Source organism: Novosphingobium rhizovicinum (assembly GCF_040813635.1).
In the GTDB taxonomy this organism is placed as follows: Bacteria; Pseudomonadota; Alphaproteobacteria; order Sphingomonadales; family Sphingomonadaceae; genus Novosphingobium; species Novosphingobium rhizovicinum.
On record NZ_JBFNXR010000021.1, the window covers coordinates 170408 to 225319 of the forward strand.

The window sequence follows — 54912 nt, forward strand, 5'->3', positions numbered from 1 at the left end:
CTTCACGATGAACCGCGCCGGCATCGTGCTGTCTTCCGCGGTCGTGCGCAGCTCGGGCGTCTCGGCGCTCGATACGGCCGCACTCGATACGCTCAAGCGCGCCCAACCGCTGCCCGCAATTCCGGCGGATCGGCCCGATACGGTCGAATTGACGATCCCGGTCGAATATTTCCTTAATTAGCACACAGAAAGCCGCTCATGACCGCTTCCATCATTCCGCACCTTGACCGCCGCGAGTTGCTCGTCGGCGGCGCTTCGCTGTTCGTTTTCTGCCCGCTTACCGCAGCGGCGGCCGCCCCAGCACGCCAACAGGATCTCTCGCGCGTGGTCTGCATCGGGGGTGCGATCACCGAGATCCTCTACGCGCTGGGCCAGCAGGCCAGAATCGTGGCGGTCGATACGACAAGCCAATATCCGCCTGTGGCACTGAGGGAAAAGCGAAGTGTGGGTTATATGCGCGCCGTCTCGGCCGAAGGCGTCCTGTCAATGCGGCCGACGCTTATCCTTGCAATGGAGGACGCAGGACCGCCGCAGGCGCTCGAACAACTGCGCGCATCGGGGATTTCCTTGGTCAGGATCGACAACACGCTGTCGCCGGCAGCCGTGACCGGCCGCGTCCGCCAGCTCGCCACGCTCTTCAAGGCCCAAGTGCAGGGCGCGCGGCTTACGGCAAGCATCGACAAGGGGTTTCAAGAACTCGCGGCCTGGCGGCGCGCTCATCCTCCGCGCAAGCGGGTGCTGTTCGTGCTGTCGCTGCAGAATGGACGACCGATGGTCGCCGGCAAGGGCACGGAAGCCGATGCCATCATCACGCTGGCCGGCGGCATCAATGCGGCGGGGGCGCTCGACGGCTATAAGCCGGTCAGCGGCGAGGCCCTGGCCGCGCTGGCGCCCGACGCGGTGCTGGCGATGGACCATGCCGGTCCCGGCATCGATACTAGCGCGCTCGACACGCCGGGCTTTCGCCTGACGCCGGCAGGCCGGCGTCGCGCACTCATCAAGATGGACGGAAGCTACCTGCTTGGCCTCGGCCCGCGCACGCCCGCCGCTGCGCTGGATCTCGCACGGCGTTTGCAATCCATCTGATGCGGGCGCGAGACAAACAGACGGGCCATCGTCGCCTCGATGCGGCCACCCTGTTCCTTCTGCTGGCGATCGGAATGCTCGTCACCAGCCTGCTCGCGCTTGACCTGGGGGCGACGGATACGGGGCTTGGGAACTTGCCAGGGCTGCTCGATCTGGCCTGGTCCAGGCGCGCACCTTCGCCGGATGAAGAAATCGGCTTGCTCGTCCTGAGCGGGATTCGCCTGCCAAGACTGGCGCTTGGCCTCGCCACCGGCGCGGCACTCGGCGCTTCGGGCGCGGTGATGCAGGGACTTTTCCGTAACCAGCTAGCCGATCCCGGCCTCGTCGGCGTTTCCGCCGGCGCTGCCTTGGCAACCGCGATCGTCATCGTCCTGGGCGGCGGCGCGCTGGCGCCGCTGCTTGAGCCGCTCGGCCGTTGGGCGCAGCCGCTCGCCGGGCTGCTGGGCGCGCTGTTGGGCACCGCCATCCTCTATGCCCTCGCCACGCGCGAGGGCGTGACGTCGATCGCCACCGTGCTGCTCGGCGGGATCGCGCTCGCCGCCTTCTGCGCGGCGTTCACGGGCCTGCTGGTCTATATGGCCGACGACAGGGCGCTGCGTGATCTGAGCTTCTGGACGCTCGGCAGCCTGTCGGGCGCATCCTGGACGGGAATCGGAGCGGCCTTGCCGTTCCTCGGTATCGGCGCCCTGTGTATCTGCTTTCTGGCTTCGAGCCTGAATGCGCTGCTGTTGGGCGAGGCGGACGCCTTTCATCTTGGCGCCGACGTGCAACGCGCCAAGCATCTGGCGCTGCTCGGTGTCGCCGCGCTGACGGGCGCGGCCGTGGCGTCCGTGGGCATCATCGGCTTTGTCGGGGTGCTCGTGCCAAATCTCGTGCGCTTGCTCGTCGGGCCGGATCATCGCCTCGTGCTGCCCGCCAGCGCCATGCTGGGCGGCATGCTGCTCGTGCTGTCCGATACACTCGCGCGAACGATCGCGGCGCCCGCGGAGGTACCGGTCGGCATCATCACCGCGCTGCTCGGCGCCCCCGTCTTCCTTTGGCTGCTGCTGCGCGACGGCGGACGGATGGCGCGGCTATGATCCGGATCGAACAGGCCCGGCTCGAGGCGAACGGCCGCACGCTCGTCTACGATATCGATCTGACCATTCGACGCGGCGAGACCACGGTGCTGATCGGCCCGAACGGCGCCGGCAAGTCCTCGCTCGTCCGCCTCGTCAGCGGGGCAACACGGCCGACGTCGGGGCGCGTCCTGATCGATAACACGCCGATCGCGAACATTGGGCCACGCCAGCTCGCGTTGCGACGCGCGGTACTGAGCCAGACACATGACGGCGGCGAGGGTTTCACGGTCGATGAACTGGTGCGGCTCGGGCTCAGACTTACCGTCGGGCGCGCATCGCCTCTGGTGCAACGTGCCTGGATCGACGACGCGCTTGGCGACGTCGCGCTACAAGGCTGGGGCAATCGCATCGTTGGCACCCTCTCGGGCGGCGAGCGCCAGCGCGCCCATTTCGCGCGTGTACTTGTTCAACTCCGCGCCGGGGCCGATGGGGACCGCCTGGCGCACTGCTTCTCGATGAGCCGATCGCCGCGCAAGATCCCGCGCAGCAGCTCCGCGTCCTCGACGTGGCGCAGGCCCATGCGGCAGCCGCCGGCACGGTGCTGCTGGTTCTGCATGATCTCAATTGGGCAGCGCGCGTTGCGACGCGGATCGTCGCGCTCAAACAGGGCCGCGTTATTGCAGATGGTACGCCGCAAGCCGTATTGACCGGGCCGCTGCTCGCCGAGCTGTTCGACGTCGATCTCAACCCCGGCCGCACGCCCCTCGACCGGCCGTTCGTGCTGCCCCAAATGGCGAGGCCGATCGCCAAATCCTGACCGAAAGGAGTTCCCATGTATATCGCGATGAACCGCTTCAAGGTGAAACCGGAGGAGCAGGAAGCCTTTACCCGGCGCTGGCTGGAGCGCGATGTGCTGCTCCAGACGGTGCCGGGGTTCGTCGCCTTTCACCTGCTGCGCGGCCCCGAGCGTGACGATTATGTCCTCTACGCCTCGCACACTGTCTGGCAGTCTCAGGAAGACTTTGAGGCATGGACGCGATCCGAGCAGTTTCGCGCGGCGCATGCTGGCGCTGGAAGCGGCAGACAGCTTACGCTGACACATCCAGAGTTCGAAGGCTTTACTGCTTTGCAGGAGGTGCTGCCGGCATAGTCAGTGAACGTAGGCGGTCCTGCTGAAGCAAGAGACGGTTATTCCGAACCGATAATAGGCAGATCTCATGCTGCGTATTTTTGCTGCCTTCGGGAAGTGAAAAGGAAAAGGCCAGCTCGGCGGGAAAGACGGATAGATATGATCCAACTTTGAGCAGTCGAACACTGCAGAGGCAAAGCCCGTGAAACACATCTATAGCATGCAGTTCCCATTTCGATCGGCCTCCCGTGAATGATTGAGCTGCGCCAGCTCCGCTATCTGATCGCCGCGGCAGACGCGGGAAGCTTCAGCCGAGCTGCGCGCAGCATGAACATCAAACAGGCCACTCTCAGCCGCCACATTATCGAAGTGGAGAAGCGGCTTGGGATGACGCTGTTCGACCGCAGGACGCGCGGGGCTAGCCTAACGCCGAACGGCAAGACCTATCTGCGCATCGCGCAGAGGATCGTGAAGGAGTTCGAGGAACTGAACGAATGGGTCCGGGCCACCCAGAGAGGCGAGGCCGGCCGGCTGGCGGTGGGCTTCTACACGTCCTTCTCGGCCGGCAACCTGCGCGCCACCTTGCGCGAGTTCAGTGAGCGCTCTCCCGGTGTGAGGGTGCGCGGCTTCGAGCGCGACCGCGACATGCTTCTGGCCGGCATCGAGAGCGGCCTGCTCGACATCGCGATCATTATCGGGGAGCGGCCCTATCCGGGCATGAAGAGCCGGCCGCTCTGGAGCGAGCGCCATTTGGTCGTAATGCCGGATACTCATCCGCTCGCCTCCCGTGAGAGCATCCATTGGCAAGACCTTGCCGGCGATCGTTTCCTTCTGACCGAACGCGACCCCGGCCCTGAGACGCGCAACCTGCTGCTGCGGAAGCTCGGAAGTCCTGGCTACACACCCGAGATCGACGTGGACGATATCGGGCGCGATACAGTCATCAGCTCAATCGCGCTCGGCGGCCACCTTGCGATCTTCGCGGAATCGTCCGCCGGCCTTCAGGTGCCGGGCGTCCTGTTCCGCGAGGTTCATGAGCCCAACGGCCACAGCCGGATCGGGTATTCCGGCTATTGGCGCGACGACAATGAGAACCCCGTGCTGCGTCGCTTCCTCGATTTCGTAGCCGTCAGATATTCGCTTCCCTCGGGCTCGGGGCCACAGGCTGCTCAACCATCAGAAAAGGAACCGTCATGATCCGAGGAAAGGCATGGATCGTCGTGCTCGTCGCGCTGGTCCTCGGTTTCGGCGCGGGCTTCACGCTCCGCCCGTCATCGCACCGAGCGCGCCAACGGCCGCCTCCGCTGCGGCGCCGGTTTCTCAAGCAATGGCCGAGCCCCGCGGCAAACCCTATTTCGCGGCGCATCTCGACGAAGCGCTGCAGGTCCTAACGCGCTGCGCAGAGGGCTCCGTCCGAGGCGACGAATGCTCCAACGCCGAACAGGCTGTTATCGAGGCGGAAGGCCGGGACCGCCTGAAGCGCTTTTTAGGAAACTGACGCTTCTCGCTCTGCCTCAGTCTGTCCGCGCGCGGTGCCGGCGAAAGCCGCGGTCAGTTTCCATGAACCGGGCGAGCATGGGCGCAACCAGCTTCTCGGGCGCGGCAGGCTGGCCGCCTGTCTCGGCTGCGAGGGCTGCGGCATAGGCGACAAGATCGCGATGGACGGCGGCCGGCAGCTCCACGGCGAGCTTCACCGGCCGATCGTCGGCAAGCGGTCCTAGCTTCAATCTGATCATCGCGTTGCTCCAAGCGGTTCGAGCACGAGATCGCGGGTGACGATCACGCGCAGAGGATGGCCCGGCCGGATGGTTAGGGTCGGTTGCACATTGAGCTGCCGCCGCACGATCTGCTGGCCGGTCTGATTAATGGTGTCCTGTGATCCCCGGCGCAGCGCGCGGGTCAGGTCGTCCTCGCTGTCCGCGCCCAGTTCGGCGCCTACGCCGAGCACGGTCGAGACGGCTGCCGCCTTGAGGAGATTGCCCCAATGCTGGTTCACCCGGTCCTGTAATCCCGCGAACCCAGCGCCATCCGCGCCGGGCTGGCGCTCGAGAACGATCGAGCGCCCATCCGGCAAGATCAGCCGATCCCATGCGAGAAGCACGCGGGTCTGCCCGGCCGCAATTTCGCTGTCATACTCGCCGATCAGCCGCGCACCCTGGGGAATGAGCAGGATGCGGCCGGTCGGGCTGTCGTATACATTGGCTGTCACCTGCGCCGTGATCTGGCCGGGAAGGTCGGAACGGATGCCGGTGATAAGGGCGGCGGGGATGATGCTGCCGGCTTGGACGATGTTCGGCGATGCCGGGGCAACAAGCCGCTCGACACTGACCGTCCGCTGGTTGGCTCCCTGCGCCATGAAGGCGCGCTTTGCGCCTTGGTCGCCCTGCACCATTTCGACTTCCTGCGGAATGGCAGGCGCGCCCGGGACGGCCGCAACCTGCGGCAAGGCCGCTCCCGCCTCTGCGCCGCCGCCTCCGAGAAACACACCGCTCATGCGGGCGGCGTCGCGCTCCTGGCTGATTGGAAAAGCCGGGGCCGTTGATGCAGCCCCGGCCCATCACCTATTCGGCTGCAATCGAATAGGCGTCCTCCATTTCCATGACTTCGGGCCGCTCCGCCTCATGATCTTCCGGCTCAGGCAAGATGGTCCGCAGCAGGGCAGGCAACCATCCAGTTCCGGCGACAAGCTGCTCCGCTGCTTCGGCCATGTCCGCCTTCTTCATTGGCGCAATGCGCTCGGCGGCTTCCGGGGTTACCGCCTCGCTCACGGCCTGTGCGATCTGTGCCTTGGTAACGCGCCCGAAATAGCTGCGGGCGGTCGGCTCCCAAGTAGCGGTCATGTCGAGGCTCACAGCCCGCCCCAACTTGTCTGCCGCCTCAATGCGTCCGGTGGAGCGCTCCCACGGCACCTTCACCGCGTTGACGGTGAGCGACGCGCAATGCGCCAGAAGCTCGGTGCGGCTGTCGGCATCCAGCCCGGCGAGGAACGGCCACAGGTCTGCCGCCTCGGTCGGAAGCTGCGCGCCCCATTGGTCGTGCCGTGCCACCAGCGCCTCGCCCGCCTTGCTGTCCGCAATGCCCTCGGCATGACTGCCGAGTTCTTCGCTCTTGGCGGTGATCTCGAGGCAGGACTTGCCGAACCCACGATAGAACAGGTCCACTACCAGCGCATGGGTCAGCGCGATCATTGCCATGCCGGGCTGCTCGCCAAGGCCCAGACGCAGGGCCATGGCCCGATGAGCGGTGAGGTCACGAATGAGCGTATCGGAAATGGGCTTGGCCGCATCGGCATCCTCCACGTCTTCTTCGTCCGCATCCTCGTTCTCAACGGCTTCGCCGGCTTCGGGCTCGATACCGTCGCTCTCGTCCTCCGCTTCCGGCTGCGGTTCATCCTCGGCCCGCACATAACCGCGCTCGATCTTCACATTGCCATCGGAACCGAGTGACACGAACACGCCGCCACGCGCGATGATCGCGGGATCATAGGCCGAACGCTTGGCGCTGATCGCGTCGATCTCGTCACTCAACGCCTGCGCCTTTGCGGCCACCTCATCGGGCATGTCGTCGTAAGAGTCATAGCCTTCGATCAGGGCGTCATGCGCTTCCGCCGCTTCCGAAAACCGCGCTTCGTCCTCATCCGACAAGGTGATGGGCTGCGGATAATGACGCCGCATTCCATGCCCGTGCGGAAAGTCGATGCTCGCCTCGGCCCATTTCCAGCCCTCGGCCAGAGTGCCGCTGGCGATCTCGCGCAGCTTCTCGATAACGAGCATGTCGAGCAAGCCCGCATCCTCGAAGAAACCGCCGTCATCCTCGGTAAACAGGTCGCGGATGATCGTGCCGCCCGCCTCAACATAGGCGTCCGCGCCGATGAACACAGCCCGCCGGTCGTCCGCCGGAACATTGCTGGCGGTGAGGTCACGCCGGATGATCCACGGTTCCTTGTTCCACGACAGATTGTCGAACACCTGCTCCTGCCGAGCATGATCGTCGGTGATCGCGAACGCCGCCAACTGGTCGAGCGTGATCCCGTCCTGCCTGTAGATGCCCATCAGCTTCCCGCTGACCGCGCCGAGCCGCATCCGCCGCTTGACGATCTCCGGGGACACACCGAAGCGCGCACCGATTTCCTCCGCGCCCCATCCCTTGTCGCGGGAAAGCTCATGGAACCGCTCGAACTGGTCGGCGGGGTGCATGTTTTCGCGCGTGACGTTCTCGTCCAGCGAGACTTCGGACGGATCGTTCTCGGTGTCGAGCCAGCAGCGGACAAGGTGGTTCTTCCTGATCTCCTTGCGCTTGGCGCGCAGCAGATAGGCCAACCTGCGGCCCTCGCCAGCAGTGACGAGATAGGCGCCGGTCGGGCGATCCCCCTTCATCTCGGGTTCCACGACAAGGTTTTGGATCAGCCCCTTGTGCGCGATGGATGCGGCCAGCGCTTCGATTGTGGCCTCGCTATGCGGCACCTTGCGGGCATTGTTGGACGACTTCTTGAGCTTGTTCAGCGGCACATGGATGACGCGGCTGTCCTGTTCGGCCTGCTCGGTCGTCACGATTTCGATGGTATCGGTCATTATCCCTACTCCTTGGGTTTCCGCGCAGCGGGAAGCGCCGCGCTGAAACCCTGCCCGTCGGCGAGACCGGGGGTGCAACCGGAGGGGCGGCTTCGCGGGGAACCGGCTGCACGGAGCAGAAGGCGAAGGAAGCTGGGCGGAAGCCGATCCGAAGGACGCCAGGGGCAGCGCCCCAAGCACCGCGCCGTTTACGGCGCCACCAAGTGGGTAATGGCTATTGCTCGGCGTGTTCACGCCGTCCGCTAGGCGATTGTCACGCGGATGCGCCGAAACCTGTCAGGGGTTCGGTCGGAGCGCAGCGGAGATAGAGCGCCGGTCCCGAAGGGAAGCACCGGATGACTCAGTCAGGGAAGGCGAAGTCCATCGCGACATTCGCCACGCGACGCCAGAACCACTCAATCTTTGCCGCTTTTCTGGAGACAATGTGGAGACAACAGCCTTCGCAGCGGGCTTTGTCTCCAGCGAAAGAGGGTGCGCCGTAGCGCCAATTCGCTAATTTCTTTGGAAAACTGGAGCGGGCGAAGGGATTCGAACCCTCGACCCCAACCTTGGCAAGGTTGTGCTCTACCCCTGAGCTACGCCCGCTCTAGACGTTTTCGACCTGCTGCCTAGTGGCTGGCAGGCCGGGGTGAGGCGCGCGGTTAGCATCGGTATTGGGGGGCTGCAAGCCTAAAAAGCAAAAAAGAGCATTCTTCATGTGCGTCCAGGTGCCGCCCCCATCATTGTCCCTTCACAAAGCCTGCCTGGATCGCGATCTAAGGCCGCAGACAGAAACCCCGCGGGAGCACTCAATTGGCGAGCATGGGCCTCAATCTCGAAGAGCAGAAAGCCGTAGACCGGTTCCGGCAGCAAGTGGCCGAACCTTCCATGACCAAGCTGGTCATCCTCGATTTCTGGGCCGAATGGTGCGGCCCCTGCAAGGCGCTGACGCCTGTGCTGGAGAAGGTTGCCGCAGAGTACGCCGAAAAGGGCGTCGTCCTTGCCAAGGTCAATGTGGACGAGGAGCAGTTCATCGCCTCTCAGTTCCAGGTGCGCTCTATCCCGACCGTCTATGCCTTGTTCCAGGGACAGCCGGTGGCGGACCTGACGAGCGCGCGAACAGAATCACAGCTTCGCACTATGTTGGACCAGCTTTTGGCCAAACTGCCGATTCAGGCGGGCGAGACACCGACGGCCGATCTGGCCCCTCTTCTCGCTATGGGTGAGGAAGTGCTGGCCAGCGGCGATGGTGAGCGAGCTGCGGACATCTTCATGCAGATCGTGAATATGGCGCCTGACAACGCCGAAGCGCATGGCGGACTCGTAAGGGGTCTTGTGATGGCAGGACGCCTCGAGGAAGCCGAAGCCGTTCTGGAACAAATAGATCCGGCATTGTCCGCCGACCCCTTCGTTGAACGGGCCCGCGCAGCTGTGACCCTTGCCAAGGACCGGCCGGACGACAACGAGCTTGCAACCTTGCGCGCGGCCGCCGCTGAACGCCCAGCCGACATGGAGGCCCAACTTGCTTTCGCCAGCGCGGCATTTGCAGCGGGTGAGCGGGACGCGGCCGCAGACACGCTACTTGCAATGATCAGTGCCGATCGCGACTGGAATGAGGGCGCGGCCAAGGCCAAGCTGCTCCAGATGTTCGAAGCGATCGGCTTGGAAGATCCGTGGGTGGCTGCAACCCGGCGCAAGCTCTCGACGATTCTCTTCGGCTGAGCAGGAGTGACACGCTTTCCGATCTTCCCCCTGGCTGGCGCGATCCTCTATCCAGGGCTGCAACTTCCCCTGCACGTCTTTGAGCCGCGTTACCGTGCCATGGTAAGCGACGCACTGGTGCGCGACCGGCTCATCGGCGTGATACAGCCGCAGCGGCCGGTAGAAGGCGCCGCGCTTTATTCGATCGGGTGTCTGGGGCGGATCGGCGAAGTCGAGACGACTGAAGATGGCCGCTTCAACATCATGCTGGATGGCGAGGCCCGGTTTCGGGTGCTGCGCGAACTGGACGTGCGCACCCCCTTCCGTCAGGTGGAAGCGGAACTGCTCGTGGAAGCGGAGAACCAGGTACTGGCTCCGGTCGAGCGCGCCAGCTTCGAACGAGAGGCGCGACGCTTCGCAGATGCGCAGGGCTATAGCGTCGACTGGGATCAGGTATCGCGGCTGGACGATTTCTCGCTAATAAATGGAGTTTCGCAGATCGCGCCGTTCGACCTCGCCGCCAAGCAAGCGCTTTTGGAAGCGAACGACATATCCGAACGGTGCGAGCTTCTTGTGCAACTCATGCATTTCTTCGGTCGCTGCGCCGAGGGCGACGACGATGGAGCCACACTCCAGTAGGCGAGAACGGGAGCCCCTAGGTGGACGCTCCCGTCCGCTCAGATCGCGGCGCGCACCCCGTCGATCACATATTGAGCAGCCAGGGCAGCCAAAAGAACGCCCAGCAAGCGCGTGATTACGGCCTCCACCTGGTCGCCCAGCAAACGCATCAGCGGGTGCGCAGCCACCAGCGCCACGAGTGACAGCAGAAGCACTGCGGATAGCGCAGCAAGGATCACGAGCGTAGCTTCCGTGCCTTGCGCGCGAGACATCAGCAGCATCGTCGTGGCAATCGACCCGGGCCCAGCCAGCATCGGCATCGCCATGGGGAACACCGAGACGTCTTCTATCTCCGGGGTTTCGTCGTGGCGAGCCATCACCTTTTCCGCGCGTTCGGTGCGGCGCTGCGTGCGCTTCTCAAATACCATTTCAAGCGCGATCAGGAAAAGCATGATGCCGCCCGCAAGGCGGAAAGAGTTGAGCTCGATATGCAGCGCAGCAAGCAGTCGCTCACCAAACAGCGCGAACACGAAGAGGATAGCGCCAGCAATCGCACAAGCACGGATCGCCATGGAACGCGCCTGAGCGTGAGTGGCCTCGCGCGTCAGGCCCGCGAAGATCGGTGCGCAGCCCGGCGGATCGATGACCACGAAAAGTGTAATGAACGCCGAGACGAAGAGGCCCAGCAGATCTGCCTGCATCATGTGTTACCGCACGATCCCGGCGCCCCGCCGTCCTTGCCGTTCGGCGGCTCAACCCGCTTCGTCAGCACGGTCGTCATCGGCTTGCCGGTGCCTTCATGCAGCTTCAACTCGACGATTCGCCCACAAGACGGATCGACACGCACGGTCCAGGCAAGCGTGCGGTCCCGGCTGGCCCCACGGCGCACATTTCCTGGGACAGGGTCGGCAGCCAAGGTTGCTGGAGGAAGCGGCTCACACGAGGCGATGGCCGTGCCAATCATCTCGGGTTCCTGGAGGGGAGTGGCAAGGTCATCCCCCTGATCCATCACCCACTCGTACTCGCCGTTTTTTTGGCGCTGCCACACAGTGGTAAAGTATCCAGTGCGGCCAGCGTCCCCGTGCCAGGCGCCATAAGTCGCGGCGAGGGAGCCATCGCAGCTCATCCAGACCCGATGCGGGGCCCAGCTCACGGCACGAGGCGGATCTTTGCGCCCCCTGAGCCAATCGCGGGCGCCGACCGCCTGTGGAACGAACATCACGGCGTCATCGGCTGCGGTTTCCCGAAAAGCCGTCCACTGGCCCTTTCGCCGCGCGAGCTGCGCGAAAGCGATTTCGGCAGCTACGATCCGGCCGGGGCTCGCGTAGCGAACAGGCTCTTCACCACGCGCCCGTCGACCCGCATCTCCTGACGCGTAACCGAGGCCCGCCGGAGCGGTGCTGCAGGCCCCAGCAAGAAAAGCCAGTGCCGCAGCGGCACGCCTCACAAAGCGTCCTCATCGAACGCAACGCCAGCGTTGGTACATGCGGCGACGAGCGTGTTGCGCAGCAGGACCGCGATTGTCATTGGCCCCACTCCGCCCGGCACAGGTGTGATCGCGCCTGCAACCGGAAGGGCGCTCGCGAAGTCCACATCGCCGACGAGGCGCGTTTTACCCTCCTCTGCCGCAGGGACGCGGTTGATGCCCACGTCGATGACTGTGGCTCCTGGCTTTAGCCAATCACCCTTCACCATCTCGGGCCTGCCCACCGCCGCGACCACGATATCTGCGCGGCGTACGACGTCCGGCAGATCACGCGTCCGGCTGTGCGCAACCGTCACCGTGCAGCTTTCAGCCAGCAAGAGTTGCGCCATCGGCTTGCCGACGATGTTCGAGCGGCCGATCACAACAGCGTTCAAGCCTGCAAGAGAACCCAGGCGGTCCTTCAGCATCATCAGACAGCCGAGTGGGGTGCATGGAACGAAGCCGGGCTGGCCGACAGCAAGCCGCCCGGCGTTGATGACATGAAAGCCATCGACGTCCTTGTCAGGGCTGATCGCGGCGATCACCTTCTGCTCGTCGACGTGCTTGGGCAGCGGCAACTGCACGAGAATCCCGTCAACCGACTGATCCGCATTGAGTTGCGCCACCAGAGCGAGCAACTCAGCCTCGGAGGTTTCTACCGGCAGCTTGTGTTCGAAGCTCGCCATCCCGCAAGCGACGGTCTGTTTGCCCTTCGACCGGACGTAGACTTGGCTCGCAGGGTCCTCGCCCACAAGCACTACCGCCAGACCCGCCTTGCGCCCCGCAGCCTCCTCGAACGTGCCCGCCGCAGCAGCGACGCGCGCGCGTAAGCCGTCTGCAAAAGCCTTGCCGTCGATGCGCTTGCTTGCGTTCACGTCCGCTTCGGTCACTTCAAGTTTGCTCACAGATTGCCGGCGACGGATGCCATCGCCAGATTCTTGAGGATGATGCGAATGATCTCCAGCCCGACGATCAGCACCAAGGGGGAGAAATCAATCGCGCCGGTATTCGGCAGGATGCGACGGATCGGACGGAGCAACGGCTCAAGCAGCGCGTTGACCGCCTTGTAAATCGCGGCGACGAAATCGTTGTGCGCGTTGACCACGTTGAACGAGATCAGGAGACTGAGGACAAACTGGACGATCACCAGGATCACGATGACCGAGATGATGTAGCCGACGATCTCGAACAGAGTGAGGAAGAGCAAGGACCGACCTTTCGCTGGAACAGGAAGGCCGCTGATAGCCGAGCGCAATGCCCCCGGGCAAGCGCGGCGGTGTTACAGCCCTACTGCTCGACTACGGAACTGCGCTCGATACGCCAGACCAGCTGTTCCGCGCTGGCCCCCGGCACATCGTTGGCCCGACGCAAGATGATCGTCCCTCTGCGGGATGGGCGGCCATCAGGAAAGTCGATGACGACCGGAGCCTGGAAAAAGAGCGTACCGGCGGCGCTGGAGGAATCGCCCTTCCCGACGGCCACTTTGGGCCCGGCAACGCCACCGAACTGCGCCTTCAGCTTCTCGGGCGTCATCATCGCATCGAGTGTCCAGGCTTTTGCCGCCGCTTCCCAATCGCCCAAGCGGATCGCATCGGTATAGAAGCGAAGTAGCCGCTTTGGCTCAGCCCGCTCCTGCAACGCATCCATATCGAGATCGGCGGCAATGCCGCTTGCCTCTCCCGTTGATTCTCCGGTGGGTATAACCTCCGGTTCGGGAGCCGTTTCGGTCACCATGGGCTCAACGGGAGGTGCGACAGCGCTCTCCTCTTCCTGCTTGCAGCCGGAAAGGACCAGGATCCCTCCTGCAGCAAGAACGGTCAGCAGTTTCGCAGCTCGGCTTCGCATCACTTCCAGTGCGCCCTTCAGTTCGGATTCTCCCCCAGAAGATGCTCAGGCGGCACGGATCAACGTGCCTGCACCTTCCTGTGTGAATATCTCAAGCAACATGGCGTGCGAGACTCGCCCGTCAAGCACAACTGCAGCCTCGCATCCTGCTGCGACGGCGTGAAGACATGTTTCCAGCTTGGGAATCATTCCGCCAGAGATGGTTCCGTCACCCTGAAGCCGGGCGACATCCGCAGGCCTGAGGTCGGTCAGCAGTTCGCCCTGCTTGTCCAGCACACCGGCTACATCAGTCAGAAGAAATAGCCGTGCGGCGCCCAGAGCGGCGGCAATGGATCCCGCCATCGTATCCGCATTGATGTTGTACGTTTCGCCGTCGGCGCCCGGCGCGATCGGCGCGATCACCGGAATCATCCCGGCGGAAGAGACTGTCTCGATCACGCTGATGTCGATCGTATCGGGCTCACCGACGAAGCCGAGATCGACCGCCTTCTCGATGTTGCTGTCCGGGTCCTTCATCGTGCGCGACACCTTGCGAGCACGAACCATCCCGCCGTCCTTGCCGGAAAGGCCCATGGCACGCCCGCCGGCCTGCGCGATCCACCCCACGATTTCCTTGTTGATCGCGCCGGACAGGACCATTTCGGCCACCTGCGCCGTCTGCGTGTCCGTAACGCGAAGACCGTCGATAAAGCGCGATTCGACGCCCATCGTCTTGAGCATGGCACCGATCTGCGGGCCGCCGCCGTGGACGACCACCGGGTTGATGCCGACTGCCTTGAGCAGGACCACGTCCTCGGCGAAGTCACGGGCCAGCTTGGGATCGCCCATCGCGTGACCGCCGTATTTCACCACGAAAGTGCGGCCAGCGTAGCGCTGCATGTACGGCAGCGCATCGACGAGAGTGGCGGCCTTGGCGAGCAATGCGGGATCGTGTGGGGTTGGCATACCTGCGCTTTAGCCTGCCTCGTCGTGAATTGAAGGGCTTTTCACCGCAAAACGGGAGATCAGCTGTCGAGGCGGCGCCCCATTCGCACGAAGAGCCAGATAAACGGCGGCACCATGATCGTCGAAAGCACCAGCTTCGAAATGATCTGTCCCTGCATGATCGCGCCGATCGGCATCGGCTCTCCGCTAAGCTGGTCAATCACGCCGTAGAAGGAGATCGTGATGAAGAGAATCGTATCAACGATTTGCGAGAGCAGACTGGCGATCCAGGCGCGGACCATCAGCAGCTTGCCGCTTCCTCCCGCCAGATGCGAGAAGAGATAGACGTTCAGCGTCTGCGACACACCATACGATATGAGCCCGGCGAACTGCATGCGGGCGCCCTGGCCCAACAGGCGTGCAAAGGCGTCCTGGTCGCTCCAGAACGGTGCGGGGGGGACAACGCGGATCACGAGCGTCAGCAGCACCATCGATACGATCAATGGTATGAAGCCGAAGCGAACCAGCCGGTTTGCCGTGGCCTGACCATACAGCTCGGCCACCGCACTCGACATCACGACGAGAAGCAGGAAGGCGAAGATCCCGGACTCCACCGCGAGATCACCCAACAGCGGCCATGTGCCGAGGGAGGCGAGCTTGGTGCCCAGCACCCCGGCAAGTACCGCCAGCCCGCCATAGAGCAACGCGTAGATGAACAATGCGCGAGGGACCGCAGCGGATCGCACGTGACCGGGAGCTTGCATCACCGCGCTCTAACGGGCGTTGCACAAATGCACTAGCCGTGCCGCGCGGCTGCATCTAGTTTCTGCCCCACTTTTCAGCACCATCCCCCCCACAAGGAAATCGCGGCCGATGCACGTCGCCTACAGCCTTCTTGGCATCGTACTCATTCTGCTTGCCGCCCTGCTTCTTTCTACCGACAGGCGCTCGATCCGACTGCGCGTCGTGGGAGCTGCATTCGCGCTGCAGGCGGGGTTTGCGGCGCTGGTGCTGTACGTGCCGGTGGGCCGCACAATCCTGGGCGGGGCGGCTTCTGCCGTCGAAAGCCTGCTCGGGTATGCCCATGCTGGCGTGGATTTCCTGTTCGGTCCTCTGGCGTCTCCTGAAATCGGCGGCACCAGCTTCGCCATCGCGGCGCTGCCGGTCATCATCTTCTTCGCGTCGCTGATTTCGATCCTCTACTATCTGCGAATCATGCCTCTCGTGATTCGCTGGATCGGCGGCGCGCTGGAGAAGATTACCGGCATCACCAAAGTGGAAAGCCTTTCGGCCGCCTCCAACATCTTCGTGGGGCAAAGCGAATCGCCCTTGGTGGTGCGCCCCTACCTTGCGGCACTGACGCCCTCTCAGCTCTTCTGCCTCATGACCGTGGGCTTGGCGGGCGTGGCCGGCACCATCCTTGCGGCGTACGCAAGCATGGGTATCCGCATCGATTATCTCGTGGCGGCGGCTTTCATGTCCGCGCCGGGCGGCATCTTCATGGCCAAGATGATCATGCCCGATCCGCGCTCGCTCACCCCTGAGGAAGCAGATGCGCAGCTCGAGCATGCAGCGCCCCCGAGCGCCCTTGCCGCCGCAGCGCTGAATCGGGAAGAGATGACGGACCAGCCGGGCGTCAGCCGCCAGGATACGCCTGCGGACGTGTCACACGATGAAGAGCCCCCCGCCAACATCATCATGGCCGCTGCACAAGGCGCGCAGACGGGCGTCAAGCTGGCGGTTGCGGTCGGCGCGATGGTACTCGCGTTCGTGGCGCTGATTGCGCTGGCCAACGGTCTGGTCGGCTGGGCTGCGGGCCTGCTGGGGTTCGCCGGAGTGACCTTCCAGCTCCTGCTCGGCTACGTCTTCGCGCCGGTGTTCTACCTGCTCGCGACACCCGACTGGAACGAGGCGCTTCAGGCAGGTGGACTTTTCGGCACAAAGATCGTGCTCAACGAGTTCGTCGCGTTCATCGCTCTGGGACAGAATGCAGGACTCTCGCCGCGCACCGTCGCAGTGGTGACCTTTGCGCTCTGCGGATTCGCCAACTTCTCCTCCATCGCGATCCAGATGGCCGTGACGGGCGGCCTCGCCCCCAATCAGCGGCCGGTCATTGCCAGGCTGGGCATGCGCGCGCTTGCGGCCGGAAGCCTCTCCAACCTGATGAGCGCGGCACTGGCGGGACTGTTTCTAGGGTTTGGCTGATCCGGCGTGACAGCTCGTCCGGTTCGACCTAGCATCCCCGACGACCACACAAGGAAACCGCCATGGAACAGCATCGCGAAGACAGTGCGGACGGAGCGCCGCAAGGCAGTCGGGCCCAGAGCTTCGAACTGAACCGGCCCACGATCATCAGTCTGCTCTATCTTGCTTCATGCGTGGTCGGTATCACCGCGATCATTGGCGTGATCCTCGCTTACATCTGGCGCAACGAGCCGCAGGATGCGTGGGAAGGGAGCCACTTCGAATATCTCATCAACACGTTCTGGATCGGCTTCGTGGGTGCCATCATCAGCACCATCCTGATCCTTGTATTGATCGGGCTTCCCCTGCTGCTTGCAGTGCTGGTGCTGGTGCTTGTCCGCAGCGTCATGAGCCTGCTCAACGCGCAGAAGCATGCGGCCATGCCCAACCCTTCGACCCTGCTGGTCTGAGGGCAGGTATCGCTTAGCCGCCCTGGTGGCGCTGGATGAATGTGAAGAAGGCGCTCATCCAGTTTGCAAGGAAATCGCGCGAACTCTCGGCGATCGTATGATCCTGAGCGACGAGCCCTTCCTTCCACTGGATGTAGGCTTCAGGCTGATCCATCAGCGGAACGTCCAGATAGGCAAGCACCATCCGCAGGTGTGATTGTGCCAAAGCCGTGCCGATCTGGCCAATCGAAGTCCCGATGACCGCTGAAGGCTTTCCAGCCCAGACGCTCTGCCCATAGGGGCGCGAGCCATGGTCGATCGCGTTCTTCAAAACCCCGGGAATAGATCGGTTGTACTCGGGCGTGACGAACAGGATGGCGTCTGAATCTCTTACCAGCTCGCGCAGCCGTTTAACCGCTTCGGGCGGATCGTTGTCCTGCTCTTCGCTGTAAAGCGGCAGAGCGCCGATGTCGGCGAACGCGAAAGTGTGCTCGCGCGCCTCGGGCAGGTGGATCAGCCCTTCGGCAAGCTGGCGGTTATAGGACTCTTCTCTGAGGGAGCCCACGAGGACGCAAATCTTGATCGGCATGGTTTCTCCGGAGGCAGGCGTGTCTTTGAGCCAACCCCTGCGGGACGATGCCGTTCCCGGCGATCAGTGAATAGAAATCACGCCGTCCACGGCGCGCCACTCACTAGGACCAATCAGGTGCTGATGCGCCACCCGGGCTGAGTGAAGCGGCCCTTCGATCTCACGGCTCCAGTAATCAAGGAAGCTCTTCAACGCCGGAAAACGCGGCGCCAGATCATATTGCTGAAAGGCGAAGAGCTGAAGGAGCCGGGGATGGTCCGACATGAAATAGTGGATCTCAATCGTCGAGAGGCCGTAACCCTCAAGCTGCATCAGGAAGTCGCTATGCGCCATATCCCTCCTTCGCACTGCCCTATGTTGCAGTGCAGCAAGGAAATCATGACACAACTGTCATGCTCGTCAAGACAGCTGTGATGTCCCCGTCTTACCGGGGTTAGCGTCAGTCCTGGTTGGGAGAGCGAGGTCGGGGAGGCCGGTGGTAGCTGACGTCCGTCCGGTCCCGCGCAGCCTGACAGGGAGCGTCGGGTGTGTAAGCAGTCGAAGGCGATGGTGCGAGGCCAGCGCGCGGCACGTCGTATGTACCCTCCACCAGTGTCACACGATTGGCGATCCGCCATTCGCCGTCCCGCTTCTGGAAGTGATCGACGTAGCGGCCCGTAGACATGAAATGCGGACCTTCGACGGTGGTGCCGGAGAAGTGATAGTACGTCTCACAATAGGCGTCTTGGTCCTGCAGTTCGCAGACATGGTTGAGGATGGCATGTTGTGTCGCCTCGAACATCAGCGTGGTGCCGTCCGCCCAGCTGATGAAATCATCCGGCGTTCCCACGAAGTGGCCGTGATCCTCAATCGCATCGTCCCAATAGCAGGAGCGTACCAGTTCATTGTCCAGCCGGTCCAAACCGCGTGCATATCGCAACAGGACCTGATGAATCTCATGCCGATCCATCAGCTCAGCCAGTTGAGCCTCGCTCATGATTCCATCTCCTTGCTCTTTCGACGGGGATAACCTCGGCGATCGAAACCGCCAAGGAGAGCGGCGCATTTCGGCGCATCTAATCCCGGAAGAAATCCAGCAGCATCGTGGACAGCAACGGCCACCGTTCGAACCTGCCGCGGCGATTGGCTAGGTCCATGGGGAACGTCGAGACGTAGTTCCACTCGTCCTCGCGCCAGGGCGGCTCGACAAGGCGTGAGTGCGGCAGCATCTCGTGCGTCCATTCGGATGTGCGGCGGGTGTGGGCCATGTCGCTCTTGCCGGAGCGGAATGTCAGCACCGGCATCGTCAGCCGCGCGAAGTCGGACGCCGTCATGCCGGGCACAGGGGTGTCGTCGCGGTAGGCGAAGGCTTTGCCCCACTGCTGCATGGTCTCAATGAACTCGTCCGGATCCTGCGCCAGAAGGATGTCGCGGATCTTCGGGTTGCGGGCGATCTGGTCTGCCCAGCTCGGCAGTTCTACGACGGCTTCCATACCGCCCTTCGAGGCCGCGGCGATCTGGTCTCCGCAGTAGAACCAGGCCAGGCCCGCAAGCCCGACCGGACCGCCGCTGATCCACCAGATCGCGACCTTTCTCACGCTCTCCGGCATCCGTGCCGCAGCCATCAGTGTCACGCGCGAACCCGCTGAACCGCCAGCCAGCCGAACGTCCTTCAGGTCCAGTGCCTTGATCAGACCGACGAGTGCCTCACAGTTCATCACTGATTCCGAGGCTGCAGTGAAGGCGATGTCCGACGCGCCACAACCGGGCCTGTCCCAGAGTAGAACCCGAAAGCCGCCCTTCGCCAGTTCGGCGCCCAACTCCGGTACACCCGCCGTGTCACGCGCGTAGCGCCCCCCCGGTGTGAGCACCAGGGGTGGCGCGCCTTCCTCACCGATCAGCTCGTAATCGAGCGTCAGGCCGTTCACCTCGATCTTTGCCAATACCCCTCTCCCCGTTCGAGCTTTGATCTAGGCCATGGCGTCGGCAGTTGCCGTGTTCGCGGGCGTGGTCTCCCAACGGCCCAGGCCATAATCTCCGGCGATCGTGGTGCGATACATCAGCCGCTCTTCGTCCGGGTTGTTGCCCGAGACGCAGTGCAGCATGCGAGTGTTGTCCCAGATCACCATGTCTCCCTCACGCCACTTGTGGTGATAGCTGCAGCTTTCGCCCAGACGGTTGATCTCCTGACATACGCGTTCGAGCAGCGCATCGCCTGCTGGAGTCTCGTCGCCGACAATCCCCTCGGCCATGTACGCGGATATGTGCAAAGCCTTGTCTCCGCATGCATGGGTCCAGACCACTGGGTGGATCGCGCGCGACATGGTGGCGACCTGCTCATGGAAAGAAGGCGGAATGGGTTTGGGTTCGATCATCTTATACTCGGCGGGCCTGCCGAACTTGAGCTGATCGTACTGCGTTGCCAGCTTGTAGAGCACCTCTGCGCTCTCGATCCGGTCGCGCAGGTCCTCCGGGAAGACCTTCCATAGCGCGACGCCGTCGAGGAAGCCGGTGATGCCGCCCTCTTCCACGCGCTCCACCGAACGCAGCACGCCAGCGCGATTGAGTTCGTCGTTGTAACAGTGATCGAAGTGCCAGGGCAGCCAGTGAGAGAGCTGCTTTCCATTCACTTCGACAATGCCTTGCCCCCGCCGGCTGCGTATCTCGATCACACCCGGCAACCGGTCGGAATCGACGCGGCTGACGGCTTTGACGGGGTGCTCCTTCAACGGGCCGAAACAGCTGCTGATCGCCAGCTGCATCTCATCGCTCTGCTCGACATCTTCGAACACGATCATGCCGTGCGTGACGAACAGATCGTCGATCTGCTGGCGCGTGGACGCGTCCTCGAGCATCGCCCGCGTCAGCCCAGCTATGCGGATACCGAAAGGAAGGCCGGCGTCGAGCGATCGAACCTGGAACTCAGGCATGGAACTCTCCTTTTATTGACGTCTTGATGTATCACTATGTAATATGTTAGGTCGTATAGTAACACGATAAAGGGTAGGCACGGTGGCCGTCAAGCGAAGTCAGAGTGCCGGGCGCATGCTGCAGGTCTTCGAAGCTGTCGCTGCACAGCAGCCGGTCGGCGTCAGCGCGCTCGCTCGCAAGCTGGATGCCGACAAAAGCGCGGTACAGCGGGACCTGATGACTTTGGCAGATGCCGGCTGGATCCGGACCGCTCCGGGTCAATTGGGGCAGTGGGAGCTGACCCCGAGAATCCTGACTCTGGCGCACACACCTCACTCGCAGAACGAACTGCGTCTGAGAGTGCGTCCTGCGCTGGAGGCGCTCAGGGCAGAAACTGGCGAGACGGCCTACCTCACCGTGCCCGACGGAGACCAATTCGTGGTCATCGATGCGCTGGAAAGCCCACAGGCGCTCAGGTTGGTGACGCCGGTCGGCCTTGTCATACCTGCGCGGGGGAGCGCCACAGTCCGCGCATTGTTGCCGTACCTTTGTCCCGAGGAGCAGCAGGTATTGCTGGGCGGCCCGCCCGACGCGGCGGCGTTGGAACAGTTCGCCGCAGTCCGCAAGCGCGGCTATGCGCTGAACGACGGCGCCATCGTACCCGAGGCGATCGCTCTTGCATCTGCCGTGCTGGGCGCGGACGAGCGGCCGATCGGCGCCATTGTCCTGACCGGGCCTGCCGAGAGGATCGCGCCCGAGCGCATTCCTGTTCTGGGGTCCCGCCTGGCTGCAGCCACTCGCGCGTTAGCCCCCGCTGTCGCGGCCTAGGCGCGAACCTCCTGCGGTGCCGTTTCGCAAGCCTCGTTGGTCTGCTCACCGCTGTTCCCAAGGAGCGCAATGGCGAGGAATCCCGCGACGACGAGCACCACGAAACCGACCGTGACCAGCGCCAGGTACTTGTCGATGAACGACTTGATCGGTGCACCGAAGAGCCGGAACAGGATGCCAACCACCATGAAACTGATCGAGCGTGAGATGAGGCTGGCGCCGATGAATACGGCCAGGCTCATCCCCACAAAGCCGGCGGTGATGGTCAGCAGCTTGAAGGGGATCGGCGTCGCGCCCTTCATGATGATGATTTCGGCTCCGTACTCGCGCAAGTAGCACGCCGCCTTGGGGAAGCTCTCCGCCAGGCCCAGCGCTCGCAGGAGCGCCTCTCCGAACGCTTCATAAGCCAGCGCGCCGATAGCATAGCCCAGAAGACCGCCCAGCACTGAAGCGATCGTCGCCACGGCCGCAAAGCGAATCGCCTTCTTCGGCTCGGCGAGGCACATCAAGCCAAGGAGCGGGTGCGGAGGGACGGGGAAGAAGCTGGCTTCCAGAAAAGCGAACAGCGCGAGCCAGCCGGTGGCATGCGGATGCGCAGCTTTTGCCATGGTCCATTCGTAAAGGCGGCGCAGCATTAGGTTTCCCCGCTAGATCCCTTGGATGGTGCGTAGCAGCATTGGTGCGGCGGGCAAGTCGATAACCATTTTGGCACATTTCTCTTGACATCGGCATGGTGTTTCGGTACATAACGTGAACATCGAGGCGCCAATTCAGCCCAGCGCTTCTCACCACTCAGGATCATCTTCATGCAGGACACGAAAGTGCCGGCCCAGCGCCGTGCCCGCCGCACCCGTGTGGCCGAAGAAACCTGTTGGCGTCAGCCGTTGCTGGCTCATCTCGCAGCGACGTCGAACGTCACCGCTTCCGCCAAAGCGGCAGAGGTGACCACAGCGCGGGCCTACGAGGCGCGCCGCCGAGATCCAGAGTTCTACCGCGAGTGGCAGGAAGCGCTCTGCGAGGGGTACGAACACTTGGAGATGGCGCTGCTTCATCGGCTGCGCGAAGGAGAGATCAAGCCGGCCAGCGGTGCGAAACGAGGCACCCGCATTTTCGACAACGCGACGGCGCTGCGCCTGCTGACCGTTCACAGGGAATCAGTCGCACGCCAGCAGGCGGTCCGCGACAGCCGCGATTCGGGCGTGATCCTGGAGCGGATCAATGCGCGGATTGACCGCCTGCGCCTCCCTGCAGTGCCGGAGCAGACCTGCGAAGCTCCGGCTGCGGAACAGGATGCAGCGCATGGCTGACCCGCGCCGCCTGTCCCGTCTTGCGCGAGCCGACCTGGCCGAGCGGCATAGGATGCTCGCGCGCATGCCGCAGGCCGAACGCGAGGAGTTCCTCACTCACTGGAACTTGTGGGCACGCGAAGAGCAATCTGCCCCGCCGGGCGACTGGCACACCTGGCTGATCATGGCTGGACGCGGCTTCGGCAAGACACGCGCTGGTGCTGAATGGGTGCGCGCAGCCGCAGAAGCGGAGTCGAACGCCCGAATTGCGCTGGTCGCCGCTTCGCTTGGCGAGGCACGCGCCGTCATGGTGGAGGGCGAAAGCGGTCTGCTTTCGGTGTGCCCTCCACGCAGGCGCCCCCAATTTGAACCCTCGCTGCGCCGTCTGACGTGGCCCAATGGAGCAATCGCGACACTCTATTCCGCAGGAGAGCCGGAATCGCTGCGCGGACCGCAGCACAGTCACGCCTGCTGCCCAGGCACACAAGGAAATCTTCCACAACGAGGCACTCGCGCGGATCGATGGGCTCCTTCATGGCGCCATTCAAGGTCAGTCGAATGTGCCTCCGCAGAACGGCTCAGATGGAGAATGCTGGCTTGTCGGCCCGGAGCCAACGGGCGCATGGGACGGTGCCGCTGACGCTCTTGCCATGTTCCAGAGCGGGCAGTGGCTGTTCATGAATCCTGTTCCGGGCATGCAAATCTTCGACGTTTCGGCACAACAATTCCGTGTATTCTCCGAGGGATGGCAAAAACCTGCAGCAGTGCAGGAACCAAGTGGAGGCCAGGTTGTTGATAGCGAGGCTCGGGCCGCAATCGGAGCGCTGATCTCGGCTCTTCGGGCTTCAGGTATCACTCCCTCTGCCTGACGGCAGTGACGACAACAGGGGTCCAAACGTGTTCGCAAAGCAGGATCGCTCTAGCGGGCATTGGGACGTTTGCGCGACTGATGCATATCTGCAACAACCGGCGTTACTGTGCGCTTGCGTAGAGTCTACGCAGGGGGTAGACACCCGATCACTCGGTGGCTCCAAATCTCTGAATAGGGGAAACATATGAGGAAACTCGTTATTGGCTTGGCACTGGCTTCTACAGCCATTGCCACGCCTTCGTTTGCGCGTGATGACGCGTGGTATATCGAAGGTGGCTTCGGCGCGATGATCGCTGAAGACAGCAGCTTCGATATTGCTGGAATCAACAACGCTGCTTCTGTTGACTCGAAGATCGGATACGATGGCGGTGTTGCCATCGGTTATGACTTCGGTCCTTTCCGTCTCGAAACCGAGGGCAGCTACCGTCGCGCAGAAAACGACGAGTTCACCAACTCTGCGGGTACTGTTGACGCATGGGGTCATGGCGACGTTCTGTCGTTCATGCTGAACGGCTTGCTCGATTTCGGCGCTGATGATGGCCTTCAGGGCTTCGTTGGCGGTGGTGTTGGCGTCGGTCGCGTTCATTACCGCGTGAACGTCCCGGGTGCGGTCATCGTCAATGACAAGGACACGCGCTTCGCTTGGCAGGCTCTGGCTGGCGTTCGGGCACCCGTCACGGATAACGTGGACATCGGTCTTAAGTACCGCTTCCACAACGTCGACAACCTGAACATGGTGAGCACTGCAGGTGACTCCATTGAAGGTCGCTGGCGTTCGCACAGCCTTCTCGGCACCGTCGCCTACAACTTCGGTGGCACAGAAGCGGCTCCTCCGCCGCCTCCTCCGCCTCCGCCGCCGCCGCCTCCTCCGCCTCCGCCGCCGCCGGCTCCGGTGTGCAACAAGGGGCCGTACATCGTGTTCTTCGACTGGGATAAGTCGGACATCACGCCTGAGGCCGCGACGATCCTCGACAGCGCCGTCAGTGCTTACGGCAACTGTGACAGCGTTCCGATCATGCTGGCCGGTTACACCGACCGTTCGGGTTCGGCGCAGTACAACCTTGGTCTGTCGGCTCGCCGCAACGACTCGGTTCGCGCTTACCTCACGAGCCGCGGCATCCCCGATGGCTCGATCTCGAGCGAAGCGTTCGGCGAAGCCAATCCGCGCGTTCCGACCGCAGATGGCGTCCGCGAGCTGCAGAACCGCCGCGTCGAGATCACTTACGGTCCGGGCTCGGGCATGTAAGCGAACCGGCAACGGTGAATGGATTTGGGGCCGGAGCAATCCGGCCCCTTTCTTTTGGAAAGTTGTCGCGCGAAATTCCCGCCAACGTGGCGGCGTTTCCGACCGTTTTATGCCGGCGTTCGCGTTTCTAAGCAGCGTAAGGAGTGCGGTCGATTACACCTGCTTCGCTGAAGCCGGCTTTACGCAGCCGACAGCTATCGCAAAGACCACAAGCTAAGCCATCGGCAGTGGGATCGTAGCACGACCAGCTCATGGCGGGATCCAGTCCCAACCTGTCTGCTTCTGCCGCGATCTGCGCCTTTGTCATCATCTGCAGCGGTGCTTGGATGGTAAAGGGCTCTCCCCCATCCCCCGCTTTCGTGGCAAGCTCTGCCAGATCCTGAAAACCCTGGATGAATTCGGGTCGGCAATCGGGATAACCGGAATAGTCCAGTGCGTTTACCCCAATAAAGATATCCCGCGCGCCGATAGCCTCCGCCCATGCAAGCGTGAGCGAGAGGAAGACAAGGTTGCGTGCCGGCACGTAGGTTACCGGAATGTCGGCCCCCAGCCCATCCTTCGGCACATCGATATCGTCGGTAAGAGCCGAGCCGCCGAACTGGCGCAGATCCAAGGGCAACACGATGTGCTTTACAGCGCCGAGCCGCGTTGCGATCGCACGCGCGGCCTCGATCTCGCGCCGATGTCGCTGATTATAGTCTATCGTAAGCGCATGAAGCGCATAGCCTTGCTCGCGCGCGAGTGCGGCGGCCACCATCGAGTCCAGCCCTCCGGAGAGCAGCACGACGGCCTTGGGTGTGAAAGTGTCTTCTGATGTGGTCATGATGCTGCTTTAAAGCGAGCGCCCATCGGGGGAAAGTAGAGCCTGCAAAGTCCCCTGTCAGGCTTTGCACCGCCCCACGCGCCTCACCTCAGCATCAAACGTGAAGGGACGCCCTTGCGCGATGCCCTGGCTTTCGATCTGCCATAGATCATCAGTTTCACGGCGTATGTGGGTCCGGCCATACCCATTGCCCGGACAGGTATACTGCACGGTTATCTCGTCAGGCCCGTCTTCGATCACAGTCTGCCCACACTTCTGCCCTGCGTGACGCATCTGGATGAAGCGGCGAGCATCGCGGACGCAAAGGCGCTGGGGTTCACCACGCCCTTCGCGACTGCGAAGTTCCCATTCTCCCGGTGTGAAGCGATCCAGCAGAACCGACGATCGGCCCTGCGCAAGAACTGCAGTAGATCCGACAAGGAGAACGCCCACAGCGAGGACGAGAGAGGGCATAAAGCGGCGGTATGTCATTTGAGGGGGTACCTAGGGAGCCGACTACGGCAACGCATGAACCCATGCGGTCCGCCCTATACCACAAGAGACTAAGCCGTCAAAGCGTGCAATTTGAGCGTCAAGCCGGTTCTCCGAATACGGCGACCCTCAGACGGGAACACGGATGATCTTGGAGCAGAAGGCACAATCGACGGGAATCGTGCCATCGACGTCCCGCATCTCTGCTCTTTGCTCCTCGGGAAACCGCGAGAGGACGGATTGATAGTGTTGCACGCTGCAGCGACAGCCGCGCGATAGCATGGCCAATGGCTCCACGCGCACCTCACGCTCTTCATGGAACAGCCGGATCAGCAGATCCTCGAGCGGCAGAGCGGTATCAATGAGCTCGTCATGGCGTGTACTGCCCGCCATGATCGCGACGTGCTCCCACTCGGGATGCTGTTCCTTCGCATGAAGCCGTTCACGTCCTTCCTCTCCTTCGGGAAAGTGCTGGACGAGCATCCCGCCTGCGACGCAGTGCGATCCCTCTGATCGTATGGCGACACGTAGCAGCGTCGGCACCTGCTCCGATTGCGAGAAGTAAGTTTCGCATGCCTCGGTCAAGGAAGCACCTTCAAGCGCAACGATGCCCTGATAGCGCTCTCCAGTCGTCCCAAGGTCGAAGGTAATTGCGAGATATCCTTCGCCGAAGAGACTCTCCAGGCGAGAGTTGGTGGAAACAGACTTGGCCGCCTCCTGATCATGGCTGACGTAACCGCGTAACTCACCGCGCTTGTAGTCGCACACCAAGAGATCAACAGGACCACCCTGTGCCTGCGCCTGCAAGGTAAGCTGGCTTTCCTCCTCCTTCAGCAGCGAGCCCATGAGCGCCGTCAGCATCAATGCCTCGGCAAGGAGGTGCTTGATGGCGGGCGGATAGTCGTGAGCGGAAAGAACGGTCTCCAGCGCAGGGCCGAGGCGAACGACACGCCCTCGGGCATGGCGGTCGGGGATCGTGAACCCGAGCACCCGATCGAAGCCAGTCTTCTCCAGGCGAGGCGATTCGTCCATATCGCTCACAGCTGACCCATGGCCCACCTCAGAACCGACTTCTGCGCGTGGATGCGGTTTTCGGCCTCATCCCAAATGGCGGACTGCGGGCCGTCGATCACGTCCTCAGTGACCTCCTCACCCCGGTGGGCCGGGAGGCAGTGGAGGAAGACCGCATCGGGCGCAGCAAGCTTCATCAGTTCCGCGTCCACCTGATAGGGCTGCATCGCCTGCAGATGTGCCTCACCTCCGGCTTGCCCCATGGACACCCAGGTATCGGTCACGACCACCTGTGCGCCACGGACTGCCTCCCGAGCGTCAGGCGTGAGGATGACAGTGCCCCCCGCCTCACGGGCGGCAGCGATGAAGCCGGCGCTTGGCTCATGTCCCGCAGGTCCGCCGATGCGTACCGTGAACTTCATCAGGCCGGCCGCTTCGATCAACGAATTGGCGACATTGTTGCCGTCGCCGAGCCAGGCCACCTGAAGACCGGGCAAGGCAAAGCCGCGCTCGATGACGGTCAGTAGATCCGCCAAGATCTGGCATGGATGCGACAGATCCGTAAGGCCATTGATGACCGGGACCTCGGCGTAGTGTGCCAGCTCCTCTATCTTCGCATGATCGTCGGTCCGGATCATGATCGCATCGACCATGCGGCTTAGCACCCGCGCGGTATCCGCGACTGTTTCGCCGCGGCCCAGTTGCGTACTGCCGGACTCCATGATGAGCGCGCTGCCGCCGAGTTGGCGCATAGCCATATCGAACGACACGCGCGTGCGCGTAGAGTTCTTCTCGAAGATCATCGCGAGAACGTGACCGGCCAGTGGCGCGTCCGCATCGGGCCTTCCCTTCGGCCAGCTGCGGCGCGCTGCCTTCCGGTCGAGCGCATCAGCGATCATCGCCGCAATGACATCACCGCCCGCGTCCGCGAGCCCTATGAGATGCCGCACGCTCATGCCGCTTCTGCCGGCTGATAGCTTGCGGCAGCTGCGGACAGTTTTTCCATGAACTCGTCGATATGGCTATCGTCGATGACCAGAGGCGGCAGAATGCGCACCACGTTGTCGCCCGCGGAGACAGTGAGCAGGCCATGGTTGTTCCGCATGTGGGCGACAAAGTCGCGCGGCTCCACTTTCATCTTGATGCCGACAAAGAGCCCACGCCCGCGAACAAGTTCGAAAAGCTCGGGGTAGTTGCCGATGAACTGTTCAATGCGGCCACGCAGCCGCTCACCCTTCGCCTGCACTTCGGCAAGAAAACCGTCGTCAGCGATCACATCAAGAACCGCACCAGCCGCTGCCATCGCCAAGGGATTGCCGCCGTAGGTCGACCCATGAGCGCCGAAGACCATTCCGCGAGCAGCCTTTTCTGTCGCCAGGCATGCGCCCAGCGGGAAGCCGCCGCCGATGCCCTTCGCGGTCGCAAGGATATCGGGCGCGATTCCATACTGCTCGTACGCGTAGAACGTGCCGGACCGGCCAACGCCGCTCTGCACTTCGTCCAGAACAAGCATGAGATCGTGCTCATCGCAGAGCGCGCGCAGGCCCTTTAGGAACGATTCGTCGGCAATCCGTATGCCGCCCTCACCCTGAATCGGCTCGACCAGGAACCCAGCGGTATGCGGCCCGATCGCCTGCTTTGCTGCTTCCAAATCGTTGAATTCGACATAGCGGAAACCCGGCAACAACGGCATGAAGCCCTTGTGCATCTTGTCCTGACTGGAGGCGCTGATCGTCGCCAGAGTCCGCCCGTGAAAGGCGTTATTGAAGGTGATCAGCTCGAACCGCTCGGTGTTGCCGGCATGCTGATGATAGGCCCGTGCAGTCTTGATGGCGCACTCCACCGCCTCGGCGCCTGAGTTGGTGAAGAAGACCGTATCGGCGAAAGTCCGGTCGACCAGTCGCATTGCGATCGTCTCGCCTTGCGGGCTCCCATACAGATTGGAGACGTGCATCAGCGTTGCCGCCTGCTGCTGAATAGCGCCGATCAGGCCTGCGTGCGAGTGCCCCAGAGCGTTAACCGCGATACCGCTCGCAAAGTCGAGAAAACGGCGACCATCTTCACTGATTAGGTGGCAGTGATCACCGCGCACTGGGCGAACGTCGCACCGGGGGTAAACTGGCATCAGCGGCGTAATGGACATGGTCGTTATTCCTGGAAAATCGAGGTCATCGGGAATCGCAAACGACAAATGGCGGCCCTACCGGACCGCCATTTGCGCGCATTTAGACTTTTGCAGTCCCCCGGTCAAATAACCGGAGCAATGCCGACGGGATCAACCCTGGCGCGGAACGAGGTTGACCGCCGAGTACTTCCCTCGTCGGTCGACTTCGATGTCGAACTCAACCTGATCGCCTTCGTTCAAGCCAGACATGCCCGAACGCTCAACCGCGCTGATGTGAACAAACGCGTCCGGCTGACCATCATCACGCGTGATGAAGCCGAAACCCTTCATGGAGTTGAAGAATTTCACCGTTCCGGTTGCACGATCACCCGTCAACTGACGCTGCGGGGCAGGCTCACGCTTCTCAACGGGAATAACATCGCCCACGACCTGCAGGTCGGTAGCCGAGACTTTGCCGCCGCGATCCACCAGCTGAAATTCAAGCTGCTGACCCTCGGCCAGGCCTTCAAGGCCGGCACGCTCCACTGAGCTGATGTGCACAAAAACGTCATCGCCGCCTTCGTCACGCTGGATAAAGCCGAAGCCTTTCGCCGCGTTGAAGAACTTGACGACACCTTTGCCCTGGCCAACTACCTGAGCAGGCATGCCGCGGCCACCACCGCCACCGCCAGCGCCGCCACCGAAGCCGCCGCGAGGACCGCCGCCGCCGCCGCCGAAGCCGCCACCGCGGGGGGCGCCGCCACCGAAGCCGCCGCCAGCGCCGCCGCCGAAGCCGCCGCGATCACCGCCGCCAAATCTGTCGCCACCGCCGCCGAACCGATCCTGACCCGCAAAAAAGGGGTCGAATTCCTCTTCGCCGAACCGATCGCGCTTGTCGCGTCCCCTACCGCGACGTCCTCTGTCAAAACCCATCTCTACGAACGTACCTTCGCTCCGCCCCTTAGCACTTGCCCGGCCGCTTGGACGAATCGCGCCGGGCGTCAGGGCAAGTGACCGGCATTGCACACGGCCCTTTCCTGCAATTCCGAGTCTTATACCAGTTCGAGGGAATTGGCGAATACAATTACGCGCATCATCGTCCAGACGTGTCGGATTTCGGAACGTCTGTGTTAGGGCATGCGATGTTGTGGCCCTTTCGGGCCGGTCGCAGGAGCGGTTACAGTCATGTTTCGTCAAATAACCGATAGCATCTATGCCAGTCCTCAGATCGACATCGCCGATGTCGAAAAAGCGCGTGAACTTGGCATCACGATGATCATCAACAACCGGCCCGAGGGCGAAAGTGATGATCAGACCCCTGGCTCTCAGATCGCCGCGGCGGCCGAAAAGGCCGGTATGGACTATGTAGAGATCCCCGTCAGTCATGCGGGATTTGCTCAGAACCAGGTCGTATCCATGGCTGAAGCGCTCGACCGAGCATCGGGTCCCGTGCTCGCGTACTGCCGTTCGGGAACGCGTTCTACTCTGCTGTGGGCACTGGCTCGCGCAAAGGCCGGCGAGGATCCGGCGCGCCTTGCCGAACAGGCCGCCGCCGCTGGCTACGACGTTTCGCCGGTTCGGCAAATCATGGACATGCTGGCGACCGGCAGCCGTTAAGGCGCAACCAGACACGCGCAAAGAAAAGAGGGCCGGAGCAGCTGCTCCGGCCCTTTCAAGGTTATGTTCGCAGGAGGAACATCGGATGGCGGGGCGAACAAGAGGAGAGGAGGAGATGCCCACCGCCGCCAAACTCAGGATCAATTGTAAGCGCGCTCTCCGTGCTCGCCGATGTCGAGGCCGTCGTGCTCGATCTCCGGAGCGACCCGCAGTCCGGTAAGCGCCTTGGCAACGAACATCGCGATGGCCGTGCCGATCACCGAAAGGGCAATGGTGGCGAGGACTGCGAAGATCTGCGTCACGAGCTGTGCGCCAATCACGAAGTCATCTCCACCCGGTCCGCCCAGCGACGGAGCGTAGACGATGGCCGTGCCGATCGCGCCGACGATGCCGCCAACCCCATGGATGCCGAAAGCGTCCAGCGAGTCGTCGTAGCCGAGAGCAGGCTTCAGCTTGGATACGCAGAAGAAGCAGATCACCGAGGCAACCGCGCCCAGGATGATGGCGCCGAAGGGACCGGAGTTGCCTGCAGCCGGAGTGACGGCAACCAGGCCGGCGATAACACCCGAACACCAGCCGAGAGCGGAACCCTTGTGGCCAGCCAGACGCTCGGCGAGCATCCAGAACAGCGCACCGGCAGCGGTGGCGACGAAAGTGTTGATCATGGCAAGGGCAGCGGAGCCGTTGGCTTCCAGTGCGGAGCCAGCGTTGAAACCGAACCAGCCCACCCACAGCAAGCCGGTGCCGACCATGGTCAGCGTCAGCGAGTGCGGCGGCATCGGCTCAAGCGGATACCCGCGCCGCTTGCCGAGGATCATCGCAGCAACCAGAGCGGAAACACCGGCGTTGATATGGACCACCGTACCGCCTGCGAAGTCGAGAGCGCCCATCGCGAAGAAAACGCCGCGCGCTTCCCAAACCATGTGCGCGATCGGATAGTAGACGATTACCAGCCAAATGACAGTAAATGCCATTACGGCGGAAAACTTCATTCGCTCCACGACGGAGCCAAGAACAAGAGCCACGGTAATGGCCGAGAACGTCATCTGGAACGCGATGAAAATATACTCGGAAATCACTTCATCGGTGAAGGTCGCTGCAGTTGAATCGGGCGTCACACCTGCAAGGAAGAACTTGCCCCAGCTGATGAACTGGTTGCCTTCGGGACCAAAGGCAAGGCCATAACCGAACATCACCCACATAAGCATGGCGAGCGCAGTGACGCCGCCGATCTGAGTCATCGTGGACAGCATGTTCTTCGATCGGGTGAGACCGCCGTAGAACAAGGCCAGGCCCGGCAGGATCATCAACAGGACCAGCAGGGTGGAGGTCATCATCCAGGCGTTGTTGCCGGGATTTGGCACGGCAGCGGCAGCTTCCGTGGTCGCAGCCGCGATCGGCGTGCCCGCTTCCACAGCCTCCTGGGCCCACGCCGGCAGAGCGGCGAACAGCGACGCGGCGATCGTGCCGCCGCCGCACATAAGCTTGCGGTTCATCATGTTTAGCCCCCTCAAAGCGCGGTATCGCCGGACTCGCCGGTGCGGATGCGCACGGCGGATGCGAGGTCGAGAACGAAGATCTTGCCGTCACCAATGGCTTCGGTGCTGGCGACCTGCTGGATTGTTTCGACGATCTTACCGGCCAGATCATCCGGCGCCGCCACCTCGATCTTCACTTTCGGAAGCATGTTGGTGGAGTATTCGGCACCCCGATAGATCTCGGTCTGCCCCTTCTGCCTTCCGAAACCCTTCACCTCAGACACCGTCATCCCGGCGACGCCGATGGCGCCGAGGGCTTCGCGGACCTCGTCGAGCTTGAACGGCTTGATGATGGCGATGATGAACTTCATGCCTATCCCCTGTTAGCCCCCGGCCAGATGCCGGTAGCCTCACAGGAGCAAGAGGCGTGCCAATTCCGCTTTTCTAAAGAAAACAACTGCTCCTGCTGCAGTGCAGCAAGCGCTCTTTCGCGGACGCGCTCAGATACTAAGCATGTTGCCTAAATTTTGTGCACAGAAATGGTCGCGAACACGGGAAGGTGGTCCGACCCTATCGCGGACAACGCGCTGCGATGGACTCCGGTTCCCTGCACTTCGCAGCCGCGGGATACGATGATCCGGTCCAGCGCGGCCACGGGTCGGCGCGAAGGAAAGCTGCGCCCGGGAGCGAGCACTTGCCACCCGCTGTCGAACTCGCGGAAGCAGCCGCCATGAAGAGCCCACTCATTCATGTCGCCCATCAGCACGGTAGGCATCGAGTCGGCACAACCGGAGACATGCGAAAGTACCGATCGCACCTGGTGACGACGCTTCAGCCCGGACAGGTCCAGATGCATCCCGATGACCCGTAGCAGCTGGCCACCTATGCGAAGATCCGCCCGGATCGCACCGCGCGGTTCCAACACGGGCAGCGGGACAGGAGCCGCCGCAACCAGTTCATAATCTCGGCGTACCAGCAAGGCATTGCCATGCCAGCCCAGACTGTCGGGCTTCATGGACAGGGGAACCGGCCGATAGCCCGTGTGCTCATGGATGGCATCCAGCGGCAGCACGCTCATCCTGCGGCCGTAGCGCCGGTCCACCTCCTGCAGCGCCACCACGTCGGCGTCCATTTCCCGCAGGATCGACAGAATACGATCAGGATCGCGGCGACGATCCAGCCCCACGGCCTTGCGGATGTTGTAGCTGGCGAAGGTGATCTGCACTGTCTGTCGCGGAATGCTCTACGTGGAGAAGGCTGTTTAGCGCCAAGGTAGGGCGAAAGAGAGGATCGCGAAACCGGCGCTTTCCTAATTCCCGGAGCCTGGTGCGGTTCCCTTACCGCTCCTTCGTGGCGCTGAAGGTCAGATCCGGGTTGCGTTCCTGCTGATAATTGACGTCCCAGACGGAGCGAGCCATGAACACAGGGTCGCCGTCGCAGTCGTGCGCCAGGTTCATCTTGTTGAAGTCAGCGAACGTACGCAGCGCGGCATCAGAACCCTTCAGCCAGCGGGCGGTATCGAACGGCGCGGGCTCCAGCATCGCCTCCACCTTGTACTCGGCTTCGAGGCGAGAGATCAGCACCTCCAGCTGTAGCTGGCCCACGACGCCGACGATCCATTGAGAGCCGATCTCGGGATAGAACACCTGAATCACGCCTTCTTCCGACAGATCGTCCAGCGCCTTCCTCAGTTGCTTGGTCTTGGTCGGGTCCTTCAACTGCACACGACGCAGGATCTCCGGCGCGAAGTTCGGAAGGCCGGTAAAGCGCACGTCGTTCTTTTCGGACAGCGTGTCACCCACACGCAAAGTGCCATGATTGGGAATGCCGATGATGTCGCCGGGTTCGGCGCTGTCGGCGATCTCCCGGTCCTGCGCGAAGAACAGGATGGGCGAGTGGACAGCGATGGGCTTGCCGAGGCCGGAGGGCGTCAGCTTCATGCCACGCTTGAAGGTGCCCGAGACCAGCCGCATGAAGGCGATGCGGTCCCGATGCATCGGGTCCATGTTGGCCTGGACCTTGAAGATGAAGCCAGTCACCTCGTCTTTCGTAGGTTCGATCGTGCCCTGTTCGCTGGGCTGCGGGCGTGGCGGTGGCGCATAGCGGGCGATGGCGTCGATCAATTCCGCGACGCCGAAGTTCTTGAGCGCGGAGCCGAAATAGACAGGTGTCAGGTCGCCCGCGCGATAGGCCTCGACGTCGAACTCGGGGTAACCGCCGCGCGCAAGCTCCATCTCCTCGGCGACATCCTCGGGCAAGGTGACGTCGGTATCCACCTTGCCAAGGAACTCGCGACTCGGGCCCTCGGGCCGGCTGACCTTTCCGGTCTCGATGTCGTAGATACCCTCGAACACACCGCCCATGCCGACCGGCCACGACATGGGGCACACGTCGAGCGCGAGCATGTCGGCCACTTCGTCCATCAGATCGAAGCAGGCGCGGCCCTCGCGGTCGACCTTGTTGATGAAGGTGATGATCGGCACCGAACGCAGACGGCAGACCTCGAACAGCTTGCGCGTCTGCGGCTCGATACCTTTCGCGGCGTCGATCACCATGATGGCCGAATCGACCGCAGTCAGCGTGCGATAGGTGTCCTCCGAGAAGTCCTCGTGCCCCGGCGTGTCGAGCAGGTTGAAGGTGATGACGCTTCCGTCGGGACCGGTCCGCTCGAAAGTCATGACGGAACTGGTGACCGAAATACCGCGCTGCTGCTCGATCTTCATCCAGTCCGACCGGGCACGCCGTGCAGCGCCTCGCGCCTTCACCTGACCTGCGAGGTGGATCGCGCCGCCTTGCAGCAGCAGCTTCTCCGTCAGCGTGGTCTTGCCCGCGTCCGGATGGGAGATGATGGCGAATGTGCGACGGGTATCGTGGGAACTCATGCCCGCGCCATACGAGCGCGGCGCCTCTCTCGCAACGTCAGCCTTCCCGCGCCACCTGGAAGCCGGCGAACGACTGGTTCACCGGCATGATCTCCAGCGCGTTGATATTGACGTGTGGTGGCTGGTTCGCGACCCAGAGCACAGTTTCGGCGATATCTCGCGCCGTTAGCGGATTCACGCCGGAGTAGAGCTTCTCGGAAGCTTCATGGTCGCCGCTGGTGCGCACCAGTGTGAACTCGGTCTCGACCATGCCGGGTTCGATCGAGGTGACGCGCACACCCGTGCCAGACAGGTCTGAGCGCAGGCCAAGAGCAAACTGGCGTACAAAGGCCTTGGTGCCGCCATAGATGTTGCCGCCGGTGTAAGGATACGTCGCCGCGACCGAGGACAGCATGATGATCGCACCTTTGCGCTCGATGAGGCCCGGCAGCAGCTTGTGCGTCAGCGTGGCAAGCGCAGTGACGTTGGTGTCGATCATCGTCCGCCATGCTTCGAGCTCGGCTTCCTGCGCCTTCGCCGTACCAAGCGCGAGGCCGGCGTTGTTGACGAGGCAATCGATGGCGTGAAAGTCCTCCGGCAACGCCGCAAGAGCGGCATCGCGCGCGACGTCATCGCGCACATCGTAGACGCATGGATGGAAGCTCGAGCCCAGGTCAGCAGCGAGGGCGTGGAGACGCTCGGCGCGACGGCCTGTTCCGATCACCCGCCAACCGGCTTGCGCGAAGGCCCTCGCGCAGGCCTCACCGATGCCCGAGGTTGCGCCGGTGACAAGGGCGGTCTTCATGGACAGTTCCTTCGAATCGCTACACGCCGGACGGGGGATCTATGGTCACTTCCACGCGGAACCGGCGCACCTCCCCTGGCGGCAGGATGACAATGCCCGGCTTTTCGCGCAACTCCCCGTCGAAACCAGCGGGATCGGCATGGCCTTGCCAGGGTTCGATGCAGACATAGTTGGCGCCGGGTTTCTGCCAGATGCCCAGGTGCGGCGTGTCTGGAAAGGCAACGCGCAAGATCGGACTCCCCTGTTCGCCGCGGTATTCGACGCCACGGCTCTGCAGCCGATCCCAAACCAAGGCGTCCCGGCGGAACAGGTCCGGACTGAGTTTCAGCGTCCGCCCCTGCACCGGACTCGGCGCCCGATCGGCAACCAAGCCGTCGCCGTCGAGCAACCGGATATCGTTCGGCTCCTCCTCGGCAAAGACGATGGTGTGCTTCAGCTTGTCACCGCCGCCGGGCAAGGGCCAGGCAAAGCCGGGATGAAAGCCAAGGCTGAACGGCAGCGGCTCCGGGCCGAGATTGGTCACTTCCGCCACAATCTCTAGCCGCGTATCGTGCAGGCGAAAGCACAGCTCCAATGCAAACGCAAAAGGATAGGCCGCGCGCGTATCCGCACTGTCGGTCAGCCGGAAGCGCGCCGTACCGTCAGCGTGCTCAACAAGCAGGAACCGGCTGCGGCGCGCAAAGCCATGGCGAGGCAGCGCGTAGTTCTTGCCCTCGTATCGATAGGTGCCGCCTGCGAGCTCACCCACGATCGGGAACAGGATCGGCGCATGCCCCGTCCAGAACGCCGGATCGGCATCTGTCATGTACTCTCGTCCGTCGGCGTCCGTCACCGACCACAGCTCGGCGCCCAGCAGGTTGATGCGAGCGGTGAGCTTGCCCGAGGTGATCGAGACGAGCTCCGCCATGCTACCCTCGCAATGTGGCGCCAAGCTTGGCGGCAGCGGCCGTGACTTTGTCTGCGATCGCCTTCAAGTCCGCTTCGCCATAGCTCTTCTCGCCGGGCTGCAAGGTGACCTCGATCGCCAGCGACTTCTGCCCTTCCGGCACTCCTGCACCGCGGAAGTCATCGAACAAGCGGGCTGCGACGATATTGGCCTTGTCCGCGCCTTGCACCGCGCGCACGAGATCTCCCGCCGGAAGCGAGGCAGGCACCAGAAAGGCAAAGTCGCGTGTGACCGCCTGCAGCGCGGGCGGCGCGTAGCCGGTCCGGGCAAAACTGGCCGCGCCCTTGCGCGCGGGGATAGCATCGAGGAACAGTTCGGCCACAGCAACGGCGCCGTCGACATCGAACGACTTCGCAGTTGCCGGATGCAGCATGCCGAAGCGCGCCAGCACCGTTTTCGGACCGAGCCGCAGGGTGCCCGACTGGCCCGGATGGAACTGCGGCCCTGCTTCGCCCATCACCTGCAACTTGTCGACCGGCGCCCCTGCTTCGGCCAGCAGCGCCAGGGCCTCAGCTTTGGCATCGTAAGCATTGAAGCTGGTCGCCTTTCCAGTCGCCCAGCCGCGCGCGGTCTTGTCGCCGGCGAGAACCACACCCAGCGTCAGCCGCTCGTCGCTCGCTCCGTTCTGGCCGCGTAAGTAGCGGCGGCCCAGTTCAAATAGACGCAGGCTCTTGGCGCCGCGGTCTAGATTGCGCTTCGCAGCGGAGAGCAAGCCCGGCAACAACGAGGGCCGCATCGCCTTCATGTCCTCGCTGATGGGATTGGCCAGCGTCCAGAGCGGCCCGTCGGCAAAGGCTTCCGCCTCGGCAACCGGCAGGAACGACCAGGTCACCGCCTCGTTCAACCCGCGCGCAGCGGCTGCGCGTCGCACGCGGCGCTCCAGCTTCTGCGCGGGTGTGGCGGTCGGCTGTGCGACTCCCTCTGCACGCGGCAGCGGCACGCTCTTCACCGCGTCCAGTCCGTGAATGCGCACCACTTCTTCAACGATGTCGGGTGCGCCATCGATGTCGGGGCGCCAGCCCGGCACAGTTACCGCCCAGGCACTATCGAAGTGCGCCTGTTCTGCCACGATAGAGAAGCCCAGGCTCTCCAGGATGCGCTGCTGCTCGGCCGGGGGAACGGCAACCCCGCCCAGCCGCTCTGTCAACGTCGGGTCAAAGTGGACGGTTCTCGGCGTGTTCGGCGCCGCACCGGCTCTCACTGCCGTCGATGCCTCACCGCCGCACAAGTGCTGGATCAACGCGGTGAGGTGCGCCAGTCCCATGTCGAGGAACTCGGGGTCGATGCCCCGCTCGAACCGGCTGCGTGCATCTGACGTGAGGTTCAGTTTGCGACCGGTGCGGGCGATCCGCTCCGGATCGAAATAGGCGATTTCGAGCAGGACGTCAGTGGTCCCCTCCTCGCAGCCGGAATGCTCACCGCCCATGATACCGGCGATGTCATGCACACCGGCAGCGTCGGCGATCACGGTCATTTCCGCGTCCAACGTGTAGGTCTTGCCGTTGAGCGCCGCCACCTGCTCGCCATCGCGGGCACGACGAGCGACCACGGGCCCGGTCAGCTTGGCCAGATCATAGGCATGCGCCGGACGCCCATACGAGAGCATGACGTAATTGGTCGCGTCGACCAGTGCGGAGATCGGACGCTGGCCGGCGGCAATGAGTGCATCCTGCAGCCACTGTGGCGAGGGACCGTTCTTCACGCCCCGAACCACACGGCCATAGAACGCCGGGCATCCTTCAGCATCATCAGTGCGGATCTCGACCGGACAGTCGAAGCGCTCGGCAATCGCCACGTCCGAAATCGGAATCAACGCGCCCACACCTTTGGCAGCAAGATCGCGCGCGATGCCGTAGAGGCCCATGCAGTCGGGCCGGTTGGGTGTGATCGAGACGTCGATGACGGGGTCAGAGCCGCGATAGTCGGCAAAGGGGATACCGACCGGCGCATCCTCGGGCAGTTCGATGATGCCGTCGTGATCCTCTCCCAACTCCAGTTCACGCGTCGAGCACATCATGCCGTTCGATTCGACGCCGCGGATGGCCGACTTCTTCAGGACCATGCCGTTCGCAGGCACGGTCGCCCCCGGCAATCCGAGCACGCCCACAAGGCCTGCGCGCGCATTGGGTGCACCGCAGACCACCTGCAGCGGCTGGCCATCACCTGTGTCGACCGCAAGCACCTGCAACTTGTCAGCGTCTGGGTGGCGAGTTGCGGTCAGCACCTTGGCAATCCGGAAACCGGCGAGCTTGGCGGACGGGTCCTCCACGCTTTCTACTTCGATGCCGATGGCGTTCAGGGCATCGCAGATTTCGTCGGCCGAAGCCCGGGTGTCGAGGTACTTGCGCAACCAAGAGAGCGGGAATTTCATGTCTTAGATACTCCTGCTCAAGCCGGGGTGCCGACGCCGCCAGACAGGGTGGGCACGTCAAGCGCGGAGAAGCCGTAATGAGAGAGCCACCGCACGTCGCCATCGAAGAAGGCGCGCAGGTCGTCCATGCCGTACTTGAGCATGGCCAAGCGATCGACGCCGGTGCCGAAGGCAAAACCCTGCCATTCATCGGGGTCAAGGCCGGCTGCGGCGATCACCTTGCGATTGACCATGCCGCTGCCCAGCACTTCCATCCAGCCTTCCGAGCCGCCGACAACCCGCCGCCTGGAACCATCTGGGCCGCTGACGATGGTGTAGCCGACGTCGACTTCGACCGAAGGCTCGGTGAACGGGAAATAGCTGGGGCGCAGACGCAGGACGATGTCATCGCGCTCGAAGTAGGCCTTCAGAAAGGTCTCCAGCGTCCACTTGAGGTGCCCCAGGTGAATACCCTTGTCGATCACCAGACCCTCGATCTGGTGAAACATCGGAGTGTGCGTGGCGTCGCTGTCCGAACGATAGACGCGGCCCGGCGCGATCACCCGTAGCGGCGCGCCACGCTCCAGCATCGCGCGAATCTGCACCGGCGACGTGTGCGTGCGCAGCAGCATCTCGCGGCCTTGTGCATCACGGTCGGCGAAGTAGAAGGTATCGTGCATCGCCCGCGCGGGGTGACTCTCGGGCATGTTGAGCGCGGTGAAGTTGTGCCAATCGTCCTCGATCTCCGGCCCGGTCGCAACCGCAAACCCGAGGTCGGCGAAGATCTCCGCGAGCTCGTCCATGACTTGCGAAATCGGGTGGACGGTGCCCCGCGGCGCTTCCGGTGCTGGAAGCGTGAGGTCGATCGTCTCGGACGCGAGTTGTGTCTCCAGTGCGTCATTCTCAAGGGCGGCCTTGCGCGCGGCGAGTGCCTCAGTGACGCTCTCTCGCAAAGCGTGGATCTTCGGACCTTCGACCTTGCGTTCATCCGGGCTCATAGCACCCAGCGTCTTGAGCAGGCCAGAGATGCTGCCCTGCTTGCCGAGGAGGGCCACGCGCAAAGTTTCAAGCGCATCGAGATCGTCCGCTGCGGCGATCTGGATGAGCGCGTTCTGCCCGATTGCTGCGTGGTCCACTGTCATCCACCTTGGTTCTGTCGCGAGCCGCAGCCCTTAAACGGAAGCAGGCGAATCGCAAACGGTCTGGGATAAAAGAGAAGGGCGCGGGAAGCTTTCGCCGCCCGCGCCCTTCGCTGATGTGGCTAAAGCGCGCGCTTACGCGGGAAGCGCAGCCTTGGCCTGTGCGATCACCGCGCTGAACACGCCGCCCTCGTTCATGGCGAGGTCCGCCATGGTCTTGCGGTCGAGTTCGATGCCGGCGAGTTTCACGCCGTGGATGAACTGCGAGTAGGTCAGGCCTTCGTTGCGAACGGCAGCGTTGATACGCTGGATCCACAGGGCACGGAAGGTCCGCTTCTTAACCTTGCGGTCGCGGTACGCGTACTGGCCGGCCTTCTCGACGGCTTGGCGCGCAACGCGGATGGTGTTCTTGCGGCGGCCCCGATAGCCCTTGGCCTGATCCAGGATCCGCTTGTGCTTGGCGCGGGTGGTTACACCCCTCTTGATACGGCTCATGTTCTAAACGCTCCTGTCAGCCCAGCCCGTAGGGCGCCCACTTCTTGATCGTCTTCGCATCGGCGTCGGAAATAACGTCGGTGCCGCGATTCTGGCGGATGTACTTGGCATTGTGGCTGATCAGGCGGTGGCGCTTGCCGACGACACCGTGCTTTACCTTGCCGGTGGCGGTGAGCTTGAAGCGCTTCTTCACGCCGCTCTTGGTCTTGAGCTTGGGCATTTTCGTCTCCTTGGTCGGGGACACGTTCGGCCGGCCCTGGCAGCCCTAGTTAGCCAGGCCGGCGCGCGAATCTCTTTGGTGAAGAAGTTCGACCGTGCCGATTGAAGGTCGCGCGCTTAGCGCCTGTGGTCCATGAAGGCAAGAAGCGTGTTTCGTGCGAGGCGCGAGACGCAACGCAGCGATCCACCGACTGGATGCTCGCTAAGCCCTAGGCACTTGCCAGTTCCTGATATGTTCTTATGCTCGACTCATGCGCCTAACCGATTCATCCGCTGGAGTGCTTGCCGGCACATCCCCATCCGTCGTCGCGTCGGATGTTGTCCGTGGCATCGGGCGCCTGTTTGCGCGGAATAACGTGTGGTGCCTGCCCGAGATGCCACTGCGCAGCGGACGACGGGCCGACCTGATGGGAATAGATGCCAAGGGGCACGTGGTCATCGTTGAAGTCAAGGTGAGCCGGGCAGACCTGCTCGGCGATGGCAAATGGACCGATTACCTTGAGTACTGCGACCGGTTCTATTGGGGCCTGGCGCCGGGGCTCGACCGCGCCTGTCTGGAGACAGAGCCGTTTCTGCCCGACTCCTGCGGCGTCATCATCGCCGATGGCTACGACGCCGAGATCTTGCGACCCGCGCCAACGCGCAAGCTTGCTCCTGCGCGGCGCAAAGTTGAGGTCGAGCGACTCGCGCGTGCCGCGATGCGGCGGCTGGTTTCCGGCTCAGATCCGCACACGTTGCGCTGGGCAGATGAGGACAGCACAGTCTAGCAGACCGGCGAGGCGGCGCTGCGCTCAAGCCTGGCAGGGGCCAGGCGGCAAGCGACACGCGGTGCTTATCCTCGTCGAAAAAGGTCCAGACTCTGTTGTAGCGTTGCGGGAGCTGGCGGCCGAGAGAGGATGAGGCAAGCCGTCGCAACGGCCCCTCACGTAGCACCGCTCCGGAGCGTGCACATCTTACAATGTCTTTTTTGCCCGACGGCGCGACATTGTGCCGACACCGGCTCGCCGAACGCGGCGGAAGACCGCTACCTAACGAGAAGCGCCCCTACCGTCATTGACGGAGGGGCGCTCGGTAACTCAGGGGCAGAGTGGCTTAGGCCTTTTTCTTCTTTTCCGCCCAGATGTTCTTGTAGGACATATAGCCCAGAACGGTGGCAAAGAGGAGGAAGCCAAGTACCGGCCAGCCGGTCTGCTTACGCTTCTCAAGCTTGGGCTCAGCCGTCCAGATGAGGAACGCGCTTACATCCTTCGACATCTGGTCAACGGTCGCTTTCGTACCGTCGCTGTAGGACACCTGTCCTTCACCCGTGAGCGGCGGCGCCATCGCGAGATTCAGGTTCGGGAAGTACGGGTTATAGTACAGGCCCGGAGGCGTCTTCGCGTCAGGAAACTCCTTCAACAACTCGGCCGGCTGATTCTGATAACCGGTCAGCAATGAGTAGACGTAAGGACCGCCGTCGTGGCGCGCCTTGGTCATCAGTGAAAGGTCCGGTGGAACCGCGTTGTTGTTGGCGGCGCGAGCAGCGATGTCGTTCGCGAAAGGCTTGGGGAAGTAGTCCGTCGGCATGCCAGGACGCAGCGCTGCCTCGCCCGTGACGGGGTCGTTGCCCGGAACCTGGAAGCCCTTCGCGATAGCCTTCACCTCGGCCTCCGAATAGCCCAGAGCGGCGAGGTCGCGGAATGCCACATGGTTGAGCGAGTGGCATGCCGAGCACACTTCCTTGTAGACCTGGAAGCCGCGCTGCAGCTGCTGGCGGTCGAACTTACCGAAAGCGCCGTCACTCGCGAAGTGGACCTCCTTCGGGTGCTTGTGGAACACGTGCTCGGCCGTCTCCGGTGCGGGCTCGCTGATGGCTATCAGCGCGCCGTTACCGAAAGACCAAACCAGCGCGACTGTAAAAAACAGCCCGACGAGAATGGAGATGATGCGGATCATGGCTTTACGTCTTTCCGTCTCGCTCGGGTTCAATCGTGGGTCGGGATGGGCGCGGTCGAGTTCGCCATCGGCGGCACATGCTCTCCGCCGAGAACAGCCTCGGTGATCGAGTAGGGCAGCGGATCAGGACGCTCGATTGCGGATACGATCGGCAGGATGATGAGCCAGTGTGCGAAGTAGTAGATCGAGGCGATCTGGCTGATCATCACGAATGGCTCCGCAGCCGGTGCACCGCCGCAGTACCCGAGAATGAGTACGCACGGGAGGAGTCCGAACCAGAAGAACTTCCGATAAAGCGGGCGGTATGCGCTCGAGCGGACCGGCGAACGGTCAAGCCAGGGCAGGAAGAACCACACCAGGATCGCCGCAAACATCGCCAGCACGCCCATGAGCTTTGCGGGGATGAAGAGGAAGTCTGCGGTGAACGCACGCAGGATCGCATAGAACGGCCAGAAGTACCATTCAGGAACGATGTGTGCCGGCGTGCTCATCGGGTTGGCCGGGATGTAGTTATCCGGGTGACCCAGGGTGTTCGGGAAGAAGAACAGGGCAACGCAGTACAGGAATGCGAAGGCACCTACCGCCCACCCGTCCTTGGCGATGTAATAGGGATAGAAGGGAACGGTGTCGCTCTCGCTCTTCACCTCTACGCCGGTCGGGTTCGAGGAACCCGGGATGTGGAGCGCCCAGATGTGCAGCACCACGACACCGACGATCACGAAGGGAAGCAGGTAGTGCAGCGAGAAGAAACGGTTCAGCGCAGCGTTATCCGGGGCAAAGCCACCGAGCAGCCACTGCTGAAGCGGCTCACCGACCAGCGGAATTGCGGAGAACAGGCCGGTAATAACCTTCGCACCCCAGAAGCTCATCTGGCCCCAAGGCAGAACGTAGCCCATGAAAGCCGTGGCCATCATGAGAAGGAAGATCACGACGCCAAGCAGCCACACCATCTCACGCGGGGCCTTGTAGGAACCGTAGTAGAAGCCGCGGAAAATGTGGATGTAAATGACGACGAAGAACGCCGAGGCGCCGTTGGCATGCGCATAGCGCAGCATCCAGCCCCAGTTCACGTCGCGCATGATGTGCTCGACGCTGTCGAACGCGACAGTCGCATTGGCGGCATAGTGCATCGCCAAAATGATGCCGGTGACGATCTGGAGGCCCAGGCAGCACAGCGCCAGGATACCGAAGTTCCAGAAGTAGTTGAGGTTGCGCGGAACCGGATAGCCCGCACCGACCGAGTTATAGACGAAGCGCGGCAGAGGCAGCTTTTCGTCCATCCACTTCATGAAGGGATTGGTCGGCTTGTACTCGTTGGCCCAGGGAAAGCTCATTTTCTGTGATCCAGTCTCTTGGCTCAGCCGATCTTGACGACGGTATCGGACATGAATTCGTACTCCGGAACCTCCAGGTTCGACGGAGCAGGACCCTTACGGATGCGGGCGGCGGTATCGTAATGCGAGCCATGGCACGGGCAGAAGTAGCCGCCGAACTCGCCCTTGGTCTCACCTTCACCGGCGCCGAGCGGCACGCACCCAAGGTGCGTGCAGACGCCCATGGTGATGAGCCAGTTCTCCTTGCCTTCCTTCGTACGCTCCGCAAGCGTTTGCGGATCGCGAAGAGAGGTAACAGGAACCTTGTTGGCCTGAGCGATCTCTGCAGGTGTCAGATTACGAATGAATACCGGCTGCTTGCGGAACACCGCCTTGATCGCCTGGCCGGGCTGAACCGCCGAGATGTCGACCTCGGTCGAAGACGCCGCCAGAACGTCGGCGGAAGGCGCCATCTGACTGATCAGCGGAACGAGAATGGACACGCCGGCAACACCCGCAGCGCTGACCGCAGCGATGTTGATGAAGTCGCGCCGCCGCACTCCGTCTCCGGCACCCAGATCCGGAGAGTCCGTGACCGTTTCTTCTGCCATGTTAGCCCTTGCCTTGCTCTCAACACCCGCCACCACTCCTGGTGACGAGCAGGATTCCTAGTCAATGATGCCTGGAATCCCCCCGATTGCCGGCAGCAATCCGGGCGCGCAACCGCGGGCCGATGCCGACTTGGCGCGCTGATAGACGCGAAATTCGCACCTGCCAACAGCCTTTTTGGTGCAGCCGAAGTGGCTTCAATCCAACGCGATCAAGGATATCTGACGGCCATAAGACGCCTCGCTCCTGTGACAGGAGCGCCGGAACGAGAAGAAGCGGTCAGGTGCCGCGTAGGTATCGAGTGGCAGAGCTTCGAATCGAGAGAGCCCAGCGTTTGCCAGCTGTCCCGCGACAAACCCCTGCAGATTGAACTGCCAATGGCGCGGCTTTCCGGGGTTGAAACAGGCGGTATTCGCCGGGTCGTGAGTGCAAAACCGCTCACGAAACGCATCGTCAACTTCATAGCTCGCCTGCGCGATGCAGGGCCCGACTGCGGCGCGGATCTGGGTGCGCCGGGCTCCCAGACGCTCCATCGCCGCTACAGTCGACTCGATCACGCCGCCGATCGCGCCTTTCCAGCCTGCATGCGCAGCGCCAATCACGCGCTGTTCGGTGTCGGCGAAGAGTACAGGCGCACAGTCTGCCGTCAGGATGCCAAGAAGCAGTCCAGGCCTGTCCGTGACAAGGGCGTCCGCCTGGGGCCGTTCACCCTCGTCCCAAGGCTCGCTCACCACGACGCAGTCGGCGGAGTGGACCTGGTACAGGGTGACAAGTTGCGCATCGGGAGCCACGGCATCCCGCGCCCGACGGCGATTCTCGGCGACCGCGGCAGGCTCATCACCTGCGCCAAGCCCTACGTTAAGGCCCGCAACCTCTCCCTGGGAGACGCCTCCGGCGCGCCCGAGGAAGCCGTGCCTGACTCCATCAAGCGTCTGAGCCCGTATGACTTCCACTTCGGTGTGCACAGTGTCAGCCAAGGCTCTTGGTCACCTGCTCCAACACGTCGCGCGACAGGGATGGCTCGGCGGCTATACGCTCGAGCTCGCCTCGCATCATGGCCGCACGCCGTGGCTCGATGCGACGCCAGCGCCCCAAGGACGGGACAAAACGCGCCGCGGTCTGCGGGTTGATCGGATCGAGTTGACGGATCAGTTCACCGATCATGCGGTAGCCCTCCCCACTCGGCGCGTGGAAGGCTTTCGCATTCATTGCCAAGGCCATGTAGAGCGCACGCACGCGGTTCGGATTGGCCATCGTAAAGTCTGGATGCTCCGCGAGAGCCTGAACGTGCGTCAGTACGTCTGGATGGAGAGATCCTGCCTGGAGCGAGAACCACTTGTCGATCACCAGCGCGTTTCCGCTGTACCGTCCGTGATAATCGGCCAGCGCCTCTCGGCGCTCAGGTCCTTCGAGACCCGCCAGGACCATGAGCGCGCCCTGCCGGTCGGTCATGTTGTCAGCTTGCCTGTACTGCTCAATCGCGCGCCTCTTTGCGTCCGCAGGAGCTCCGGCGGCCAAGTAGACAAGCGCCTGCGTCTTGAGCTTGCGCGCACCGCGCGCCGCGGCATCGCGTGAGTAAGACACTGCGCTGACGCGGTCATGGAGTTCGGCGAAGCTGTCCTTCAGCTTCGATCCAAGCCATGCCTTCAGCGCCTCGCGCTCGGCGTGAATGGCGGTGGGATCCGCAACGAGGAATTGCTCGGCAAGGTAGCCCTCGGCCGGCAGAATCAGCAACTCTCCACGCATCAGGTCGTCGAGGGAATCGTCCGCGAGGATAGCCTTGAACGCTTGGCCAATCGCATCGCGCTCCACTGCGCGCGCGCCCTCGCCAAGACTGCCACCCACGGCCGCGATCAGGTGCTGCACCACGAGGCTCTGCATCGCCTCGTAACGAGCGAACGGATCGTCATCGTGCGCGGCAAGAAAGACGAGATCCTGCGCCGGTCGTTCGAACGCAATGGCGACCGGTGCGGAAAAGCCGCGGTTGATGGAAAGCACTGGCGCGCGCGGATAACCTTCGAACGTGAAGGTCTGCTCCGGCTTGTCGAGGATAACCAATTCTTCGCCTCGGTGCTGCCCCGTTTCGCGATCGAACAACGCCAGCTTCAGCGGGACCGGCACAGGCTGCTTCTCGGGCTGACCGGGAGTTGGCGGCACGACTTGGGCGAGCTTGAGAACCACCCGGTCGCCGGAATGCTCCAGGTCTACGGCGACTTGTGGCGTTCCTGCCTGCGAATACCACAGGCGGAACTGCCCCAGGTCCAGTTCCGCGCCGTCTTCGATGGCCTTGACGAAGTCCTCGCAAGTCGCAGCCTCGCCATCGTGCCGCTCGAAGTAGAGGTCGGTGCCCGCGCGAAAACGCTCCGGGCCCGCCATGGTCCGCATCATGCGGATCACCTCGGCCCCCTTGTTGTAGATCGTCGCGGTATAGAAGTTGCTGATCTCCTGATACGAATCGGGCCGGATGGAGTGGGCCAGCGGCCCTGAGTCCTCCGGATACTGCGCCGAACGCAAGATGCGCACATCTTCAATGCGCTTGACCGCAGAGCTACCCATGTCCGCGCTGAACATCTGATCGCGAAGGACAGTGAAGCCCTCCTTGAGGCTGAGCTGGAACCAGTCCCTGCAGGTTACGCGATTGCCCGACCAGTTGTGGAAGTACTCATGGCCGATCACGCCCTCGATCGCGTCGTAATCCGCGTCGGTGGCAGTCTCCGGGTCTGCGAGGACGTAGCGGGTGTTGAACACGTTGAGGCCCTTGTTCTCCATGGCCCCCATGTTGAAGTCGGACACGGCAACGATGTTGAACAGATCGAGGTCGTACTCGCGCCCGAACGCTTCCTCGTCCCACTTCATCGAAGCCTTCAGCGACTCCATGGCGTGTTGCGTCCGCTCCTCGTCACCCTTGCGAACCCAGATGTTGAGATCGACTGTACGGCCGGATCGGGTTGTGAAGGTGTCGTGGTTGGCGATGAGGTCGCCCGCGACGAGAGCAAAGAGGTAGCTCGGTTTAGGCCAGGGATCGTGCCATTCTGCCCAGTGCGTGCCGCCCTCTCCCTCGCCTTGCGATTCGCAATTCCCGTTCGATAGCAGCACCGGAAAGGCGGTCTTGTCGCCGCTCATCCGCACGCGATAGGTCGAAAGCACATCGGGGCGATCGGGAAAGAAAGTGATGCGCCGAAAACCTTCCGCCTCACACTGCGTGCACAGCATTCCGTGCGAAGCGTAGAGCCCCATCAGCTGGCTGTTGGAGGCGGGATTCACGTGTGTCTCGATTTCGACCTGATGGCTCTCGCCGGAAAGCGGCAACAAAAGGTCCGGCCCGTCGAGCCGCCAGTCGTTCACCGCAGCGCCATCCACCCGGACGGCGAGCGGGGAGATCTGATCACCGTTCAGGCGCAGTGTCGCGCTTCCGTTCCCGTCGGGATTGCGCCGGACAGACAGCCGGGCGGTGACGTTAGTCGACTCAAGGCCCAGTCTGAAGTCGAGCAAGATCTCGGGAACAAGCCACGCAGGGGGCTGGTAGTCCTCCCGGCGAATCACCTGCGGCGCATGCGGCGGCGGCGCGGCATCGGCCGTCTTGGGGTTCTCGGCGGGTTCGGAAGGTCTGCTGGCTATGTCCATGGGACAATAGTTAGGCTTTCACTCGGTGAATGCCAGCCGTGAACGCTGGCCGCACTCCGGGGCTTCACCCGCGCCCTGTCGGCGGATACCAAGAGCCATGCCCCGCATGTTTATCTTCGGCCTTGGCTATACTGCCGGGCACCTCGCCTCCAGACTGGAACGTGAAGGCTGGGAAGTGGTCTCGACCGGCAGCGCAGGCACCCTCTCCTTCGGGGACGAAGGGAACGTCCGCCTGGCTCTCAGCGATGCGGACCATGTGCTCTCCTCGGTCCCGCCCGGTTCCGAAGGGCTGGACCCCGTTCTCGATCGCTACGGCGATACACTTGAAGGCAAGGCGCTGTCCTATCTCTCTTCGACCGGCGTCTACGGCGACACCGGGGGTGCCTGGGTGGACGAGAGTGCTGCCACCGGGACGGGCCGCCGCACAGCGCGTGCCCAAGCGGATGCAGCATGGCTGGCGCGCGGCGCGCGCGTTTACCGTCTGCCCGGGATCTACGGTCCCGACCGAAGCGTGTTCGAGCGCATCGCCGAGGGGCGGGCCCATCGCATTGCCCTGCCAGCACAGGTGTTCAGCCGTGTGCACGTTGCTGACATCGTCAGCGGGGTGATCGCCGGGATGAAGGCGCCTGCCGGTGCGTACAACCTGGCTGACGACCGGCCTTGCAGCCAGAACGCGCTCGTGGAGGAGGCATGCCGGCTCCTCGGCGTGGAGCCACCTCCGTTGCAGAGCCTCGAGGAGGCGAACCTCTCGCCCAGGGCGCGCGCCTTCTATGCGGAGAACCGCCGCGTCGCCAACGGCAAGGCGAAGCGCGTTCTTGGCTGGAAGCCTGCTTACCCCGACTACGTGACGGGCTTGCGCGCCCTGAGGGCGATCACCAGCCCTGCAGTCGCCAGCAAGGCGCCGGCAATCGCAAGAGGAGACCAGCGGTAGCCTTCCAAAACGGTCGAGATCAGCATCGCGATCACGATCACCGCAACTCCGTTGTACGCTGCCCGACCTGCACCGAGTTGGCGAATCAGGTTGTAGTAGAGGGGGAATGTGACGACCGAACCCATGATTGCCAGATAGGCGGTCCCAGCCCAGTAAGCGCCGCTGCTGGGGATGACCGGCGGCCCGGCCGTGATCCAGCCGAGAACGGCATTGCAGATCATCCCGTAGAGCATGGCCCACGACAGAAGACTCACCATTGGGAGCGCCCGCCCCGTCTCGTTGGCCTGCATCACGTTCGAAACCGATGCGCAAAGCATGGCTGCGAGCGCCAGCACGACACCCAGCACAACATGTCCGCTGAGCGGAGCCTCGCGCGCCTCGTGGACGAGCAGCAGGCCGATGCCGGCAATTGCGATGGTGCTACCGACGGCGAACCGGCGTGTGATCGGCTGCTTCAGCAGCACGCGTGCGAGGATCGCGTTCGGCACAAGCAGGAGGCCGATCATGACCGCGACAATGCCCGAGGTCAGATGCTCCTCTGCCCTGTAGACGAAGTTGTAGTTGCCGCAGAACTGGGTCAGACCCACAAAGAAGGCCAGACGCTGGCCGGCAGGGCCGATCCGCAGGGGACGGCGCATCACCAGTGCGACTGCAAACATGGCCGGCGTCGCAAGCACGAAGCGCCATGTCACCGACCAGCTTGCAGGTGCGCCCTGGTTCTGGCCAAGGATAACAAACCAGGTGGACCCCCAGATCAGCGCGACGATCAGGAACGGAAGGGCGATCTGCGGCCGCAAGAGCGCATGAGGCGCCGGCTGGTCCGGACTGTCAGCGGTCACAGCGCGCGAATCGCATTCACGAGGCGCGCGACATGGTCTGCTTCGGTGTTCCAGGCGGTAACCAGGCGCGCCGCATTGTCGCCCCAGTCGTAGAATGAGAAGCCCTGCTCACGCAGCGCGGCGCGCTCCTGTGGGGACGTGGTCAGAAAAACTTCGTTCGCTTCCACGGGGTGGAGCAAACGATCGCCGGCAGCGCGGGCAATCTCGCTGGCAGCCGCATTGGCGGCACGCCCGTTCTCCAGCCACAAATCAGCCTCCAGCATGGCCAGGATCTGCGCTGCAAGGAATCGTCCCTTGGATTGCAAGTGCCCGGCTCGCTTGCGGCGGTAACGCACAACATCGACAAGGCCAGGCTCGAAGAACACAACGGCTTCGGCACCAAGACCGCCGTTCTTCACAAAGCCGAAGGTAAGCGCGTCGACGCCTCGGCACGCTTCCGCAGGGGGACATCCGAGATGAGCGACCGCATTGGCAAATCGCGCTCCGTCCATGTGCAAGCGCAGCCCCTTTTCTCGCGCCAGAGTCGAAATCGTCGCAAGCTCACCCGGCTTGTAGACACAGCCGTATTCGCTCGCCTGCGTGATCGAGACGGCGTGAGGCTGAACCTGGTGAACGTCGTCACGGATCGGATCGATCACTGCCGAAATAGAGTCCGGTGTAAGCTTCGCGCTCGGCCCATCTGCCAGCATCAGCTTGGCGCCGTGCATGTAAAAGCCCGGTGCGCCGCCCTCGTCCGCCTCGATATGTGCCTCTCGGTGGCAAACCACGCCGCCGTGCGGAGGAACCATCGCAGCAAGGGCCAGACAGTTTGCGGCAGTTCCCGTCGCCACCCAAAGCGCCGAACACTCCTGCCCGAACAGCGAAGTGAAAGCGCCATCAAGTTCGCGGCTGAGCGCGTCACGATCGTACGGCGAGTCGGACGCATCGGCGGCGAGCATGGCGCTCCAGACGGCGGGATGAACGGGCGCGGCGTTGTCGGAAAGGAACTGCATCGCCATATCGCCTGTTACCGGAATGCCGCCTCGTCAAGCACCGCAAGAGCGCGACGGGAAGCGGCGACAGGCGGACACAAGGAAAAGCAGGCATGGTCGGACTCACCATCACCAAGCACGATCGCGGCGGCGCCGGAGAGTATCAGGCGCATCTGGCCGATAGTGATGAAGTCGGGCGGCTGACCTGGGTTGAACGCGGCGACGTGCACATCGTCGATCACACGCTCGTACCGCCGGAGATTGGCGGTCGCGGAGTCGCCGCACGACTGGTGGAAGCGCTGGTGGCCGACGCCCGCGAGAACGGGTTCAAGGTCAAGCCGTTGTGCAGCTACGTGGTCGCTGCGTTCAAGCGCCACCCGGAGTGGGAAGACGTAGCGGCCTGACCTGCATCAAGCGGCGGCGAAGGCCAGCTCGGGCGCTCCGTACGGGTCAGGCAAAACCGTCCGCCAGGAAACGCTCCGCCGCGCCGGCAAGAAAAGCAGAACCAAGCGGCATCGCGCTCTCATCCACGTGCATGCGCGTGGAGTGTATGCCGCAGCACTGCTGCCAGTCGTCGCCTTGGCGGCTCACGCCGAGGAAGAACATGGCGCCCGGTACTTTCTCGAGCACATAGGAGAAGTCCTCCGCGCCCATGATCGGGTCGCGAAGGCGCCGGAATCCTTCCTCTCCAAGCAGCTCACGCGCGACCGTCTCACCCAGATCGACCGCGCGCGGGTCGCAAATGGTGACCGGGAACCCCTCGGTAATCCGTGTCTCGGCGGTAAGGCCATGCGCACCGGCGATTCCGGCTGCGAGAAGCTGCACCTCCTCGCGTAGCCGTGCACGATTGGCAGGAGAAAGGGAGCGCATCGTGCCCGTCAGGTGGGCACTGTCCGGGATGACGTTGTGCGCGGTACCGCAGGCGATTCGGGCAATGGTGACCACCACCGGATCGAAGACGTTGAACTTTCGGGTGACCATGGCTTGCAGCGCCGTCACGATCTCGCAAGCCACCGGCATCGGGTCGAGCGTGTCATGAGGCATCGAGGCATGCCCGCCCCGCCCCGTCACCACGATGTCGACCTGATCCGCCGAAGCGAGGAGCGGCCCCTCACGTCCGCCGACCAGTCCATGCGGGGCATTGGGCATCACGTGAAGCGCGAACGCCGCATCCGGCAGCGGGAGGCCCGTGCCGGCGCCACCCAGCAGGCCGTCCTCCAGCATGTAACGGGCGCCGTGGTACCCCTCCTCGCCCGGCTGGAACATGAACCGCACTTCACCCGGCAGCGACGCGGCGCGTGCGCACAGCAGTTCCGCCGCCCCGGCCAGCATCGCAACGTGCGCGTCGTGTCCGCAGGCATGCATCACGCCAGGAACCTTCGAGGCGAAGTCGAGCCCCGTCTCCTCCGGCATCGGCAATGCATCCATATCGCCGCGAAGAAGAACGCAGCGCCCCTCTCCGCCAGTACCTTTCAAGCTGGCGACAAGGCCTGTCGTGGACGGCCCCTCACGCCACTCGAGAGGCAGATGCGCCAGTGCTGCGCGGATCTTGTCGCGGGTTCGGGGCGTGTGAAGCCCCAGTTCGGGATCCGCATGGATCGCGCGACGCAGACTGGTGATGCGGTCGGCAAGGCCGGTCGCTTCGGCAATGAGAGCTGAAGTCATCGCGCCATGATACGCAAGCTCAGGAGGGTGTCGAGGCCGGTCGCAAGGGCTCATCGCCCTTGATGCGGCGCAAGGTGACGAATGCCATCAGCCCCATCGCCACATAAAGCGCTGCCGCTTCCAGCGCGACCGCCCAGGCGGCCCCACTGGGTCCGGTCCATATAAGAAACCACAAGCCCACACCCAGCGCCACGATCGCGATCAGACGGGCCATGAGAGAGAGCTGGGCTCGGCCCGTCGAATGAAGCACCGGCTCGAACGCCACACTCGCCAGATCGAAGCTCGCCGCGATAGCAAGCGGAACCAGGATGGCAGCACCGCCTTCAAAGGCCTCACCGCCGATCAGCCCCAGAAGCGACCGCCCGGCTGTCAACGCGATGACAACAACGACAACGCCACCGGCTCCCGCGATCAAGCTCGTCTGCAAGGCCAGTCGGCGGAACTCTTGCAGTGTTGAGGCGACGCGCATGCGGGAAATCTCGGCGTAGACGGCGCGGGTCAGGAGCGTCGAGAACTTGCTGAGCGCCTGCGAAAGCTGGTTGGCCAACCGGTAAAGGCCAGCGGCCCGCGTGCCCAGGATGGCGCCCACGATCAACAGCGGCCCGTTTTTGGTCACCGCATCCAGCGTGGAGCCTGCGTAAGTGACAAAGAAGAACCGCCACAGCCCGGCGTTTTCTCGCAAGGTCTGTCGATAGTCCCTGAGATATGAGAGGCGCACCGCCTCCGGACAAAGACGCCTGGCCATGGCCCAGTAGCAAACCGCCTCGAGCAGATCGACCACCGCCCAGACAATCAGGAACCGCTCCACGCTCGGCCCGGTGAGCCAGACGGTCACCGCGCCGATGAGTCTGCCCAGAGGAACCACTGCCTCCACATAGACCGCCATCTGGAACTGGTTGAGCGTCCGGACAATTCCAGTCGGAGCGGAGACCAGCGCCCACAGCGATGCACAACAGAAGAGGAAGCCGGGCAGGATGTAATCTGTATTCAGCTCGAGCAGGTGAGCGAATCCGAAGAAGACGACGGCAGCAAGGATGCAGCCACAGACGGCACCGACTGCATCCAGCATGCCGGCAAGCATACCGAGGCGCCCGAACGCAGCCCAGTTCTTGTCATGAACGTGAGATGCGCCGTACCGCACCACTACCCGCCAGGTCTGAAATCCGGCGACAGCGATCAACGCTTCCGCCGTGCTGAAGATCAAGGCGAAGTGGCCAAATCCCTTCAGGCCCAGCGTTCGGGTGAGAATGGCCAGGTACACGATGCTGCACACCGCGCCGAAGCCCTTGCCGCCAATGAGCCAAGCCGTGTTGGCCATGATCCGCGCGAGGGGCGAACTGGACTTGGCGCGATCAGCGGGCATAGCGGCGGCCTTTGCTACGTTCCCCCTCTTATGGCAAGGCAAGCCAGCAACAGAGTACCGGCGCGCACGGTCGTTCGCGGAGTCGTTATCGTCCGCAGCACACTCTTCCAACATGCGCCGCCAACGGCTAGGGCATGGCGATGATCGAACACGCGATCCTCCTGAGCGCCGGCCAAGGCTCCCGCATGCTGCCGCTCACAGCCGAGCGGCCCAAGTGCCTCATAGACTTTTCCGGACGCACCCTGATCGAATGGCAGATCGAGATGCTCGCCCGTGGGGGCGTGAAGCGGATCGATGTGGTTACAGGCTTCATGACCGACATGGTGGACGAGGTCGTGGCTGGCATCCGCGATCCGCGGGTGAGCGTCACCACGCGCTTTAATCCGTTCTACAAGGTCGCCGACAATCTCGGCTCCTGCTGGATCGCGAGGGACGCGATGGAGGGAGACTTCTTGATCCTCAACGGCGACACCCTTGTGTCTGAGGACATCGTGCGAACCGTCCAGCAGGACAGCGGCTGGCCGATTGCGGTCACCGTGGATGTAAAAAGCGAATACGACAGCGACGACATGAAAGTGGAGCGCGGTGCCGACGGCCGCCTCCTTCATATCGGCAAGACCCT

Annotated in this window: 59 protein-coding genes, 1 tRNA gene and 2 pseudogenes (2 of these 62 only partly in view); 20 read left to right on the forward strand and 42 right to left on the reverse strand. The window is 63.1% G+C overall.

The genetic code is table 11. The features are described 5' to 3' along the window. The 6 genes from ABUH87_RS05490 to ABUH87_RS05515 all read left to right on the forward strand — a co-directional run. On the forward strand, positions 1-181 hold the 3' portion of the coding sequence (locus tag ABUH87_RS05490; protein WP_367770844.1) for a TonB family protein. Its footprint begins 689 nt before the window's first position; only the last 181 of its 870 coding nucleotides appear in the window; the start codon falls outside the window, past its left edge; its stop codon occupies positions 179-181. Positions 182-237: 56 nt separating this feature from the next. Then, complete coding sequence (locus tag ABUH87_RS05495) at positions 238-1086, forward strand: heme/hemin ABC transporter substrate-binding protein (RefSeq protein WP_367770847.1); 849 nt, start codon at positions 238-240, stop codon at positions 1084-1086. Beyond that, positions 1086-2165, forward strand: coding sequence for a FecCD family ABC transporter permease (locus tag ABUH87_RS05500; protein ID WP_367770850.1), 1080 nt, complete (start codon positions 1086-1088; stop codon positions 2163-2165). Before ABUH87_RS05495 ends, ABUH87_RS05500 begins: the two co-directional genes overlap by 1 nt. Continuing rightward, the gene (locus ABUH87_RS05505) at positions 2162-2854 is read left to right on the forward strand and encodes an ATP-binding cassette domain-containing protein (RefSeq protein WP_367770852.1); all 693 of its coding nucleotides are present in this window, start codon (positions 2162-2164) and stop codon (positions 2852-2854) included. Before ABUH87_RS05500 ends, ABUH87_RS05505 begins: the two co-directional genes overlap by 4 nt. 125 nt (positions 2855-2979) lie before the next feature. Then, on the forward strand, positions 2980-3297 hold the full coding sequence (gene hmuQ, locus ABUH87_RS05510) for a heme-degrading protein HmuQ (protein ID WP_367770855.1): 318 nt from the start codon (positions 2980-2982) through the stop codon (positions 3295-3297). Between the two features lie 231 nt (positions 3298-3528). Continuing rightward, the gene (locus ABUH87_RS05515; protein ID WP_367770858.1) at positions 3529-4473 is read left to right on the forward strand and encodes a LysR family transcriptional regulator; all 945 of its coding nucleotides are present in this window, start codon (positions 3529-3531) and stop codon (positions 4471-4473) included. Between the two features lie 317 nt (positions 4474-4790). Here the strand turns inward: ABUH87_RS05515 and ABUH87_RS05520 are convergent, their stop codons facing one another. The 4 genes and pseudogenes from ABUH87_RS05520 to ABUH87_RS05535 all read right to left on the reverse strand — a co-directional run bounded on the left by ABUH87_RS05520 (position 4791) and on the right by ABUH87_RS05535 (position 8432). Beyond that, positions 4791-5012, reverse strand: coding sequence for a DUF2274 domain-containing protein (locus tag ABUH87_RS05520; RefSeq protein WP_367770861.1), 222 nt, complete (start codon positions 5010-5012; stop codon positions 4791-4793). Then, positions 5009-5791, reverse strand: a pseudogene (locus ABUH87_RS05525) (TraB/TrbI/VirB10 family type IV secretion system protein); the annotation flags it as partial. The gene ABUH87_RS05520 and the pseudogene ABUH87_RS05525, both read right to left, overlap by 4 nt. 46 nt (positions 5792-5837) lie before the next feature. Then, positions 5838-7847 carry a ParB/RepB/Spo0J family partition protein gene (locus ABUH87_RS05530; RefSeq protein ID WP_367770864.1) on the reverse strand — a complete coding sequence of 670 codons (2010 nt, stop codon included), beginning with the start codon at positions 7845-7847 and terminating at the stop codon, positions 5838-5840. A 510-nt stretch (positions 7848-8357) separates the two neighbouring features. Beyond that, a tRNA-Gly gene (locus ABUH87_RS05535) sits at positions 8358-8432 on the reverse strand. A gap of 216 nt (positions 8433-8648) precedes the next feature. Here ABUH87_RS05535 and ABUH87_RS05540 point away from each other — a divergent pair. After that, complete coding sequence (locus ABUH87_RS05540) at positions 8649-9548, forward strand: tetratricopeptide repeat protein (protein ID WP_367772124.1); 900 nt, start codon at positions 8649-8651, stop codon at positions 9546-9548. 6 nt (positions 9549-9554) lie between these two features. Then, on the forward strand, positions 9555-10166 hold the full coding sequence (locus ABUH87_RS05545; protein ID WP_367770867.1) for an LON peptidase substrate-binding domain-containing protein: 612 nt from the start codon (positions 9555-9557) through the stop codon (positions 10164-10166). Positions 10167-10204: 38 nt separating this feature from the next. On the opposite strand, the gene ABUH87_RS05550 is transcribed toward ABUH87_RS05545, so the two are convergent. The 7 genes from ABUH87_RS05550 to ABUH87_RS05580 all read right to left on the reverse strand — a co-directional run bounded on the left by ABUH87_RS05550 (position 10205) and on the right by ABUH87_RS05580 (position 15143). Next, positions 10205-10834: a MarC family protein gene (locus ABUH87_RS05550; RefSeq protein WP_367772126.1), complete on the reverse strand. Its 630-nt coding sequence runs from the start codon at positions 10832-10834 to the stop codon at positions 10205-10207. An 11-nt stretch (positions 10835-10845) separates the two neighbouring features. Then, positions 10846-11592 (reverse strand): Cif family virulence factor, encoded by a 747-nt coding sequence (locus ABUH87_RS05555; protein WP_367770870.1) that lies wholly within the window; start codon positions 11590-11592, stop codon positions 10846-10848. Continuing rightward, positions 11589-12500, reverse strand: coding sequence for a bifunctional methylenetetrahydrofolate dehydrogenase/methenyltetrahydrofolate cyclohydrolase FolD (gene folD, locus ABUH87_RS05560; protein ID WP_419956669.1), 912 nt, complete (start codon positions 12498-12500; stop codon positions 11589-11591). Before folD ends, ABUH87_RS05555 begins: the two co-directional genes overlap by 4 nt. A gap of 11 nt (positions 12501-12511) precedes the next feature. Continuing rightward, positions 12512-12817, reverse strand: a complete 306-nt coding sequence (locus ABUH87_RS05565) for a YggT family protein (RefSeq protein WP_367770873.1) — start codon at positions 12815-12817, stop codon at positions 12512-12514. 80 nt (positions 12818-12897) lie between these two features. Next, positions 12898-13455 (reverse strand): hypothetical protein, encoded by a 558-nt coding sequence (locus ABUH87_RS05570; RefSeq protein WP_367772130.1) that lies wholly within the window; start codon positions 13453-13455, stop codon positions 12898-12900. Positions 13456-13500: 45 nt separating this feature from the next. Further along, the gene (argB, locus tag ABUH87_RS05575) at positions 13501-14400 is read right to left on the reverse strand and encodes an acetylglutamate kinase (RefSeq protein ID WP_367770877.1); all 900 of its coding nucleotides are present in this window, start codon (positions 14398-14400) and stop codon (positions 13501-13503) included. A 59-nt stretch (positions 14401-14459) separates the two neighbouring features. Continuing rightward, a complete protein-coding gene (locus tag ABUH87_RS05580; RefSeq protein ID WP_367770880.1) occupies positions 14460-15143 on the reverse strand; it encodes a queuosine precursor transporter in 684 nt (227 codons plus the stop codon). 109 nt (positions 15144-15252) lie between these two features. Here ABUH87_RS05580 and ABUH87_RS05585 point away from each other — a divergent pair, with 109 nt between their 5' ends. Next, entirely contained in the window at positions 15253-16584 is a 1332-nt protein-coding gene (locus tag ABUH87_RS05585; protein WP_367770883.1) for a NupC/NupG family nucleoside CNT transporter, read from the forward strand. Positions 16585-16646: 62 nt separating this feature from the next. Further along, positions 16647-17033, forward strand: coding sequence for a DUF4870 family protein (locus tag ABUH87_RS05590; protein WP_367770891.1), 387 nt, complete (start codon positions 16647-16649; stop codon positions 17031-17033). Positions 17034-17046: 13 nt separating this feature from the next. Here ABUH87_RS05590 and ABUH87_RS05595 read toward each other — a convergent pair whose 3' ends face one another. From ABUH87_RS05595 to ABUH87_RS05615, 5 genes are all read right to left on the reverse strand, one after another. Continuing rightward, entirely contained in the window at positions 17047-17601 is a 555-nt protein-coding gene (locus ABUH87_RS05595; protein WP_367770894.1) for an NADPH-dependent FMN reductase, read from the reverse strand. A gap of 63 nt (positions 17602-17664) precedes the next feature. After that, positions 17665-17934 carry an usg protein gene (locus tag ABUH87_RS05600; protein ID WP_367770896.1) on the reverse strand — a complete coding sequence of 90 codons (270 nt, stop codon included), beginning with the start codon at positions 17932-17934 and terminating at the stop codon, positions 17665-17667. A gap of 106 nt (positions 17935-18040) precedes the next feature. Next, entirely contained in the window at positions 18041-18577 is a 537-nt protein-coding gene (locus ABUH87_RS05605) for a nuclear transport factor 2 family protein (protein ID WP_367770899.1), read from the reverse strand. A gap of 79 nt (positions 18578-18656) precedes the next feature. Next, positions 18657-19523: an alpha/beta fold hydrolase gene (locus ABUH87_RS05610; RefSeq protein WP_367770902.1), complete on the reverse strand. Its 867-nt coding sequence runs from the start codon at positions 19521-19523 to the stop codon at positions 18657-18659. 27 nt (positions 19524-19550) lie between these two features. Next, a complete protein-coding gene (locus ABUH87_RS05615) occupies positions 19551-20510 on the reverse strand; it encodes a TauD/TfdA dioxygenase family protein (protein WP_367770905.1) in 960 nt (319 codons plus the stop codon). Positions 20511-20592: 82 nt separating this feature from the next. Here ABUH87_RS05615 and ABUH87_RS05620 point away from each other — a divergent pair, with 82 nt between their 5' ends. Beyond that, positions 20593-21318 carry an IclR family transcriptional regulator gene (locus tag ABUH87_RS05620; protein ID WP_367770908.1) on the forward strand — a complete coding sequence of 242 codons (726 nt, stop codon included), beginning with the start codon at positions 20593-20595 and terminating at the stop codon, positions 21316-21318. Here the strand turns inward: ABUH87_RS05620 and ABUH87_RS05625 are convergent. Continuing rightward, positions 21315-21953, reverse strand: coding sequence for a YqaA family protein (locus ABUH87_RS05625; protein ID WP_367770912.1), 639 nt, complete (start codon positions 21951-21953; stop codon positions 21315-21317). The genes ABUH87_RS05620 and ABUH87_RS05625 overlap by 4 nt on opposite strands. A gap of 171 nt (positions 21954-22124) precedes the next feature. On the opposite strand from ABUH87_RS05625, the gene ABUH87_RS05630 reads away from it, so the two are divergent. The 4 genes and pseudogenes from ABUH87_RS05630 to ABUH87_RS05645 all read left to right on the forward strand — a co-directional run bounded on the left by ABUH87_RS05630 (position 22125) and on the right by ABUH87_RS05645 (position 24721). After that, entirely contained in the window at positions 22125-22625 is a 501-nt protein-coding gene (locus ABUH87_RS05630; protein ID WP_367770915.1) for a hypothetical protein, read from the forward strand. Beyond that, positions 22618-23079: pseudogene (locus ABUH87_RS05635) on the forward strand (terminase large subunit domain-containing protein); the annotation flags it as partial. The gene ABUH87_RS05630 and the pseudogene ABUH87_RS05635, both read left to right, overlap by 8 nt. Further along, positions 23003-23473: a DUF2793 domain-containing protein gene (locus ABUH87_RS05640; RefSeq protein ID WP_367770922.1), complete on the forward strand. Its 471-nt coding sequence runs from the start codon at positions 23003-23005 to the stop codon at positions 23471-23473. The pseudogene ABUH87_RS05635 and the gene ABUH87_RS05640, both read left to right, overlap by 77 nt. 186 nt (positions 23474-23659) lie before the next feature. Continuing rightward, on the forward strand, positions 23660-24721 hold the full coding sequence (locus tag ABUH87_RS05645) for an OmpA family protein (RefSeq protein ID WP_367770927.1): 1062 nt from the start codon (positions 23660-23662) through the stop codon (positions 24719-24721). A gap of 127 nt (positions 24722-24848) precedes the next feature. On the opposite strand, the gene queC is transcribed toward ABUH87_RS05645, so the two are convergent. From queC to ABUH87_RS05675, 6 genes are all read right to left on the reverse strand, one after another. Beyond that, positions 24849-25544, reverse strand: a complete 696-nt coding sequence (queC, locus tag ABUH87_RS05650; RefSeq protein WP_367770932.1) for a 7-cyano-7-deazaguanine synthase QueC — start codon at positions 25542-25544, stop codon at positions 24849-24851. 57 nt (positions 25545-25601) lie between these two features. Then, positions 25602-26015 (reverse strand): DUF3617 domain-containing protein, encoded by a 414-nt coding sequence (locus tag ABUH87_RS05655; RefSeq protein WP_367770935.1) that lies wholly within the window; start codon positions 26013-26015, stop codon positions 25602-25604. 129 nt (positions 26016-26144) lie between these two features. Further along, a complete protein-coding gene (gene hslO, locus ABUH87_RS05660; protein WP_367770938.1) occupies positions 26145-27047 on the reverse strand; it encodes an Hsp33 family molecular chaperone HslO in 903 nt (300 codons plus the stop codon). Between the two features lie 5 nt (positions 27048-27052). Further along, the gene (argF, locus tag ABUH87_RS05665; RefSeq protein WP_367770942.1) at positions 27053-27982 is read right to left on the reverse strand and encodes an ornithine carbamoyltransferase; all 930 of its coding nucleotides are present in this window, start codon (positions 27980-27982) and stop codon (positions 27053-27055) included. Beyond that, positions 27979-29169 (reverse strand): aspartate aminotransferase family protein, encoded by a 1191-nt coding sequence (locus ABUH87_RS05670; RefSeq protein ID WP_367770945.1) that lies wholly within the window; start codon positions 29167-29169, stop codon positions 27979-27981. The genes argF and ABUH87_RS05670 overlap by 4 nt, the downstream gene beginning before the upstream one ends. 132 nt (positions 29170-29301) lie before the next feature. Then, positions 29302-30063: a cold-shock protein gene (locus tag ABUH87_RS05675; RefSeq protein ID WP_367770948.1), complete on the reverse strand. Its 762-nt coding sequence runs from the start codon at positions 30061-30063 to the stop codon at positions 29302-29304. Between the two features lie 252 nt (positions 30064-30315). Here ABUH87_RS05675 and ABUH87_RS05680 point away from each other — a divergent pair, with 252 nt between their 5' ends. Next, positions 30316-30747, forward strand: a complete 432-nt coding sequence (locus tag ABUH87_RS05680; RefSeq protein ID WP_367770952.1) for a protein tyrosine phosphatase family protein — start codon at positions 30316-30318, stop codon at positions 30745-30747. A gap of 140 nt (positions 30748-30887) precedes the next feature. Here ABUH87_RS05680 and ABUH87_RS05685 read toward each other — a convergent pair whose 3' ends face one another. The 10 genes from ABUH87_RS05685 to rpmI form a co-directional block, all read right to left on the reverse strand. Continuing rightward, positions 30888-32243, reverse strand: a complete 1356-nt coding sequence (locus ABUH87_RS05685) for an ammonium transporter (RefSeq protein ID WP_419956675.1) — start codon at positions 32241-32243, stop codon at positions 30888-30890. 14 nt (positions 32244-32257) lie between these two features. Beyond that, a complete protein-coding gene (locus tag ABUH87_RS05690) occupies positions 32258-32596 on the reverse strand; it encodes a P-II family nitrogen regulator (RefSeq protein ID WP_159873644.1) in 339 nt (112 codons plus the stop codon). Between the two features lie 149 nt (positions 32597-32745). Next, on the reverse strand, positions 32746-33450 hold the full coding sequence (locus tag ABUH87_RS05695) for an endonuclease/exonuclease/phosphatase family protein (protein ID WP_367770959.1): 705 nt from the start codon (positions 33448-33450) through the stop codon (positions 32746-32748). 112 nt (positions 33451-33562) lie between these two features. After that, positions 33563-35107, reverse strand: coding sequence for a peptide chain release factor 3 (locus ABUH87_RS05700; protein ID WP_367770962.1), 1545 nt, complete (start codon positions 35105-35107; stop codon positions 33563-33565). 37 nt (positions 35108-35144) lie between these two features. Beyond that, the gene (locus ABUH87_RS05705) at positions 35145-35891 is read right to left on the reverse strand and encodes an SDR family NAD(P)-dependent oxidoreductase (RefSeq protein WP_367770965.1); all 747 of its coding nucleotides are present in this window, start codon (positions 35889-35891) and stop codon (positions 35145-35147) included. A gap of 19 nt (positions 35892-35910) precedes the next feature. After that, complete coding sequence (locus tag ABUH87_RS05710) at positions 35911-36798, reverse strand: aldose 1-epimerase family protein (protein ID WP_367770968.1); 888 nt, start codon at positions 36796-36798, stop codon at positions 35911-35913. Position 36799: 1 nt separating this feature from the next. After that, entirely contained in the window at positions 36800-39208 is a 2409-nt protein-coding gene (pheT, locus tag ABUH87_RS05715) for a phenylalanine--tRNA ligase subunit beta (protein ID WP_367770973.1), read from the reverse strand. 17 nt (positions 39209-39225) lie between these two features. Continuing rightward, complete coding sequence (gene pheS / locus ABUH87_RS05720) at positions 39226-40329, reverse strand: phenylalanine--tRNA ligase subunit alpha (protein WP_367770979.1); 1104 nt, start codon at positions 40327-40329, stop codon at positions 39226-39228. Between the two features lie 132 nt (positions 40330-40461). Beyond that, the gene (gene rplT, locus ABUH87_RS05725; protein WP_353983563.1) at positions 40462-40821 is read right to left on the reverse strand and encodes a 50S ribosomal protein L20; all 360 of its coding nucleotides are present in this window, start codon (positions 40819-40821) and stop codon (positions 40462-40464) included. A 16-nt stretch (positions 40822-40837) separates the two neighbouring features. After that, entirely contained in the window at positions 40838-41041 is a 204-nt protein-coding gene (rpmI, locus tag ABUH87_RS05730; protein ID WP_184248012.1) for a 50S ribosomal protein L35, read from the reverse strand. Between the two features lie 250 nt (positions 41042-41291). Here rpmI and ABUH87_RS05735 point away from each other — a divergent pair, with 250 nt between their 5' ends. Then, a complete protein-coding gene (locus tag ABUH87_RS05735; RefSeq protein WP_367770990.1) occupies positions 41292-41807 on the forward strand; it encodes an MmcB family DNA repair protein in 516 nt (171 codons plus the stop codon). A 325-nt stretch (positions 41808-42132) separates the two neighbouring features. Here ABUH87_RS05735 and ABUH87_RS05740 read toward each other — a convergent pair whose 3' ends face one another. From ABUH87_RS05740 to pepN, 5 genes are all read right to left on the reverse strand, one after another. Further along, positions 42133-42975 (reverse strand): cytochrome c1, encoded by an 843-nt coding sequence (locus tag ABUH87_RS05740; protein WP_367770992.1) that lies wholly within the window; start codon positions 42973-42975, stop codon positions 42133-42135. Between the two features lie 29 nt (positions 42976-43004). Further along, on the reverse strand, positions 43005-44309 hold the full coding sequence (locus ABUH87_RS05745; RefSeq protein ID WP_367770995.1) for a cytochrome b: 1305 nt from the start codon (positions 44307-44309) through the stop codon (positions 43005-43007). A gap of 23 nt (positions 44310-44332) precedes the next feature. Continuing rightward, complete coding sequence (gene petA, locus ABUH87_RS05750; RefSeq protein ID WP_367770998.1) at positions 44333-44899, reverse strand: ubiquinol-cytochrome c reductase iron-sulfur subunit; 567 nt, start codon at positions 44897-44899, stop codon at positions 44333-44335. A 195-nt stretch (positions 44900-45094) separates the two neighbouring features. Next, positions 45095-45874: a peptidoglycan editing factor PgeF gene (gene pgeF / locus ABUH87_RS05755; RefSeq protein WP_367771001.1), complete on the reverse strand. Its 780-nt coding sequence runs from the start codon at positions 45872-45874 to the stop codon at positions 45095-45097. Next, positions 45867-48521 carry an aminopeptidase N gene (gene pepN / locus ABUH87_RS05760; RefSeq protein WP_367771004.1) on the reverse strand — a complete coding sequence of 885 codons (2655 nt, stop codon included), beginning with the start codon at positions 48519-48521 and terminating at the stop codon, positions 45867-45869. The genes pgeF and pepN overlap by 8 nt, the downstream gene beginning before the upstream one ends. A gap of 97 nt (positions 48522-48618) precedes the next feature. On the opposite strand from pepN, the gene ABUH87_RS05765 reads away from it, so the two are divergent. After that, entirely contained in the window at positions 48619-49452 is an 834-nt protein-coding gene (locus ABUH87_RS05765; RefSeq protein WP_367771007.1) for a Rossmann-fold NAD(P)-binding domain-containing protein, read from the forward strand. Here the strand turns inward: ABUH87_RS05765 and ABUH87_RS05770 are convergent. Continuing rightward, positions 49362-50291: a DMT family transporter gene (locus ABUH87_RS05770; protein ID WP_367771010.1), complete on the reverse strand. Its 930-nt coding sequence runs from the start codon at positions 50289-50291 to the stop codon at positions 49362-49364. The genes ABUH87_RS05765 and ABUH87_RS05770 overlap by 91 nt on opposite strands. Next, positions 50288-51283, reverse strand: coding sequence for a threonine aldolase family protein (locus ABUH87_RS05775; RefSeq protein ID WP_367772132.1), 996 nt, complete (start codon positions 51281-51283; stop codon positions 50288-50290). Before ABUH87_RS05775 ends, ABUH87_RS05770 begins: the two co-directional genes overlap by 4 nt. 92 nt (positions 51284-51375) lie before the next feature. Between ABUH87_RS05775 and ABUH87_RS05780 the strand changes: the two genes are divergently transcribed. Next, on the forward strand, positions 51376-51666 hold the full coding sequence (locus ABUH87_RS05780; RefSeq protein WP_367771015.1) for a GNAT family N-acetyltransferase: 291 nt from the start codon (positions 51376-51378) through the stop codon (positions 51664-51666). 46 nt (positions 51667-51712) lie between these two features. Here the strand turns inward: ABUH87_RS05780 and ABUH87_RS05785 are convergent, their stop codons facing one another. Next, positions 51713-52927 carry a M20 metallopeptidase family protein gene (locus tag ABUH87_RS05785; protein WP_367771018.1) on the reverse strand — a complete coding sequence of 405 codons (1215 nt, stop codon included), beginning with the start codon at positions 52925-52927 and terminating at the stop codon, positions 51713-51715. 19 nt (positions 52928-52946) lie between these two features. Beyond that, the gene (locus tag ABUH87_RS05790) at positions 52947-54290 is read right to left on the reverse strand and encodes a lipopolysaccharide biosynthesis protein (protein WP_367771021.1); all 1344 of its coding nucleotides are present in this window, start codon (positions 54288-54290) and stop codon (positions 52947-52949) included. 140 nt (positions 54291-54430) lie between these two features. On the opposite strand from ABUH87_RS05790, the gene ABUH87_RS05795 reads away from it, so the two are divergent. Continuing rightward, positions 54431-54912: the 5' portion of a phosphocholine cytidylyltransferase family protein gene (locus tag ABUH87_RS05795; protein ID WP_367772134.1), read on the forward strand. Its footprint extends 262 nt past the window's final position; the window shows 482 of its 744 coding nt (coding positions 1-482); the start codon lies at positions 54431-54433; its stop codon lies off the right edge, out of view.

Bases quoted from the DNA above. Each gene is read 5' to 3' on its own strand.
- ABUH87_RS05500 (WP_367770850.1), top strand. From the start codon at position 1,086: ATGCGGGCGCGAGACAAACAGACGGGCCATCGTCGCCTCGATGCGGCC.
- ABUH87_RS05505 (WP_367770852.1), top strand. From the start codon at position 2,162: ATGATCCGGATCGAACAGGCCCGGCTCGAGGCGAACGGCCGCACGCTC.
- hmuQ (WP_367770855.1), top strand. From the start codon at position 2,980: ATGTATATCGCGATGAACCGCTTCAAGGTGAAACCGGAGGAGCAGGAA.
- ABUH87_RS05515 (WP_367770858.1), top strand. From the start codon at position 3,529: ATGATTGAGCTGCGCCAGCTCCGCTATCTGATCGCCGCGGCAGACGCG.
- ABUH87_RS05520 (WP_367770861.1), bottom strand. From the start codon at position 5,012: ATGATCAGATTGAAGCTAGGACCGCTTGCCGACGATCGGCCGGTGAAG.
- ABUH87_RS05530 (WP_367770864.1), bottom strand. From the start codon at position 7,847: ATGACCGATACCATCGAAATCGTGACGACCGAGCAGGCCGAACAGGAC.
- ABUH87_RS05540 (WP_367772124.1), top strand. From the start codon at position 8,649: ATGGGCCTCAATCTCGAAGAGCAGAAAGCCGTAGACCGGTTCCGGCAG.
- ABUH87_RS05570 (WP_367772130.1), bottom strand. From the start codon at position 13,455: ATGCGAAGCCGAGCTGCGAAACTGCTGACCGTTCTTGCTGCAGGAGGG.
- argB (WP_367770877.1), bottom strand. From the start codon at position 14,400: ATGCCAACCCCACACGATCCCGCATTGCTCGCCAAGGCCGCCACTCTC.
- ABUH87_RS05580 (WP_367770880.1), bottom strand. From the start codon at position 15,143: ATGCAAGCTCCCGGTCACGTGCGATCCGCTGCGGTCCCTCGCGCATTG.
- ABUH87_RS05585 (WP_367770883.1), top strand. From the start codon at position 15,253: ATGCACGTCGCCTACAGCCTTCTTGGCATCGTACTCATTCTGCTTGCC.
- ABUH87_RS05590 (WP_367770891.1), top strand. From the start codon at position 16,647: ATGGAACAGCATCGCGAAGACAGTGCGGACGGAGCGCCGCAAGGCAGT.
- ABUH87_RS05595 (WP_367770894.1), bottom strand. From the start codon at position 17,601: ATGCCGATCAAGATTTGCGTCCTCGTGGGCTCCCTCAGAGAAGAGTCC.
- ABUH87_RS05600 (WP_367770896.1), bottom strand. From the start codon at position 17,934: ATGGCGCATAGCGACTTCCTGATGCAGCTTGAGGGTTACGGCCTCTCG.
- ABUH87_RS05605 (WP_367770899.1), bottom strand. From the start codon at position 18,577: ATGAGCGAGGCTCAACTGGCTGAGCTGATGGATCGGCATGAGATTCAT.
- ABUH87_RS05615 (WP_367770905.1), bottom strand. From the start codon at position 20,510: ATGCCTGAGTTCCAGGTTCGATCGCTCGACGCCGGCCTTCCTTTCGGT.
- ABUH87_RS05625 (WP_367770912.1), bottom strand. From the start codon at position 21,953: ATGCTGCGCCGCCTTTACGAATGGACCATGGCAAAAGCTGCGCATCCG.
- ABUH87_RS05630 (WP_367770915.1), top strand. From the start codon at position 22,125: ATGCAGGACACGAAAGTGCCGGCCCAGCGCCGTGCCCGCCGCACCCGT.
- ABUH87_RS05640 (WP_367770922.1), top strand. From the start codon at position 23,003: ATGGAGCAATCGCGACACTCTATTCCGCAGGAGAGCCGGAATCGCTGC.
- ABUH87_RS05645 (WP_367770927.1), top strand. From the start codon at position 23,660: ATGAGGAAACTCGTTATTGGCTTGGCACTGGCTTCTACAGCCATTGCC.
- queC (WP_367770932.1), bottom strand. From the start codon at position 25,544: ATGACCACATCAGAAGACACTTTCACACCCAAGGCCGTCGTGCTGCTC.
- ABUH87_RS05655 (WP_367770935.1), bottom strand. From the start codon at position 26,015: ATGACATACCGCCGCTTTATGCCCTCTCTCGTCCTCGCTGTGGGCGTT.
- hslO (WP_367770938.1), bottom strand. From the start codon at position 27,047: ATGGACGAATCGCCTCGCCTGGAGAAGACTGGCTTCGATCGGGTGCTC.
- argF (WP_367770942.1), bottom strand. From the start codon at position 27,982: ATGAGCGTGCGGCATCTCATAGGGCTCGCGGACGCGGGCGGTGATGTC.
- ABUH87_RS05670 (WP_367770945.1), bottom strand. From the start codon at position 29,169: ATGTCCATTACGCCGCTGATGCCAGTTTACCCCCGGTGCGACGTTCGC.
- ABUH87_RS05675 (WP_367770948.1), bottom strand. From the start codon at position 30,063: ATGGGTTTTGACAGAGGACGTCGCGGTAGGGGACGCGACAAGCGCGAT.
- ABUH87_RS05680 (WP_367770952.1), top strand. From the start codon at position 30,316: ATGTTTCGTCAAATAACCGATAGCATCTATGCCAGTCCTCAGATCGAC.
- ABUH87_RS05685 (WP_419956675.1), bottom strand. From the start codon at position 32,243: ATGAACCGCAAGCTTATGTGCGGCGGCGGCACGATCGCCGCGTCGCTG.
- ABUH87_RS05690 (WP_159873644.1), bottom strand. From the start codon at position 32,596: ATGAAGTTCATCATCGCCATCATCAAGCCGTTCAAGCTCGACGAGGTC.
- ABUH87_RS05700 (WP_367770962.1), bottom strand. From the start codon at position 35,107: ATGAGTTCCCACGATACCCGTCGCACATTCGCCATCATCTCCCATCCG.
- ABUH87_RS05705 (WP_367770965.1), bottom strand. From the start codon at position 35,891: ATGAAGACCGCCCTTGTCACCGGCGCAACCTCGGGCATCGGTGAGGCC.
- ABUH87_RS05710 (WP_367770968.1), bottom strand. From the start codon at position 36,798: ATGGCGGAGCTCGTCTCGATCACCTCGGGCAAGCTCACCGCTCGCATC.
- pheT (WP_367770973.1), bottom strand. From the start codon at position 39,208: ATGAAATTCCCGCTCTCTTGGTTGCGCAAGTACCTCGACACCCGGGCT.
- pheS (WP_367770979.1), bottom strand. From the start codon at position 40,329: ATGACAGTGGACCACGCAGCAATCGGGCAGAACGCGCTCATCCAGATC.
- rplT (WP_353983563.1), bottom strand. From the start codon at position 40,821: ATGAGCCGTATCAAGAGGGGTGTAACCACCCGCGCCAAGCACAAGCGG.
- rpmI (WP_184248012.1), bottom strand. From the start codon at position 41,041: ATGCCCAAGCTCAAGACCAAGAGCGGCGTGAAGAAGCGCTTCAAGCTC.
- ABUH87_RS05735 (WP_367770990.1), top strand. From the start codon at position 41,292: ATGCGCCTAACCGATTCATCCGCTGGAGTGCTTGCCGGCACATCCCCA.
- ABUH87_RS05740 (WP_367770992.1), bottom strand. From the start codon at position 42,975: ATGATCCGCATCATCTCCATTCTCGTCGGGCTGTTTTTTACAGTCGCG.
- ABUH87_RS05745 (WP_367770995.1), bottom strand. From the start codon at position 44,309: ATGAGCTTTCCCTGGGCCAACGAGTACAAGCCGACCAATCCCTTCATG.
- petA (WP_367770998.1), bottom strand. From the start codon at position 44,899: ATGGCAGAAGAAACGGTCACGGACTCTCCGGATCTGGGTGCCGGAGAC.
- pepN (WP_367771004.1), bottom strand. From the start codon at position 48,521: ATGGACATAGCCAGCAGACCTTCCGAACCCGCCGAGAACCCCAAGACG.
- ABUH87_RS05765 (WP_367771007.1), top strand. From the start codon at position 48,619: ATGCCCCGCATGTTTATCTTCGGCCTTGGCTATACTGCCGGGCACCTC.
- ABUH87_RS05775 (WP_367772132.1), bottom strand. From the start codon at position 51,283: ATGCAGTTCCTTTCCGACAACGCCGCGCCCGTTCATCCCGCCGTCTGG.
- ABUH87_RS05780 (WP_367771015.1), top strand. From the start codon at position 51,376: ATGGTCGGACTCACCATCACCAAGCACGATCGCGGCGGCGCCGGAGAG.
- ABUH87_RS05785 (WP_367771018.1), bottom strand. From the start codon at position 52,927: ATGACTTCAGCTCTCATTGCCGAAGCGACCGGCCTTGCCGACCGCATC.
- ABUH87_RS05790 (WP_367771021.1), bottom strand. From the start codon at position 54,290: ATGCCCGCTGATCGCGCCAAGTCCAGTTCGCCCCTCGCGCGGATCATG.